Origin of the sequence: Streptomyces sp. NPDC001933 (assembly GCF_042890955.1) — a bacterium.
GTDB lineage: Bacteria > Actinomycetota > Actinomycetes > Streptomycetales > Streptomycetaceae > Streptomyces.
Genome location: NZ_JBIASS010000025.1, coordinates 1 through 57,671 on the forward strand (window position 1 = coordinate 1; position 57,671 = coordinate 57,671).

The following is a 57,671-nucleotide window of genomic DNA, read 5'->3' on the forward strand; positions in this document are numbered from 1 at the left end:
CAGGCGTTTTATGCTGGACCGTGGCCCGCGACCGCGTCACACGTCATGGCGCATGACCATCCACAATCAAGATCTACTTTCGATACACGGCCTAGCGGCTCCCTTCGTCATCAGCGCCATGTCGGGCGACGCCCCGAAGGACAACAAGAGTCACAACGCTGCCGCCGGATACGACGGCCCCAGCACCTCCCCGTCCGGATACGTCCCCAGCGCCGAGCAGGACAACGGCAAGGCTCCCGGCGGCAAGGCGCCGGCTGACAAGAAAGGACCGGTTTCGAAGGTGCCCCCCGCGCCGGAGAACAACGCTGTCGCCGACTCGGCGGGCAAGAGCAAGGCAGCAGACGGACCGTCACCCGCCGGGAGCCACAAAGCATCCGCCAGGTCGGGGTCCGGCTCCAAGGCCGCCGGTGGGGGAGCGGCGGCCGGATCCACCGTCAAGTCCACCACCGTCCAGCAGCTCTCCGCCTACGCGGGCCCGCACTGCTCGGGCTCCGGAGATTCCTACAGCGAGCACGGATTCGTCCAAGGTCTCCAACGACGACGACCTGCGGACGACCGCGACCGGCGGGCTACTCGTCAAACGGCTGCAACGGCCGTTTCCGCTCGGTTCCGATGTCGGGGAACGGCAGCGACGCGGGCAACTATGCGACGTGGTCCTTCAGCGCCGGCTCCGTCACCTCGGGCTCCTGCCGCATCAGTGTGCACATTCCCAACTCCGGCGACATCCTGCACGTCGGCGGTGCCCCGTCCTACTACACCGTCCGCGCCGGGAGTAGTTCCTCCGGGGCGCAGCTGGCGAGCTTCACGATCGACCAGGTCGCCCACCACGGGCAGTGGGTGGCGGCCCCGAACGTCAGGATCAGTGGCGGGAAGCTGTCGGTCGTGCTGCACGACCGCGGCAAGGACTGGAACTCGCACGGCTCCACGGACGCGCACCACGCGGCGGACGCGGCCCATGTGAACTGCAGCTGACGCGGCGTACTTCCGGATCTGCACCTCACGCCGGTCGAGTCCGGGCCCGACAGTGCCTCCTGGGCTTCGGCCTGCTGTTGACGATGGACGACAGCAGGCCAGGGCATGCGGGCCGGAGGCTGTCGTCATCGGGCCCGCCGCCGGCCCCCGGACGGCTGGCCAGTGGGCCGACGTGCCGGAGCCATCCCCGTACCGGGCGAAAAGCTGCGGCACCCACGACCGCACCCGCCCACACCATCACGCCACAACAGCCGTACCGGCCGCCGGCCCAGGCACACCACCACGATCCCGGCGCGATCGGGAACGCCGAGACCGGAGTCAGGCCGAGCAGGCCGCACTCGTCGAGACGGCCGAGCACCTCCTCATGCAGCCGACCCCGGACACCGAATCTGGGGTATTGCCCACGTCCACGAAGGGATTCACATACGCGTTCACTCAAGACGAAAGCTGCGTTCGCTACGCCGACCATGTTCGGACCGGTCAACGCACCCAGGCCGGTGCCTCGGTTGCCCGATCGTTTTGGAGACCGATGAGGAGCGCTGTCGGAGTATGGGCGACGAGTATGACCGCCTGATGATGGAGCTGTTCACCAGCGCGATCGTCCTCGGTGAACCGGCGGTCGGCCTCCGGGCCGGACTCGTGTCCTGACTGCTCGGGCTTCGGGACGGAGCGATTTCTCCTCGGGTGTAGTGGTGCACAGCGCTCTGGGATGGCGTTCTGGATCGTGATCCGTTGCTCCGACCGATGCAACCAGTCTCACCTGGTCTCGCTGGTAGCGGGCACGGTCACGCAGGTCTTCGGGGGTGCCACTGTCTGCTGGAGGGCGAGTTCGGCGAGGCCGGAGACGTTCTGGTCGCCCGTGCGGCTGGTGCCTTTACAGAAACGATCAAACAGACGTCAACCCTACGCCTGCGGCAGCAGCGGGTTCGCCGGCTGCATCCCGTGCCCGGCGAGATAGAGCTTCAGAGCACATTGGTCCTCGGCCTCGACGAACACCTGCATCCCCCAGTGAGAGGTGAGACGGTGCGCGACGTCGGTCAGCCGCCGGCGCTGCTCCGGCGAGTACGCGGGAAACCGGACCCAGCCCCGATCGGCGAACTCGTTGCTGAGCTCATGGAAGAGTGCTGCCCGCGCGCGCTGCTCCTCCTCGTCGGTCAGTGATGTGGAACCGCCTTCCGCAGGCTGCCACCGGACGTTGTTCTACGACTTTCCGGCCGGGCACTCGATCCACCTGCGGACCACGAACCCGATCGAGTCGGCCTTCTCCGCGGTCCTCTGTACCAGGACACTCGCGGCGCCGGCAGCCCGGCCGAGGCGCTTGCGATGGTGTTCAAGCTCGTCGAGTTCGCCCAGGCCCGCTGGTGCGCGGTGACCCCACCCCACCTCGTCACCCTCGCCCTCGTCCGCGCCGGCGACGGCGTCGAGAGCGGTCACCTCGTCGAACGCCCCGAGGAGCCCGCCGCAGCGTGATGCACCTCAATCACCTGCAAATTATGACAGTTGCTCATGGAACAGCGCCGGTGACGCTAGGCTGCTGTGTCGTGCATGAGACGCGCCTCGACACCGCTCGGATCCAGGCGGCTCGCCGGGTGATCGACCCGATATTTCTCGACACTCCGCTGTACCGCTGCGAGGCACTGGAGTCCAGTCTCGGATGCACGGTGAGCATCAAGCTCGAAACGGCGAACCCGGTCCGCAGCTTCAAGGCCCGCGGCACCGAGGTATTCGCGAGCCTGCTCGCCGACAATGGCTCGCCGGCCGCGGTGTGCGCCAGCGCGGGCAACCTTGGCCAAGCCCTCGCCTGGTCCGGTCGCGGCCGGGGGCTCGACGTCACCGTCGTGGCATCCCGCTTTGCAACTGTGGCCAAGCTTGATCGCATCCGCGCGTTGGACGCCAGGCTGGAGCTGGTGGACGGCGACCACGAGACGGCGCGCGAGCGGGCGGCCGCCATCGCACGATACGACGGTATCCGGCTGCTCGAAGACAGCCTGGACATCGAGACCTGCGAAGGCGCGGCGACCATCGGTCTGGAACTGATGGACACCGCGCCGTCGTTCGACACCGTCCTGATTGCTCTCGGCGGCGGGGCGCTGGCCACCGGCGTGGGCCATGTGGTGAAGGCATTGGCACCCGAAGTCGAGGTGATCTGCGTCCAGCCGCTGGGGGCACCGGCGCTGACACACTCGTGGCACCAAGGACGTGTCGTCACTACCGACTCGACCAACACCATCGCCGACGGCGTAGCCGGCCGGCGTCCCATCCCGGCCGTCCTGGACGACCTCCTCCTGGTCGCTGACGACGCCGTCCTGGTCCAGGAGGCGTCGATCATCGCCGGTATGCGGGCGCTCCTCGACCACGCCGGCCTCGTCGTCGAACCGTCGGCCGCGCTCGGCATCGCGGCGCTCCTCGAAGACCGTGACCGCTTCGCCGGCCGACACGTAGTCACCATCGTGTGCGGCAGCAATGTCGACGTGGATTCCTACCACCGTTGGGTCGGTGCGGCTCCAATCCGCAGGTCTTGACAATTGCTCTGTCCGATGAGGTCCGGGGCGGAGGGGGGAGAGAGACCCCGGGCGGTCGGTCGGGCCTTGAAAGGTCGGCGGTGATCGCGAGGGGAGAACGCATATGAAACCACTGTCGGAAATGACCGAACGCGAGTACTTCGCCTGCGTCGGCCAACGGCCCGGCACGTTCGTCGGAAAGACCTTCCACCTGCTGGCCGCGTTCCTGACCGGCTATGACCAGCACGCCCTCCGGCATGGTGGATATGGGCTCACCGGCTGGCACGACTGACTGGCTCGTCGCCCGTCGCGGACGCGCCTGCAGCCACGCCTGGCCCGGCCAGGTCCTCCACGTAGCCTTCCCGAATGGCTGGGACGACATCTGGGACCTTCGGCCTGAGGACGAGCGGCACGCGATCAAGGTCCTGTGAACTCCTCGACGAGTTCACGGCTGAGCGCGAAGCAGTCCAGGGCGCACAGCTCTTGGACTGACCGGGACGACAGGAAGCACCACGTCTCAGTCGAGGTGAGGACCAGGCACGGAGGCCCTCGCCGCCCCGAGCGTTCGCGCCCGGGGCGACTCGTCATTTGGGGCGCCGTGCTGAGCGCGAGGTAGTTCCCCGCAAGACACCGACTGCCCGCCGGACCGGACCAGCACTGTCGGTTCGTCGTTGAGAACTCGGGAGACGAGCCGTCTCGGGCGATCGGGCCCGACCGCCCGGCGGCCAACCGCCTGATCCTCACCGGCACCCCGTCAGCCGGGTGTCACCGCCGCAGCATCGGCCTGGGAGGCAACGGTGCTCGGCATCAATGCCCTGCACTGATCCCCTGGTGCACTGACCTGCTGGCGACGCCTGAACTTCCGAGGCCCGGAGGCCGATCTCAGGCTGGCTTGCGCCACACGGAGATGTGCTTCGCGGAGTCCTGGGTGAACGGCGCTCCGTCCCAGTCCGCAACGCGACGCTCCAGCTCCAACCCGGCGATCCGTGCCATGAGGTCGAGCTCAGCCGGCCAGGCGTACCGGTGCCGGGAGTTGCTACGGCGGTAGCGGCCGTCGTCGCCTTCGCGGGTGAAGTGGTGCGAGACGAGAATCTGCTCGACCAGGTCGAAGGTATCGAAGCCGAGATGATGCTCGGAGACGTCGAACGGCACCGCGACCTGGCCAGGCGGCAGGAGCCGCAGCGGCGGTACACCCAGCTCGATGACGAATCGGCCGCCGGGCTCCAGATGACGTGCGGCGTTGCGGAAGCACTCGACCTGCTCGTCCTGCGTGAGCAGATTCGTGATGGTGTTGTAGACGAGATAGACCAGGTTGAACTCGCCGGGGACGACGGTGGAAGTCATGTCCCCGACGGCTACCGGGAGCGTGTCCTCGTCGATCTTGCGCCGCAGCACCGCTGCCATGTGCTCAGACAGTTCGATGCCCACTACCGGCACGCCACGTTCCCGGAGTGGGACGCCCACCCGTCCGGTCCCGATGGCGAACTCCAGTGCCCGGCCGTCTCCGGCGAGCTCAGCGAGGAAGGCGAGAGTCGGTCCGAGAACGGCGGCCGAGGACATCTCGGTCTCTTCAGCGTCGTAGCGGTCGGCGGTCGCGCGGGTCCACAGCTCACTGCTCGTCACGGACGGCCACTTTGCCGGGTGCCGAGGGGTGCTGTCGAGCGGATTTACCTTCCACCGGAGTCGATCACAGGTTCAGGGCGGGTCGGTACAGACCTCTCAGGAGCAGTCCGGACCGGCGACGCAAGGTCACGGCAGTGATGCGGTCGTCCTCCTCGGTGCAGCGTGCACGAATGAGCGCCTGAGGCCAGCCGGGATTTTCTTGTCGAGCTTGACGAAGAACTTCTTGAACTCCTCGGTGCGGTGGCGGCGGTGCAGGGAACCGATCACCTTGCCGGTTGCCTCCTCCTGGGCGGTGAACAGGGGATCTGCGACTTCTCGTCGACGCAGAACACCAAAGCTCTCTCAGACGGGTCCAGGCAGAGGCCGACGATGTCGTGGACCTTGTCGAGGTCACCCAGCCCGGCGATTCGATACTGCCCGAACCGGGCCCGCCAGCGGCCCACCGCATGGGGTGTGGACCCGAGTTGGGCGGCCACGTCCTTGTTCAAGGCACCTTGAGCGCAGGCCAGGACGATCCGACACCGCAGGGACCACGCCTGCGGTGTCGAACGGCGCCGCACCCCCCTCGAGATCGGCCCGCTCCTCGCCAGACAGCGTCAACTAGGCCTTCGGCAGCCGATCCGTGTCATAGGACAGGCCTGCAGATCTGAACGGAATTCCCGACTCAGAAGATTAGGAGCGGGTGGCGGTCGCGCAGCTGTTACCCGCGGCCGTCGTCCCGTTGCTGGTGTCGATGGGCTTGCTGCGGTCGTACGGATCGACCAGGCGGGCCTCGCCGGCGGGCTGCTCGTCGGCCGTGCCGAAAGGTGGCACGAAGTAGCCGGTCGGGGCGGAGCAGCCGCCGTTGGTCATGTCGAGCGCGTACGAGACAAGGGACATCGTGCCCGGTTCGGTGATGACTTTGGCCGGGTCGTCCCAACTCATCACCACCTGGCGTCGCACGATCGTACGGACGACCTCGGCGTTCTGTCCGTCGTCGCCCGCCGGGGTGACCGGGTACACGAAGGTGACGTCCGCCGATACCTCCACCGCCCCCTGTTTCCCTTCCCGGTACGTGAGACGGCCCCGTGTCTTGACCACGTCACCGACCAGCCGGGACTGCTCCGGCTTGAAACGGCTGAACAACAGCAGCGGGTCGGTTTTGTCAGCAGGCTCTGCCGAGGACAGGGCGGTACGGAGATACTCCTGGACGTCCTTCTGATGCGGGTTCAGCAGCGCGATCGCCTTCGTGGGCCGCTCGCCGTGCAGCACACGGGAGTCGAGCCCCGCGGCCACCAGAAAGTCCCTGCTCTGCCGCAGTGCCCGCTCGACCTGGGCGGCGTCCATCCAACCGGTCGCCTTGGCCGGTGGCACCGTGATCCCTGCCGCTCCGTCGGCCCAGCGGGCGGCAGGCGAACCCCGGAAGGGTTCGGCGAGGGTAGGGCGCAGATCCCGCTCGGCGCCGGGAGCCTTCCGCGGGCTTTCTGACTCGGCAGCCAGCGGCACCCCGTCCTGCCCGCCGTCGTCGCCACCGAACCAGCCGACCACCTGCTGTGGGAAGAGCGCCACGACAAGGAGTGCCAGGACTGCCACCAGCCCAGTCACGTACCAGCCTGTCCTGCGTCGGGGCCGGGCCGGCGAGTACGTACGCCAGCCTTCCGGCTGCCCGGAGCGGTCACGCAGCCGCCGCTCCACCTCACGGGCGCGCGCCGAAGGCTCCACAGGTGCCCCGGCCGCACCCGTCACCGATTCACGGAGGAACCGCTCCCACTCCTCTTCGGACACGGACGACCTGTCCTGCCCCCCCCAGCCCCGCTCACACCGCACTCCCTTGCTCGATTGCCGATGGCCCGGCCGTCTGATCAGTTGACTGTGCATCGGCCTGTCGAGAGCCGCCCGTATGATCGCATGAGCAAGCCGCCGACCTGCTAGGGCGGTTGGTGAAGGTGAACAGGAGCCGATCCGGCGGCCGGCGGCAGTGGTTCCAGCGCGGTAGAGGACACCGGTGTCGAGCTTATCGGCGCCGTTGAAATCGCCCGAGGCCGGCTTGCTGGGGGCGTGGGTGACGCCGCCAGACGTGTGCTCCAGACCTTTTTGGGTGTGCCGAAGCCGGTGGCGCCTGAGGTCGATCAGATCGTCAAGGAATCGAAAGGTCATCACTCACTCAGCGGAATCAGATGCTCGAATCACGATGCGAAGTTCGTGCATCACCGAGTCCACGCATCACTGTCTCGGCGTGGGGAACCTACTCGGCTGCTGCAAACAACTCGGCCTCCGAGTCCGCGGCCGGCCGCCGCACGAGGACCAGGTTTTCTGTAAGGAAGCATGTTCTCGCGGGTTCAACAGCCAGAACAAGCGCGGTGGCAGCTCCAGCGCCCAGGGTGATCACCAGCCGCTGATCTCCACGTGCATCGCCCGGAGCTCGTGTATCGCGGCCGGAAGATCGCAGTCCTCAGGATCGGCGATGGCGTCCTCCCAGTGAAAATACATCTGGTTTGACCGGGTCCAGGCCAGGAGGTCGACGATTCGTGTGAACGCCGATGGGGCGAACGACGGCCACCAGTTCCTGGTCGTCGCCTTCGAGATCTGCCGTGGTACGCAGCTTCCGCCCCGCCAGCAGCCGCAGCCAGGCCGCAGCCGCGTAGGCCGACTGGGACACGATGTGCCGCTCCGGGTCCTGGTCCTCGGAGTGGCACAAGCCCACCTCGGTCAACCGCTCATGAACCGCGTCGACGTCGACCGGCTGTCCCGAGGCAGCCTTGCGCAGCTGGCGAAGTGCCTGGTGGACTTCGTCGATGGTGGCGGCCCGCAGACAGGATGTGCGACGAATGCGGGCCCGCCCTGACCAGCTCTGCACCGTACGGGGTGACAGCGGGCTGGGCAGTGTGTCGGACCTGCGTACACATCGGGCGCCTCCGTTCCGTCCAGCGCCAGGCCGCCGAGCTCCTCGACGACTTCCGCACACCGCATACACCCACCGCGGCACCACCCCGCAGGCCGCCGCCACATACCCTCAGCCGCACACCAGACCGCACTCACCCCTGCCGGCGAAGCCCTGATCACCATCCGACTGCACCTCGTCCCGCCCCGTTCCAAGGGCGTTCCCAACGATGCCGTCGAACCGGACCGGGCCTTCGACGAGATCCGCGCCGCCCTGGAAGGGAGGACGCTCCGCGTGTGGTCGACCGACGACCTCGCCGGCCTCGGCACCGCCCTGCGCATCATCTGGATCGCGTATCCGATCCCCAGCGGCTACGGCTGCGGCCACGAACTCCTCCGGGTGACCACCGCCTGGTGCGGCGACATTGACCCGAAGACCAGCACTCACCGCCCGCGCATCGCTCCTGGCAGAGCTCGGCGACGCGGAGATGACCTAGCGGCCGAGGGCCTGTCGCACAGTCAGGTTGTAGTACTTTCGCAGCCGGTACAGTTCCCAGCACGACAACACCGTCACCGACACCGGAGCGCCGAGCAGGAACACGATCCGGGCAAGGACGGGAACCTCGGCGTTCTCGTTGTTGATCACATCAAGGGCGGCCATCACCCACACCAGCAAGGTGGCGAGGATCGGCGGCAGGACCTCGTGGATGTCGGCGGTGCGGAACACGTGCATGAGACAGAGCACGATCCCGTACAGGGCGAAGCCAAGCGACCACGCGCAGAGGGTGATGAGGACGACCATGCCGGGGGTCCCGATGGCGTCGCGGAAACCGGCGGTCTCCGGGTCGGGCGCGACGGCGAGGGGGAACGTCGCCATGGACCCCATCAGAGCCGCCACCGTCCCGAAGGACTTCAGGGAACGACGCAGGTAGAGCCCGCGCAGCGCACCCTGCGCGGCGAACGCGAACAGGGCGATCACGAACGGGAAGGCGCACACGAGGACGAGTGTGCTGATCCAGCTCTGGTCGAACTTGTCGCCCGCGATGGTCTCGACGTCCTCGGCGGTGTCGACCGGCTTGTACGACATGACCAGCACGAGCCAGGCGGTGATGCCGAGCCCGGTCCGCCACATCTGGATCTTGCGCACCGTCAGGTCCTCGACGGCATCCGGGCGCGAGGGGCGGAAGGCCCGCTGGGCGGCGTAGAACGGGTTGTAGACGCACTTGAGGATCTGCTGCCTGCGCGTCAGCAGCGGCCGGGGCGGGCGCGGGAACGGCGGCTGCGGGCCTCCGCCGTGCGGCTGTGGCGGGTACGGGCCCCAGTTCTGCGGCGGCCCCGGGTACCCCTGCGGCGGCACGGGCGCGGGCTGCGGCGGGTAGGGCCCCACGCCGGGACCGCCGGGGTACGGGGGGTGTCCGTAGGGCTGCCGGCCGGGACCTGGGACCGGCTGTCCACCGGAGCCGGGTCCGGGTCCGCCCGGCGGACCCCAGTAGCCATTGCCGTTCGTACTCATGCCGTGCACCCCCGATGTTCAGTCTGTGCCGTGCGCGCCACGGCTCGAACCGCCTGCTCGGCGCGCGGCGTGATCCTACCCATCGTGGAGGCCGAGAAGTGCACGTTCCGGGACCGGGCCGGGCACCGGTGGGTAACGACCTGGGGCGCGACAGAGAGCGGCTGCGTTCCTCCGGCAGACATGCTCTCCTGACCCTATGCGCCATGAACTGGGCAAAGCTCTTGGTGCTCCTCGCGGTCGCGGCGTTCTTCGGTTCGGGAGCCCTCATCCACGTCCTGGGCCGGTGCGAGAGGTGGCGAGTCATGGCAGCTCGCTCTGGCCAGGACCCGGCCCAGTGGGATTCCGTAACCGTCTGTCATTCCGGTGCTGCGCCGGGTCGGTGTTCGTGAACTCGACCGGGATGGCGAGACGGTTGGCGGGTGCGGGTGCGGGTGCGGGTGCGGGTGCAGGTGCGCAGGTTTGCGCAGCCAGGAGGATGGAGCCGGACCTGGTGCCGGCCAGGCCTCAGCACACGACCTCCAGCCGCAGGTTTTCGCACGCGACCTGTCGCCGCGGCGACAGGAGCTTTTCGGTTTGAGGTCCGCGTGGCCGGCTGCGAGAGTGCACAGCGGCTCGGCTGCGGGACCGAGAAGCGCCGCCCGGCCTTCGCCCGCGTACTGGTCGCGCTGCTCCTACGAGGCAGCCTCCGCAGTGCCGGTGGGGAACGCGGCGGCGGGGGTGAGCGGTGCGGCCGCCATTGCCGTGCCGGGGCTCGCGGGCCCTGGGAAATGTGGGCCACCCGCACGCCCGCCCAGCTCTCGCGCCCGGGCCGAGAGTGGGGACTTCGCCGCCGCGGCGGGCAGCCTTGGGCGGGCGGTTTCGCGGTGTCAGCCGGTTGGGAACGGTCGAGGGGGTGCCGGCAGACCGTCCGGGCGCTGACGCCGAGGGTTGGGCGAATCCCACGAAGGTGGTGTCGCGGGCCCGGCGAGGGGCTTCCTCGCCTGGACGATTTCGGCATGGGCTCCAGCGGGCCCCCGCCGCGGAGTTGAAGGGCAGGCTGGAGCGCTCTGTTGTGGACGCCTTCCTAGAAAGGTTCTGCGGCCCGGAGGAGGCTCTGCGGAAGGTAGGGGGATTTGACGCGGATTTCCCAGCCGCGACGGCGAGCGTGGCAGGCCAGGGCGAGGATGTCGAGGTTGATGAAGGCGTCCGGATCGTCGGCGCGGTCGGCGACCTGGTAGTAGTCGCGGTGGGCTTCGAGCGCGTCGGCCAGGGCCAGGTTGAAACTCTCCTCGTCGCCCTCCACGAGCTGCGACAGCAGCACGGTCGGCGGCATGGCGAAGCCCCAGTCCTTGGCCTTCTCGGCCTGCTGCAACGCCCGCTGCGCGGCCGCTTCGGGATCGGCACCCTTCAGGTAGGCGTGGAGGGCTTCGAGGTACGCGCTGAAGGCGGAGCCGTCCGGTTGTGCGAAGGCAGGACCGGTGAGGACCAGCGGGGCGAGGTCCTCGCGTGCGCCGGTGATGAGGGCGAAAGCAGTGGCCTTCTGCCAGTTGCCGGCGCCGGCCTTCTCGCCGCGCTCGGCCCGGTAGCGCAGTGCGCGGCCGTCGACGGTCACCTCGGCCTCGGTGCCCGGCTCCGCGAGGGCGATGCGGAACAGCGCCGCACCCGCCCGGGAGGCCAGCTTGAGGTTCGCGAGCTGGGCGTCCGTCACATGGCCGGAGCCCTCCGCGCGCCACTTGAAAAGTCGCTCCTGGTCGCTCATGACGCTGCTGAGCCGCCAGACGTCGAGGGGTTCTCCGTCGACGGCGGTGAACGCCTCCTGGACGTGCTTCTCGTACAGGGCCTCCACCTGCGGGGGCACCGTCCGCTCGCAGGCCGGCCGCTCCACCACCAGCGGGCCCGCGGCGAGCGCGGCGACCGCGTCCGACCGCCGGTTCCGGCCGAACCCCGCGACCCGCGGGCCTTGGGCCTCGAAGCCGGTGATCAGAGCGTGCGGGAGGTAATCGGTGCGGGCAGCCGGAACCCAGCCCAGTGTCCGGTAGGCGAGCGCGGCGAGGGCGATGGGAACAAGCGGTAGGAGAGAACTCGGAGAGGCCGAGGGGCCGTGCAGGGTGGCGTGCCCGGCCAGGAGGTCGGCCAGCGCGGCATCGAAGGCCTTCCGGTCCTCGGCGGCCAGGGCGCGCAGCGTGCGCAGCGCCACGCTGTCCGTCCGGTCCAGGAGGGGCTCACCGGTCTGCCCGGCGCGGGTACGGATGCGATCCAGGGCCGCGTCGATTGCGGCGATCTTGGCCTGTGCGCTCGGCGGGTACTCCTCGTCGTCGCCGGTGTCGTCCAGAACCACGGCCGTCAATCCTGTGGCGAGCTCGCCGAGGGGCGTTCCCTGTGCCTGCCCGGCGAACTTCCCCCGGGCGAAGGAGAATGCCTCGCCGTGCCACTTTGCTCTGTCCCTGAGGACCGACAGGCACAGTGCGTCGATCCACTCCCCGGGCGTGACGCTCTCCTCGGGAGCATCCTCGCCCGGTTCGTAGCTCATGCCGAAGTTCACGTAATCCAGGAAGACCTGGAAGCTGCAGTGCGGGTGGTATGCGGCGTAGGCGACGGCGCCGGCAGCGGCTTCGGAGGCGTCCTTGAGGACGGCCTCGGCCTCCGGGGTGTCGAGGTCGGGTATCTCGACGGAGAGGGCACCCAGGTAGTCGAGGAACTCGTCGGCGATTGACTGCCATTCGTAGGTGGCCATCCGGCCGGCCCGCGACATCGACCGCACCTGACCCCCGATCCGGTTGGTGAAGTCCTCGCGCGCTGCCGACACGACGGCCCCGCCCACCTGGTGACGCTCTATCCGCACTGTCCCGCTCCTTGATCGGTTCCTTGCGGACAGCCTAGGCACGGGCTCTGACAGTCAGCGGCTGCCGGGTACGGGGGCTCCACCCGGCCGGGCCGCTCCGAGGGGCTTGTGGCGGGTGCGCCGGCGGTGGAGCGCGCCGAACGCCGGCCGCCGTTCTCAAGGCGATCCACGCGTCGGCTTATCCCATGACCGGACGGTTGGCGGAGGTGTACTCGTCCGCGACGTTGAAAACGCTGGCACAGAGCGGGCATTCCGCACGTCCGAATAGATGAGAAATTCCGTCGGCGAGTACCGTCTGACCTGCGTGGACGGCCATCTCGAACATCCACCTGCCAGCTCCGGTCAGCTTCTCGGCGGCCAACGGCCGCAAATCCCTTCGTTCCACATCACCCAGGTTCCAGTCCTGCACCGCTGAGTACTTCCCGTAGTTGCCGATGGCGATCCTGACCCCGACCTCACAGTGCGGACACGCCAAGGGGTAGAAGTCATCCTCGAAGTCGCCAAGGACCACCGCCCAGTGGTACTCCTCCTCGACCGCGAGCAGGGCACGCAAGGACACGAGGAAGTCAGCCGGCCTCGACCGCAGGTGCCGACCCAGCACCTCGCGGAACTCCGCAATGGCGCCGGCACAATCCGCCAGGAGATCGTCGCAACTATGGTGCCCTGCTGCACGTTCGAGAATCTCCCCCGCCAGGTGCCGCGCCTTCGCGCTGCGCGGCGTGAGCCGCACCAGACGCGGCAGGGCAGCGAAACTGGCCGGGGACACCAAGTCATGCTCGAGAACGAGCCGCCATCCCAGTTCCTTCCACGCTGCTGGGTCGTCGTCATGCTCGACCTGCTCCAAGAGCTTCGGAACACGACCGACCTCAAACCAGCAATCATGCATATCCACCCAGGTGACCACTCCGGCATTGAACCTTGCCCAGGTGGTCAGGGGCGATTCCGTGGTTGCGGGCTAGTCGTGATGCATCCCCGAGCGACCCGTCGGACAGGCCTGGTCGGTGCCGACGGGCTCCGCATGGTCAAGGGAGTTGTCAAGTCGCCCCCTGTGGAGTGCGCCGCTGTCGAGCCGCTCAGACTCGATGTACGCGACACCGTCTTTCGTGAACACCCCGGTCACCCGGAACTCGTGGTCGTGTTGCGGAGCGTCTGGATACCGGAAGGCCCAGACGGAGCCGATCCTGGGATACGCGGTCACGTTGCCCAGTCTGTCACTGCCAGGGCGGTACGCGAGGCCGGCACTTCCAGCGGGGCACAGCCACTCGTGCGGCGATGGGAATGGTTACCCCGAGACGTACCGCGCGCTTGTCGAACCTGGTTGCCACCGCCCGGTTCCCCTTCAACCTGGCCGATCTGGCCGAGGCTGGTCTTTGTGATGCGTTCGCTGCCGTCGATGATTGCGGTGATCGCGGCCTGGCGGATCGACCGGGCAGCACTTCCGCTCCGGCCCGCGCTGCGCTGATGAAGGCAGGAGGCGTGGCGAGGGAAGGTCCCTGCCTGGTGTGTGCGGAGATCGAGCGCGGCTTCCACCGCCGTGATCCGTACTTCGAACGGCTCGTGCTTCCCGAGCCCCGCCGGGATGGTGGCACATGGGGCCATACCTCGGCGGGGCCCGCCCCGTACCAGTCGGTTGTGGGCGTGCGGGAGGAACCGCAGGGCGAATTCCGGACGGCCGCACGAGTCCTTCCCGCATGTCGATGGCCAGCAGCGCCACTTGTCCGGGACGTACGCCCGGCCACACCCGGTAACCGACCGATCTGCACCGCTCCATGCGGAGCAGATCGGTCGGCACGAGTTCTGAACCCGAGTTCTGAACCCGACCCCTTACTCGCTGCGCAGAGCCGTGGCGGTTCGGGCCCTGGCGGCCCAGCCGGCGGGCAGGAGCGCACCCAGGGTGGCGATGAGCAGGCCGCCCAGCGCGAGCGGGAGCAGTTCCGCCACGTGGTAGACGGCGATGACGGACGCGGGGAAGCGGAGCCGCGCGCTGTCGCCCATCGCAGGGATGACCCAACTGTGCAGGACCACGCCGAGCGGCACGCCCAGAGCACCCGCGACCAGTCCGGTCACGACGACCGAGGTGATGACCATGGCGATGGTCTGCCAGGGGGTCATGCCGAGCGCCTTGTGGACACCGATCTCCCGGATGCGCTCGCGGGTATCGAGCAGCACGCCGTTCAGCACGCCGAGTGCGGCGATGGCAATGAGCATCAGCGTGAGGATCATGGACAGCGTGTTGAGCGTGACGACCATGTCGCCGCCGGCGTGGAGCCCGCCGGTCCGAGCGGTGGCTCCCAGCGGTTCCAGGCCTCTGTTCAGCGCGTCGACGTAGCGGGTCACGTCGGTGCCTGAAATGACCGTGATGTGATGGCTCGTCTCCGTCAGGTCGGGATGCGCGGCCGCGAGGTTCGAGGCGTCGGTGAAGACCTGCATGCCGTCGTGACGAGGGTCGAGGACCTCACCGACGATCTGGACCGTGACCGGCTCGGCCATGCCGTTCAGCGTTACGGAATCGCCGATGCGGGTGCCGGTGGCGGCCAGAAGAGCGGTCGGGACCACAGCCTCGCCGGGCCTGTCGATCCAGCGGCCCGAGACCATCGTGTAGCCGCCCCAGGAAGCGTCGCCGGTGAAGGCGATCACGTCGATGGTGCCGGCCAGGCCGGACACGGTCGCCCGTACCGTCGCCGCGCTGTAGTACTTCCCGGTTCCGGCGGCGGCCCCGATGGTCGCGGCGACCTCAGCGGGATCGGCCTCGGGCTGCTTCCCGGCACCAGGGCCTTGGGGTCCGAAGTCCGGCAGGGGCGCGGGCACGACGACATCGGCGGCGTCGTGGGCCTTGGCCTTCATCACCTGGCCGAGCGAGGCGCCCATCCCCACGGTGAACGTGACGGCGATGGTGCCGAACAGAATCGCCGTGCCCATGGCCAACGCACGGGCGGGCCGCGCGAAGGGCCGGGCCAGGCCCAGGGCGACCGGCTGCGGCAACAGCAGCCGTCCGGCCAGGCGGGCCGCCCACCGGCCGCGCCCCGCCGAGGCGGTACGCCCGACAGCGAGCGCATCGACCGTACGCAGCCGGCCCGCCCGCCGGGCACTCGCCCACGCGGTCGCCGACACCAGGCCGAGCGCCCCGGCGATCACCACCAGGTCGACCCAGGGGACGACGGTCAGGGACGAGGTGCCGTAGACCTCCCCGGTCTCGGCCAGTACGGGGACGGCGAGCAGGTGGCCGGCGAGGACACCGACGGACGTGCCGACAGCCGCCGGGATCAGCGCCTGGCCCACGTAGGCCCGCACGACCTGGGCAGGGGTGAAGCCGACGGCCTTGAGGATGCCGATGCGGCGCGTTCCCCTGCCCACGGCCGACGCGACGACATTGCCGACGATGAGCACCGACATGACCAGGCCCAGGGCACCGAACGCGATGAGGAACGGGACATAGAGGGCGGTGTCGCGCGCGGCACTCTTCTGGACCGTGAGCCAGGACTGTTCGCCGACGAGCGCTCGATGCGGCAGGGAGCGCGTCACGGCCCTGCCGCCCGCGGTGATCTGCGCGGCGGTGCCCGCATCGGTGAAGCGGTAGAGCATCTGATAGCCGCCGCTGCCGGGCGCGGTGAGCGCCGGCATCTGGGACGGAACCACCCAGGCGTCCGCGGTCTGCGTGACCGAGCGGGCCACACCGACCACCGTCAGCGTCGGACCGCCGGACGGCTGGGAGAAAGCGAGCTCCATGCCCATGGTCGGGATGAGCGAGGAATCGGCGGACAGCACGATCTCGCCGGAGTGCGTGGGCCACCGTCCTTCGAGCAGTGTCACCTCGTCCACATCCCGGCCGGGATCGCCCCGCCCGACCACGGTCATCGGCCAGCCCGGGCTCGCCCCGTCCGACCGCGGGGTGACCGTCGCCGTACGGAACGGCCCGGCCGCACTGCTCACCTCCTCGGCATGTCCGGACTTTGACAGCTGCCCGGCACCCACCTCGCCCGCGTCGAACTGCACGGACAGATGCGCCCCGTGCCGCTTGGCAAAGGCGTCGTCGAAGGGGGCGCCGGACACCACGAGCAGCGAGCCGCCGAGGACGGAGGCGGCCACCGCCATCATCGTGGCGAGCCCGATCGCCAGCGTCTGCACCCGGCGTCGCCCCACCCCCGAGCGCACCACCTTGCCGAGCACGCTCATCGGACGGCCTCCGAGGAGGCGGCTTCCGAGGTGGTGGCTTCTGCGGCGGCCTGGAACCGGATGTCTTCGGTGATCCGGCCGTCGGCGATCCGGACCGTACGGTTCGTGCAGGACCGGGCCAGAGCCAGGTCGTGGGTGACCACGACGACGGTCTGGCCTTCCGCATTGAGGTCGGTGAGCAGCCTGCTGACGTCTTCTCCGGCGGCCGTGTCCAGGGCCCCGGTCGGCTCGTCGGCCAGGAGCAGAGCCGGCCGGTTCATCAACGCGCGGGCCACTGCGACGCGCTGCCGCTCGCCGCCCGACAGCCGCCCCGGGTAGGCGCGGGCGTGCCGGTCGACGCCCAGCAGCTGAAGGAGTTCCGCCGCCCGGCTGCCTGCCTCGCCGCGCGCCATACCCGCCAGACGCGCGGGCAGTACGACATTGTCGGTGACGGTCAGATCGTCGAGCAGGTTGAAGAACTGGAAGACCATCCCGATCCTGGACCGCCGGTAGAGCGCCGATCCGGCCTCGCTCAACTGGTCCACCCGCACGCCATCCACAGTGATGGTCCCCGCATCGGGCCGGTCCAGGCCCGCGATCAGATTGAGCAGCGTGGACTTGCCGCTGCCGGAAGGGCCCAGGATCGCTACGGCCTCTCCGGGCTGCACAGTCAGCGACACCCCGTGCAGAGCAGGCGGACCGTCGTCGTATCGGCGGTTCACCTCGCGCAGTTCGATCACCGGCATGGTCATGAAAGGCTCCTTCGGTACAGGCAGTTGGCTGCGTGAACGCTAGGAGCGAGCCGGGCTCGCACGCGTCGCCCGCCCGAACCCATTGCGGTACCACGTCGGGATGAGCCCGCAACAGCGTCATCCCTGCGATGTAGGCAGGTGATGTATCCGGGGCGGTGGCAATGACCACCAGGACGGACTCCGCAGGTCCACGCCGCGGCGACAATGAGCCGGTGATGAACGTACGCACCGAGGTGGAGCGGCTGCGGGATCTCGTCCGCCGCACTCTCCGCGACGCCAGGCTTCCGAGCGGTCCACCGCTGCGCCCCACCCGGCGCGCCTGGCAGTTCGACGTGCTGGTGGCGCTGGCACTGGGAATCATCACCATCTACTACGGCATCGACAACGTCGGCAACGTAGTGGTGCGCGAGATCGCACCCGGCGTGGAGCGCGTCGTGCCGCGCCCGTCCGGCCTCGGCGGCATGGCCTTCATGGTGACCCTCGCGAGCATCGCCTCGGGTGCCCTGGCGCTGCGTCGCCGCTACCCGCTCGCCGTGCTGTGCATCGTGACCGCCGCGACACTGGCGACACCGCAGAGCGTCCTGCGGCTGACCTTCTACGCGTTCGTCATCGCCGTCTACAGCGCCGCCGTCTACAGCCCGTACCGGGTGGCGACCCTGGCGGCGCTGCCGGTGTCGGTCGTCCTGGTCGGCACCGCGGGGAACTCGGTGACACCGATCGTCCCCAACGAGTACATCGCGTTGCTGATCCTGGCCCCGATGGCCGTCGCCGCCGTCGGCCTGCGTACCTGGAAACTCCGAACCGACGAGGGCCGCAGCCGGCTCTCCGCCCTGGAACACGAACAGGCTGAGGCGCTGCGCCGGGCCGTCGAGCACGAGCGGGCCAGGATCGCCCGCGAACTGCACGACGTCGTCACGCACAACGTCAGCGTGATGGTCATCCAGGCGGGCGCCGCCCGAACGATCATGAAAACCTCACCCGAGCAGGCCGCCGAGGCGCTGCTCGCCGTCGAAGCGGGCGGCCGGGCGGCCATGACCGAGCTACGCCACGTCATGGGACTGCTCACCATGGCCGACGAGTACGGGGACGAGGAGCCGGACGCAGGCGCAGACCTGGCGGGTACGGCGGCGGAGCTGACCCCACAGCCCGGCCTGGATCAGCTGGAGACACTGGTCGGACGGGTCCGGGACACCGGACTGCCCGTCGAGCTGACCGTGACCGGCCTGCCCCGTTCTCTCCCGCCCGGCCTCGAACTCGCCGCCTACCGTGTGGTCCAGGAAGCCCTCACCAACACCGTGAAGCACGCGTCCGGCGCCACCGCCGCCGTGACCGTCGAGTACGGCCCGGAACAGCTCCGGGTGGAAGTCACCGACGCCGGGGGACACCCGGGCGAGGGTGCGAACGCCGGAAGCGGCCGGGGCCTGATCGGCCTCCGCGAGCGTCTCGCTGTCTATGACGGAACCCTGAACACCGGCCGGCGCCTGACCGGCGGCTACCGTGTGGAGGCCCTGATCCCCTTGGAGACACTGTGACTGATCCGCTGCGTGTGCTTCTCGCTGACGACCAGACCCTGGTCCGCACGGGATTCCGGCTGATCCTCGGCGCCGCCGGCTTCGACGTCGTCGCCGAGGCGACCAACGGAACCGAAGCGGTCGAAGCGGTCCGCCGCACACGTCCCGACGTGGTCCTGATGGACATCCGGATGCCCGAGATGGACGGCCTGGAAGCCACCCGCCGCATCCTCACCGACGCCCCTGACGAACCCCGCGTGATCATCCTGACCACCTTCGACCTCGACCGGTACGTCTACGCGGCGTTGTCCGCCGGGGCCAGCGGCTTCCTCCTGAAGGATGTCACCCCCGAGCAACTGACCGCGGCTGTTCGCACGGTCCGCGCCGGCGACGCTCTCCTCGCGCCCACCATCACCCGACGCCTCGTGCAACGGTTCACCCAGCACGGCAGTGACATCGCCGCCCTCCACCGCGACCTCGCCTCACTCACCCCGCGCGAACTGGAGGTCTTCGGCCTGCTGGCCCGAGGACTGAGCAACGCCGAACTCGCCACCCGCCTCCACCTCGCCGAGGCGACCGTCAAGACGCACGTCGCCCGTATCCTCGCCAAGCTCGGACTCCGCGACCGTGTGCAGGCCGTCATCGTCGCCTACGAGACAGGACTGGTCAGCGTGGGCGCCCGCGAGGCCGCCCAACAGCCCACCGAGCAGACGTAGACCCGAAGCCGAAATACTGGATCAGCGCCCCTTGAAGCACCTGTGCCCCGCAAGCGAGCAGAACTTCGCGGCAATCCCTGAGCGAGTGACTGCGTGAGTCCGTCGAGAACCTCGGCAGAAGCACTGCCGGTGTCGGGCGGCTGGGCTGCAAGCTGGTAGCTGATGGTGCTTCGGCAGGGTCAGGGGCGCCCGCGATCACCATTTCCGGTATCGGGCCCAGCCACCCTTGTTGTGCCTACCTGGCCGGCGTGGGATGACGTCGCCAAGAGCGCCGTCCCGTCCCTGCCGTCCTCGCCGACCAGATCCGTTCCGTCGGCGAACAGCTCGATGCCCTGATCCGGGCGAGTAAACCGATGGCCGCCCCGGCCGCGGCCGATCAGGACCAGGTGATCGACGATGCGTGCCGCCTCGCTCATCAGGTGACTGGAAATCAGGACGGTGCGCCCCTCGGCCGCCAGGCCCCGAAGAAGGCGCCGGATCCACAGACTCCCTCCGCACCGAGCCCGTTGACCGGCTCGTCGAGCACCACGACTGGCCGGATACCCGAGCAACGCCGCGGTGATTCCCGGCCGTTGGGCCGTACCCAGCGAGAACGTCCCCATCCGTCGGCGCGGCGCCCGCCAGCCCGGCCGGCTAGATCACCCCATGCACGCAGCGTGCCGGGATCCGGTTGCTTCGAGCCAGGCACCGCAGATGGTTCAGTGCGGTGCGGCCGGGGTGCACGGCCCCGGTGTCGAGCAGAGCGCCCACCGTACGCAGCGGATCGCGCGAGCGGCAGCCAGCCTCTCTCGGCCCGGTCCCCGGCGCTGTCGCACTTCCTGAACTCGTCGGGCAGGCAGGTCCGCCCACCGGGCCAGTTGCTGCCAACATGACAGTGCCCACCTTCGGTGAGAAGCCGTGGGTGGCGAGGTCGTGGAGCACGCCGGTGTCGGTGACCTGTCCGGGGCAGGGATGGCTTCGGCGGCGGGAGACCCATGAGCACATGTACTGACAAGCCGTCAGGCACTCCGTTCCCCTTCCAGGGATGTGGAACGCCGTCGGCCCATCGGGTACTGCTTGGCGGCCACACTCGGAAGCAGTACTCCGCCTGTGGGCCCGTACACCGCCGTGTACGGGCCCACAGGCCTGTGCCAGAACACCTATCGTCTGCGCAGCACGCCGTCTTCCGAGATGTCGCGCCGGATATCGAGGAAGTCGGCGTCGGCGAGGTTCATGCCCGTCGCGAACGCGGCCGGCAGCCCGGGAGTATGCCTGGCCCGGGGACGTCATGACACTTGGCCGGCCCCCTCCAGCTCGGTCAGCCGTACGGTGCACAGACCCCCACGCTCGGCCTTCACCTCCGTCACCTTCAGCTGCGTCCCCGGCGCGAGGATGTACTCCTCCTCACCCGTGAACGCGGAGAACCGCCGGATCCCCACCGCCCGCGCGGGTGTCACCTCGAAGAGTGTCCGCCGGCCACGCCCGCCGAGGAACGCGCGTGCCACACCCAGCTCGGACGTGCACGACGACACGCCCCACCACGTCACCGTCCGCCCCAGCGGGTACTGGGACCGCAGATCCAGCGCCACACCACGCCACAGCGGCCGCGTCTGCGCCGGCAACGCCTCTATCGCCGAGAACAGCAACCGCAGGTACGGGAGGTACGGCACCACGCGCTCGCGGTCCGACGAGCGCAGCACGGCATTGATCTCGCGGTAGAAGCCCGACTCGCACGTGTACAGGTAGAGGGCCGAGATCGCGTCGGCCGACATGGCGCCCGCGGCCTCCCCGGACAGCGCGCCCGCGGACGCCGCCTCCGCGGCCTTCGTCTCCCCGAAACGACTCGACAGATCGATGTGCCGGTCCAGGTGCGCGAGCACCCGCGAGACCGGCTCGACGGCCTTCCGGAAGTCCATCAGCGGCGTGTCGAACACCCCGGTGACGGGAGGCAGGACGAGGCCCTCGTCCTTGACGCTGGTGAGCCGCTCCAGATACAGCTGGTGCAACTCCATCGTGGACGCGATGAACGCCCCCATCCGCTGCGCGACACCACCGTCCGCCGACTCGCCGGCCCCGCCCGTCCCCTGGTCCCAGCCCTTCTGCGGCAGCCAGTCGACCGGCTCGGCCCCCACCGCCGCCAAGGCGTCGTTCACCTGGGCGAAGTGGTCGCCCTCGCAGAACAGATCCCCCTGCGCGGCCGGATTGGCGTGGTCCAGGTGACGGACCTGCACCCCCGGGTACTTCTTCTCCAGCCGCTGGACGACCCTCTTCAGACTCCGGGCGTGCGCGCCCCACCAGGCGAACACCACCCCCCGGTCGTCCTCCTCCACCGCGTCCTGCTTCGCCCGGAGGATCTCCTCGATGATCTGCTCAGCCACGGGCCGCCAGAACGACGTGTGCCGATCGGTTGCCATCGCCCCGTCCGCACTCGCCGTGAGGGACGCGTTCAGCAGCAGCACACCCTGGGTGAGCATCGCCTGGAACCACTCGGGCGGCTGAACCGTGCCCTCCTTCTTCAGCAGGGCGCGGACATCGGCGATCGGGGTCTTCTTGACGATGCCGTACTTCCACATCGCGGCCGCCTTTATGAGACAGCGGATGCTGACGACCCGGCCGAACTGACTGTCCTTCCAGTCGTTGAAGGTGTTGTCGAACATCGCGATGCCGGTCGCGCTCTCCGCCCGCGGATAGGGGTTCTGCCCGAAGACGACCACCTTCCACTTCTCCGGCGGATGCGGCTTCAACGCCTGGAACGTCAGCTCGCGCACCGGAACGACCTCCGGGCTGCGCTTCGGACCGATGAAGTCGGCGGCTCCCGGCTGCGCCTCGATCAACGGTCCGAGCAGCGGCAGCCACGGCTCGCCGCCACCGGTGAACAGGTCGGCCAGCCCCAGCGGATCCCCGGCCGGGGATCCGGCATCGCCCGCGGCCGTCACGTCGACATCACTCACGAGGGTGCAACTCCCGATACTCGAACCGGAAGCCTCCAAGGGCGCCCCGGCATGCTGAACAGATGCGGCAGAGTCGTCGCCGGTGTTTGCGCCCTGGGCGGCACCGGCCTGCGAGGTCTTCGGGTCAGTGACGAAAGGAAGGCCGCTGCGGCACGCTGATCCGGACCCGCCGTGCGGACCCCGCTCCCTCGATGTCGTCGAGCTGCCCCAGTACGGCGGCCCGCAACTCGTCGTAGTCCGCAAAACCGTGGTCGTGGAAGAGGGTGTAGCCCGTCCACATCAGGTTGGCGCATACCTTCGCGGGCACCTGACCGGTCTGCGCGCCCATCCCGACGAGGGCCACCGACCGGATGCTGCCCGGCTTCGCCCGGTTCTGCAGATGCACCGCCTGGAAGGCGGCCGCGCAGGCCAGGGCCACGTTCATCGTGTCGCTGACGTTCTGCGACGACTGGCGCATGGTGGGCGTCGAGATCAGGTACCGGGGTACGTCCGCCCCGGACGGGACGCACACCGCGCTGCCCACCGGCAGCCGTCCGCCGAACCGGTCGCGGATCGCCCGCTGCACCCGCACCTGGATACCCGCACCGAGGTACCGCTTGACGACGGCGTCGACCCCACCGTCCATCCGGCCACGCTCGTTGGTGGGGGAGACCCAGGCGTCGGCGTCCACATCAAGAAGGGACCCTCGCCCGATCCGGACCTCCGGCGTGTCCGCGAACGCGGACCGCCAGGCCGTCACCACCTCGTCGTTGACGTCGACCAGGACGACGCTCAACGCATGCCTGACACCCACGAATTCACCCCTCTCACCCCGTGATCTCGAACAGTTCCGAAGCTACCGCGCGCCACTGACAATGCCGTTCGACAGGGGCGTCCGGGCAGGGGAGCAGGGGTGCGGGTGCGGGGGAAAAAAGACAGACACACGGACAAGTGAAGGCGACCGGGCGGTGGTGCCGGCCACCGGGCACTCCTGCTGCGGAGCCGCAGGGACGAGGCCGCCGCCAGACGCTTCTTCCGCCGCCCGACGCAGAAGCTTCCGCTGCTCCGTCGGCGCACCCCAGCAACCCTGGTCGCGTTCAGCGGCATCCCACCCCACTGCCGACCCCGCCGCCACCTGATGGCAGCCCCGACCACCGAGCCGAGATGCCCGTCCGCCTCGCCGTCCGGGACCAGATCACCAGCGCTCCCAACCACTCCACCACAGCCTGACCCCAGGCCTGAAGCACAGGCTCACCACGCCCCGACGGCGTCAGGTGCTGCAGGGCACCGCGGCTGCGATCACCCTCACGACCAGGCGACTCATCCGACAGAACTCCGCGGCAACCCGCCCGTGACCTCCGTAGTGCACCGCTCGTCAGCTTGTCAGCCGGACTGAACACACTGCACGGATCGCGCAGCTTGTCTATCGGCCCGGAAACGGTAGACAGCGCAGCCGGCACCGAGCACAGCGGCCGTCCAGACGATGACCTCGGCGAGAACGATCGCCGGAGTCAAGGTGAGGTGCGGCCGAGGCGGCAGCACGACCATCTGCACGGCAGCGCCCACCGGAACCACCAACGCTGCAAGCAAGCCGACCAATCCAGGCTGCCTGATGGCTGCACCCACCACACCAAGGACCAGCCCGAACGGCACACCCACCACCAACCAGCTGACCATATCCGTGTCGGCCCCCGAGACGAAGGAATCCGTCACGTAGTACGCCACCGTGGCAGCGACCAGCGCCAGGGCCCCGACCAGCGCACCCCGGACCCATGTCCCGGCCAGCCAGCCCATCGCCACCGCCAGTGCGGCCCAGGACCAGCCTGCGTCCACCAGCAGGCTGAGCACCTTGGCAGCCTTGGCCCAGACGGTGCCTGTGAGAGGCATTCCTAGATCCGCATATGGCGACGAGAGCGCGTTCACGAGTGAGGTGGCCGCCCCAAAGCCCACGCCGACGGCGAGGCTTCCCACTATGATCTTCATACCGAGAGGGTAACCAGTGTGCCTGGGCAGGGTATCCAGCACGCCTGGGCACTGAATGATGCCCACTACCAGTAGCGGCCCTCCGTCATGGCCTTCAGCGCCGCCCGGTTCATGACCAGGTCATCGGTGGCGGTCGGCGCCGCGACCTCGCCGAAGTGGATCTGCCGGTAGCCGACTCGCAGCATCACGATCGCGTGCCGAAGGCAGGCGTAGAGCGTGTGGAAGTCCATGTCCCGCGGTGTGTACCCGGTGAGCTTCGCGTACCGCTCCTCCACCGCGGCCCGTTGGAAGAACCCCGGCAGTCCCTCCTGACCCAGTGCGACTGTGAGGTCATGGAAGAAATGGTGCAGGTAGATCGCCCACGCGAGGTCCAGCTCCCGTGGCCCGAGGGCGGCCATCTCCCAGTCGAGGACGGCGGTGGGCTCGAAGCCGTCATAGATGATGTTGCCGATCCGCGCGTCGCCCCAGCTCACCACGGTCTCGCCCTCGTCGGCCGGCCACAGCTCCTCCAGCCGGGCGAAGGCGGCCTCGATGACGGGTGAACGCGGCCGGCCGTCGACGACCCAGCCGTAGTACGTCTGCAGGTCCTCGACATGCCGCCGCAATGGGCTGCCGCTTCCCCGCCCTGCGAGGAATCCCGCCTCCGACACAGGCACCTGGTCATGCAGTCGCGCCAGGATGGAGACACTGGCGTGCTCCAGCTGTTCGCGCTCGGCGTCCGTGGCGGCGTGCAGCCAATTGCCCTCGTAGGTGTACGGCATGACGTCCGGCGGCACACGCCCCTCGACGCGCTCCATCACGAAGAACTCCGCGCCGAGGTGGGCGGGGTCGGTCTCCAGCCAGTGCACGGCGGGCACCGGCAGGTCGGTGTGCGCGGCGACGAGGCGCATCACCCTGTACTGGCGGGTCATGTCGTAGAAGGGGAAGACGGTGTACGCGTTCGGGTCCGCGGCCAGGCGCAGGACGCAGCGGCGGACGGGGGGCGGCGCGGCGGTTCCGTCCTGCTCGATGTCGAAGAGCAGGGTCTCGCTCGACATGCCGTTGGAGTCCGGCACGATGACGGCCGTCGGGCGGGCTCCGGGGTGGACGGCGGCCAGCCAGGCTGCGAGCCGGCGGGTGAGTTCCTCCGGGTCGCGGGTGGTACGCCGGATCCGGGGTGCTTCGGGGTTTGCAGCCATACGAGGTCTCCGTACGTCAGGGCGCCACCGAGTCGTAGCCGGTGAAGCCGCTCGGGTCGTGGCGGCCGAACGTGCCGTGCTCGAAGATCCCGTAGCCGGTGGCGCCGTCGAGGGTGAAGCGGGCGGCGTGTTCAGTGACGCCGAATACGGCCATGGGGTGCGCAGACAGGTTGGCGAGGTCATAGCTGCGTCGGTCGATCCAGTCACGGCCGTGCCACGTCCCGTGGCTCCAGTCGTCAGCGGGTGGGTAGCCTGCGCCGACGGCCAGCGGGGAGGAAATCAGGATCTCCGCGGTGAGCTCGATGTCCTTGCGATTGCGGTCGGCGAGATGAATGACCGCGCGTTCGGGGTGGCGGGTACCGGAGCGGTACGTGATGTCCGGCTGAGGCCAGCCCAGTTGGGTGTCGGGGCGGCCGCCGCGTACCTCGACGGCGTCGCTGAGGGTGCGGTAGCCGTCGGGCTCCTCCTGGACGATCACCATCAGGAACCGGTCGTCGAACCGGACGGGGCACCACAGCCAGTGGAAGCCCTCAGGGACGTGCTCCTGCCCCGCGCGTCCGCCGTCCTCGCCGGGGATGGGCCGCACGCCCCAACTGCGGTCGCGTGTGCCGGTCCACTCGTCGGCGGTGACGGTGATCTCCTCGCCCTTCGCGCGGATCACGCCGGTCACCGTGCCGGCCTGAACGAAGCGGCGGCCTTCCAGAGTGAGGCGGTTGCCGCGGCGCATCGTGTGGTGTGGCTCCCACAGCGGCTCGAAGGCCCCCTGCCAGCTGAGATCGTACGACAGGCCGTCGGGGTCGGCCGGGTCGGCGGCGCAGTGCAGCGTGAAGCGCTTCAGCGGCTCGTCGACGGTGATGCGGAGCGGGCCGACCTCCATCCGCATCCGGTCCTCGGAGAGGGCGTCGGAGGCGCGGACGGCGAGGAGTTCGTCGCCCAGACGAAGCGTGGCGAAGGCGTCGATCACGCCGGTGTTGGGGTAGACGCCCAGGCCCAGGACGAGCAGGGCGCGGCCGGCGTGGTCGAAGACGTGGAAGATGCAGCGGTCGTAGGCGTTGCGGTCGCTGGTGGCGATGTACCGCATGGAGAGCGGTACTTGGTGCACGGGGTATTCGTCGAGGGCTACGGGGCGTTCGGGCACGAGGGCCTCCGGCGGGGCTCAGCGGGGGCTTGCACGAGAGCTGACGATACGTCAGATCAATGGTCATGGCCAGGGGAATCCGTCATGGTGAGCCGTCGAGACCTGGAAGCATGGCAACAGCACCCACCGCGAATCCAGTCGGGTGCGTGGGTGCGTGGGTGCGGGTGGTCCAGGGTGCTGGAGACGATGACGCTCGAAGGCGGAGACTGCGGACTGGTCCGCCCTCGACCGCCCGAGGCCACTGGGCTTCACAGGCCAATGAAGTTGCGTTACACGATTCCGAGGGCGTCGCCTGTCGCAGCACCGCCACGCAGGGAACAGTCCGGTGGGCCGTCTCGTTCTGACCTCAGGCCCACTGCCCCGAACCGTGAACCGAAGGAGTGCCTTGTCCGACACCGCGTCCACCGTCACCGCGTCCCCTCTCCCGCCGCTCGCCACCCAGGCAGAACGCCTGATCGAGCTCGGGGTGCACAAGGTTGCGCGGCTACCCGCCGACGACCTGCGCACTTTCGCCGAAAACGCCGGCCACGGAGACGGTGACACGCTCCTCGCCGTCCACCCGGACCGAGCCCCCGCGTCGGTCCTGGCACCGCTGATCCGCCGTGACGGCAAGTCCGGCTTCGTCGTCTCCGACATGTTCGACGTCGACAGGTTCGCCCCCTGCGCCGTCGAACTGCCCGACGCTCCTCTCTACCTCATCGCCGGCCTCGACCGCGGCGACCACATGACCAATTGGAGCCCCGACGAGGCGCTGCCCGCGCTCACCAAGGCGGACCGCACCCCGCTGCTGCTCACCGAAGGCATCCATTGGGTGCTGCAGCAGCCGGCGGTCCTTGAGCGCAACCGCTGCTTCATGACCGTCGGCTCCCGGCTGCGCAAGGCCAACGGCACCATGGATGCCCGCACCCCGGCGATCTGGATCAGCAACGGCACAGGTCGAGACGGCCGCGAGCGACGCGACGCCCCGAAGGTCGGCTGGTGCTGGTGGGGCAACCGCCACACCTGGCTGGGCATTGCCTCCGCTACGAGCCGCAGGGATTAGGGCTTTGCATGAGGTCGATGGGCGATGGGCGTTCCAGCTCCTTCCTGTCGATATGAGTCCAGATGAACCTGTGGCGTGCCAGAGCTCCGAGGGGAACCGCCCTGCCGGTGGGCGGGGAGGCGTGCGGCCGTCATCCCGCCAATGAAGGAGACGCTGCACGCCTTGGGGACGGGCCGCTGCGACCGTGGCCGGGGTCCGTCGCAGAATGGAGCCATGGAACTGGAACAGGGGGAGCAACCTGTAACGGATGACGAACTCGACGCCTTCGAGCGGTTCGTGGGCCGGCCCCTGCCGCAATCGTTCCGGCGGCACTACCGGGTGAGCAACGGCGGGTGGTTTCCCGCGGAGGCCTCGAACTCGCTGGGGATTCACGGCTTCAACGCGATCGTCCGCGGCGCGCTGCCCATGGAGACACTGATCGAGGACATGGACTTGCGCCACGACGGGCGCGTCGACGCGCTGCCCTTCTGCTTCGACGCGGGCGGGAACCTCTTCATGCTGGTCCTGGACGCCGAACGGTACGGGTGCGTCGATCTGTGCTTCGCCGACGGATGGGCCCAGGAACCGACCGGCCTGGACGCCGAGACGTTCTTCCGAATCCTGCATGCGGACCTCGGTCCGCAATCGGGTCCGGACTCCGGGAAGGCGGGCCCGGGCCCGGGGAAGGGCGGGGGCCGGTCATGAGGGGTGAAGCGGATCAGGAAATCACCAGAACGCTCACCTTCCCATAGGCCTGACCACGGGCAGTGCGCGCTGCGCACCCCGACCGGAGAGATCGACCTCACCGCGACTTTTCATGCGATGCAGCAGATGGCCGTGCAGCGCGCTGAGGTCGGCGCGGACGTCGTCTTGCCCACCTCGGTGCTCGATGGATCGGTCCGAACGGTACGTACGCGCTCCACGACGCCGGGCCGCGGGACGTAGGCGTGAACTCCGGTCTCGCCATCCACACAGCCCTGTACGGGCCGTTCAAGACATTGATGAAGACGGGACCCTGCGGTCGGCACCCGGATCGGAACCTCCTCCGTACGACGCATCGCCCAGTCGGCCGCATCCCACCAGCCCACCCCGCCGCACACCGTGAGACCACCGCCGAGCGGATGTTCCTCCACGTACTCCAAGGCCACTGCAACAGCCCATCGCCGGATACACCCATGTCGAAGGCAACGGCGAACTGCCCCTACGGGCTGAGGTCTTCACACCCGACGACAAGACCGTCCTCATCGCCCACGAATGGGCCGGCCCCCTCGACCCCGCCACCCTCGGTACCTCCGTAGCCGTCAGCCTGCTGCACCAGGGCGCACGCGATCTGATCGACGACATCACGCACTGACGTTGACTTCCGACCGGGCTCCTCGATACCTCACCGGATTCAAGCCGCTGTTGTCGCGGGCCCAGGTACGGCATCCAGCGCCAGGACCCGAACGCAGCGCGGCGAACTCCTGGCCGCGCGGGTGCGGGGCGCTGCAGGTGACGGTGGCCGCCGGGATGTGACCGTGGACATCCACCGAGACGCAGGCCCCACCACGAGCGGGCCGGGCGGGCAGACCGTGGTCGAGATCAGTCCCAGGACCACGGCCAGGGTGCCACGTGACCTGCCGGCCCTGAAAGACCCGCTCGTCCGTTCCGAGCCGTACGGACAGGACGGCGGCAGCATCCGTACTGTTGCCCAGGGGCACGGCACCGCCGTCATCCTTCTTGGCCACGACACGCACACGCTCACCGTGCCGGCCATTGCGTATGCCGGTTCAGCCTGACACCGCGAAACCTCTGCGCCGATGTACGCCTCACAAGGCGCTCCACATCACATTGATCCCATATTTCCCCACTTCGCATGGCTGGATCGCGCCCTACCCGCTTTGATGGCCCGTCCGGACCCTGAGAACCATGGGGGATACCGAAAGCACGTCAGGTCCGCACGCTACCGACAGCGCGTTCCACGCCCTCCACGCCTGCCACGCCTTCCCCGAAGGTGCTACGGCTCCACGACCGCCCGCCCCGCCCGACTGCCCGTTCTGCGAGCTCCCGCAGGAGCGCTATTCCACCCACTACGACGGTCACTGGGTTCTCCTCGAACCCCGCATCATCGTCCCCGCCCACACTGTTCCCCCGCGCCGGCGCTGGATCATCACCCCCGACGGAGCCGCCATGAACTTGTGGGACGCCGAACCTCTCCCCGGTACCTGGTGCAGGATCGCCCACCGCACGGTCTGCCCCTGTCTCCAGCCCGAAGACTCCTGGCCTTGGACCACCATGCTCCGGCAGGAGAACGAACGACGGGCACAACGTCTGTTCAACCTTCCCGAAGACTGGGGCCTACCTGGCACCGGCTGACCCCGGCCGGCCGGTGGCGTCTGGCGCGGCTGGGTTCGTTCGCCGTCGGCGGCGTCTTCTTCACGCCAGCCCCTGTACCCCCGGACCAGTGCTCTGGTCCGGGGATACAGCCATGTCATCACCAGGACTCCGAGCCGTTTCCTGCATCCTGTGCCCATGGCCGATACCTTTGACCACGCCCCGCACGTCTGGAACGCGGCACAGCTCCGCGAAGCGATCAAAGACCTGCCCGACGACACGCCCATCCACATCGGCGTCGCCGAAGACCCTGGCGACTTCGACGGGTACCGGGAATCCGTTCTCGTCGACGCCCATCATGTCGAGAACTGGTGGCAGGCCACCTCGACCGGACCGGAGCGCACAGAGACCGAAAAGGCGATGACCCTCTTCGCGGACTGGACGGCCGGCGAGTACAGCGTCCTCGAATGAAGCCCGCCGCAGGGCTCAATCGCGCTGCGGATGCAGAGGCCGACCAAGGCCCTGTCCGAGTGACTGGGTGTCGCGCGCCGGACGGTGGGGCGCTACCGCTCAAGGGCCGCACGTGGCGATCTCGGCCTTGCCGAAGAGGACCCGGCAGAGGTCGGACTCGCCGCACTCGGCTCCGTGCGGCTTGCGGCCGAACTCGGCGGCGTCCGGCATCTGTCTCGTTCCGCCATCTGCCGCCCCGGCGCCGTACTGGACCTCACCGGCTGCGGCTCCCGTCGCTCGCGCCTGATGCGAGAAACCCGCAGGAGTTACAGCGGATCCCCGAGCGGCCCAAGCTCCTCTTCCAGGGCATTGGCCCAATGAGCTGGCCAGTCTGGTTGGCTGCCGTCCGCATCGGTGAACCCGTACTCCTTGTACAGGCCCCAGGTGGCCAGGGCCTGCCCGGTCCTGGTCATGATGTCCGGGTCCGCGGCCAGGGCGGCGACGGCCCGTCCCAGGTAGGTGGGGGTTTCGGAGTGGGCGAAATTGGGGTCCTTGGCCGCGCCGTCACGCCAGTTGGCCTCGGTGACACCGAAGCCCTCCAGCATCGCCTCCGAGCGTAGGAAACCGGGAGTGATGGCCACCGCCGCGACGCCATGCTGCTCCAGCTCCGCAGCCTGGGCCACGGCGAGGCGGATCACGGCGGACTTCGCGAGGTCGTAGAAGAAGGAGCCCCGGTACCGGGCGGTGTTGCCATCGGTGACCTCCACCACCAGACCGCTCCTACGGGCCACCATCAGCGGAAGCGCGAACCGGCTGGTGATCACATGGGTCTCCACCGCCTGCCGGAGCAGCCGCAGCCCGGTGTCCAGGTCCTGCTCCCACAAGGGGTGCTCCCAGTCGGTCAGCGGGTCGCCGCCCCACACGGAGTTGACCAGAATGTCGAGCCGGCCGTTCTGCTGTGCCGCGATCCGGTCGACCAGAGCACGGACATCCTCTGGGCGGCTGTGGTCGGTGCGTACGGCAATTCCGGTACCACCGGCGGCCGTGATCTGCTCGGCGGTCTCCTCGATGGTCTCCGGACGTTCAAGATCGGATCGTCCGGCTCTGCTGCTGCGGTCGGTGACGTACACGATGGCGCCCGCCGCCCCGAGTTCAACGGCTATTCCGCGCCCGCCGCCCCGGGTGCCTCCCGCGACCAGGGCAACCTTCCCGGCCAGCGGCTGTTTGGCACTTCTCATGATTCCTCCAAATCGGAGCTCTCGCTGGGCGGGATGTGAGGCGACACAAGGGTGTTGATTTCTCGTCGGAGTCGCTGCGGCAGCATGCCCTGACGGTCCAGCGCCCAGGTCAGGCCCGCACCGGCGATGATCGCCTGGACGGCCCCGGCCAGGGCTGCCGTATCTGTTCCGGCCCGGAGTTCCCCCGAGGACACGGCAGCGATCAGCAGCTCCTCGATCGCCCTTCCCTGTGCCTGGTGGACGGCCAGGGCGTGCTCGTACAGCTGCGGATCGGTCAGGTCCAGAGGGCCGGGCACGCAGACGGAAGCTGATACGGCTGCATGTGCTGGTTCTGGAATGAGCGCAACACCTCCATCCCGGCGATCGCGCCCCCCGGGCCAGGCGGAGGCCGCGGTCTGGAGATTCTGGACCAACGGGCGGGTTGGCCCCGCGGAACGTACGAAGTGACCGCAAGGCCTGTCCCATGAGCACCGTCCTGTCAGGGCACACCTGCCCGACTGTACGAGCAGCAGCTGTTCACGGCCCGGCGAGCCGCTGCATACGTGCTTCCCCCCAACCGGCGGGCCCAGCGGGTGAGCCCACGGTTCTTCGGGTTCGCCGTTGCTCCCGCAGGACAGCTCCCGGCCGTCCAGGAGCCTTGTTGATCCTGATGCGACGGCGTACGACGCGGTCCCGCTGCCGGCGGACACGGCATCGGGTCCGCTCGGCACTGCTCGGCGAGCTCGCTGACGCGTTTGCGGACCTTGCCGAGCCATGTGCCGAGCCCGGACTGTGGGCCGATTGGCGATCGGCGGCCTATCTGTCCCATCGCGCTCACAGCTCCCCGAGCACCGCGCCGTACTCGAGTTCGGTGCGGGAACGCTTTTGCAGCCCGCGCCGCATGAGGGCGCCGACCCGGGCTGCGCCAGCAGGGTCACGTGCCAGGACCTGGAACTGGGCTGCGTCGACCTGGACATCCTCCTTGGGCGGGAGACCCGCCGCGTTGATCCGGCGCTTGGCCAGCCGCACGGCCGCCTCCGGGAATCTGGCGATGCGCTCGGCGAGGCGCTCGACGTAGGAGATCAACTCCTCGTCCGGCAGAGCCTTGTTGACCACGCCGATGCGTTCGGCCTCGCGCGCGTCGAGGTCCTCGGACCCCAGGATCACCTGCATGGCCTGGCCGCGGCCGGCGAGCCGCACGAGCTGCTGCACCGCGCCCGCGCCGGGGAAGACGCCCGTGCCCACCTCCGGCTGGCCGATCACCGCACGCTCAGCGGACGCGAACCGCATGTCGCACGCATACAGCAACTCCGCACCGGCGCCGCGAGCCCGGCCTTCGAGGACCGCGATCGTCACGGGGCGCGTCTCACTGAGCCTGCGGAACAGCGTGCCGAGGCTGCTGTCGTCGGGCCCGCCGGACGTCGCCGCCACCGCCGTGTACTCGGCGATCCGCTCAAGGTCCACGTGCGAGATGAAGAAGTCGGAGTCCCCACTGCGGAAGACGACGACCCGCACACCGCCCTGGGCCTCGGTGTCGTCGAGCAACGCGATCAGGTCGGCTACGAATCGTTCGTCGATCAGGTTGATCGGGGGATTGTCGATCGTGGCCCAGAGGACCCCGTTACGCAGTTCCGCCCGGATCGTCGAGTAGTTCCAAGACAGGGTCTACGGCTCCTCTGTCCGGCGGCTTTCCCGGACCGTTCCAGACGGTGATCTTCGGCGGTTCGCGGTTGGTTTCACCGCTGGGGTCGCTGATCGGAGCCGGTCCCTTTCTGGACCGGTCTTGTTCCCAGGGCCCCGCCGAGTGAATGGCTGCTGCGAGTCGAGCGGTCCTGGTGCTTGTGCATCGAAGAACTCACCGCCCCGCATCCCGGTCACGGCTCTCGCCAGATGTTGTCGAAGGCCGCCTGCTCGATCTGCCGTCGTTGCCGTACGGCTGCGAGTTCCGTCACTGCTTCGTTTACGGCGGCCAGCACAGTGACGAGCGCGTCGGCACCGGGACCCTCGAAGTCGTCGGCCGGCTCGTCGTGGACCCCCACGGCAGCCGCGAAGCCGGCGAGGGCGGGCTCGCCGGACGTCCAGCGCTCGACCGCGTGGCGACGGGACGGTGACTCGGCCGGCGCTGTCCGGTCGAACCTGCGGGGAATCCAGCGGTGCCGTTGCCGGGTGATCGTCCCTTCCGCCTCCAGTGCGGCGCGATAGGTCTCGGCCAGGCCGCGGCCTCGCCGCCACAGCCAGTCCTCGACGGACTCGTACGGCGCCTCCTGGTCGAGCGACGACACAGCCATGTCCAGCAGTCGATCGCCCATGGCCTGCTGCGGGCCGGGCACGATGCGATCGCCGTCAAGGGTGACGGCGCCGGCGTTGACGAGGTCGGTGAGTTCCGCCCCCGCGAGGGCCAGCGAGAGGTCGCCCTGTTCGACGGGACGGTCGGCTGCGAGGTCCAAGGCAGCGATCAGTAGGTCCTTGGGCGTAGTCATGTCGGACTCCATGTCAAAGGCACTGGTGGCGACATGCTGCCGCTCCTGTCCGGGGCCGGGGCACTCTCCGCCGGTGCGGCATGTACCACCATCACCATGTGGTGGGGAAGCCGATGCGCAGCAAAGGGGCGGTAGCGGCAACGGAACCTCGGGGTATCGACCCGGCCGACCACCACCCGCGCGGCCCGCCCGCCACGAGGCACGAGTGTGGCCAGGATCGTTCATGCACTCAAAGTAGCATTTATATAACAATATGTTACGTAATGGTCCGCCCTCATGGCTAGTGCCCACCGCGGACCAGGGCCTTCCAAGTCACCGCGATGCGTGCCGCGGAAGTGGACCCGTACGGCGTGCGGCTGGCGCAGGACGGCGGCGGTGTCGAAGGCGCAGGCAGCCGCGCGCTTGCGATTGGGTTTCTCTCCCGGTTCCGGGCTCCCGCATCGCCCGGCTGCTGTGCTCTTCGCCGCGGTCGTTCGGCAAGGCCCCGCCGAACCAGCCGCCGCCGTGGTCGCGGCCGGAATTTCCTGAGCCGGAATGTCGAAGGGGGGCATGCCCCTGTGCCGGGGCATGCCACGGGAGCTCATGCCTGCTGGGTGAGCCAGTCGCTGAAGCGGGTGCCGGCGGTCTGCGCGCCGGGGCCGGGCAGGAGCGTGGTCTCCTCCAGTTCGGTACCGAAGTACGTGGCGTGCGGATCGGTCACGACGGTGCGCGGGTCGTTCTCCGCCACGAGGCGCTTGCGGATGATCTCGTCCAATCGGAAGGTGTCGGGGCCCGCCACCTCCACCACCCCGTTGACGGGGGCGCCGAGAGCTGTGCGGCCCACCGCGTCGGCCACGTCGTCGGAGTGGATGGGCTGGATCTTGACCGGGGCCAGACGTAGGGTGTCGCCGTCGGTGGCCTCGTCGGCGATGCCGTTCATGAACTCGAAGAACTGCGTGGCGTGGACGATGGAGTACGGAATCCCGGACGCCTTGATCAGCCCCTCCTGCGCCTGCTTCGCACGGAAGTACCCGCTCTCCTGGAGGCGCTCGGTGCCGACCACCGACAGGGCGACGTGGTGGGTCACACCGGCCTCGGCCTCCGCCTTGAGGAGATTGGCGGTCGAGGTACGGAAGAACTCCATGACGGCGTCGTCTGCGAACGAGGGGGAGTTGGACACGTCCACCACCACCTGGGTGCCCTTGAGGACTTCGGCGAGGCCCTCCCCGGTCAGCGTGTTGACGCCGGTACTGGGCGCGGCCGGCACTGCCTGGTGGCCGTGCTCGTCGAGCTTGGCGACCAGCTTTGAGCCGATGAGTCCGGTGCCGCCAATGACTACGACCTTCATGATGGGAATCCTCTCGGGAGACTCTTTGGATGCGCACGCGTGGGCCTGAGGGCCGACGATTTCGGCATCGGCGTATTTCTGTCTGCATCAAGTAGTGACCGGACGGGCCCTGTGTTCGTGAAGGCTGCCCGGAGGATTCTCGAAACTCTTATTTTCGGTTCGCCGGGCAGCCTTTGCCTGCCATCGCCGAGTGGGACATGTACTTCGAGCAGCCTTCGGCCGAGACTCCGCCGGTTGAGTTTCCTAGGGTGGGCGTGGCCGGAGTGGGGCACCGCCCCCTTGAACGATGGTGTCGAGGTGTTCGCTCTGTCGAAGCGGCTGACCCGGGCGCCGGCCAACGCGAGCTCTGCCGAACTCGAAGGGCTCGCAGGCCGCTGGACCACGCGGCTCTGGTCCGAGGACGGGGACGACATGACCGACGATGATCTGCAGCGGTCCTGCAGGGAGTTGCCCGGCTCCCGGCGTCTGCGGTGAACACGGGTGGCGGCCTCTACAGCTGGACCTTCTTTGAAGGCGGCTCGCGTTTGACGCCGCTGCACGCCAGGAGCTCGGTCCCAGTGGCGTCGAAGTACAGTGTGAAGTGCCACGACCGGTCTGCTGCGTCGATGATGCCGGTGCGCAACTGTTTGTCGCGGTGCTGAGCCAGGATCTCAACGGTCTCGTCGAGGCCGAGGGTCGTCAGGCCGATCTTCAACGACCGCCTCAGCCTCGTCGCAGCGATGCCGGCGACCATCCAATGGGGAGCCTCGTTGTCCCAGACCATCACCTGGCCGCCGGCGGCGATGGCGTCGCGTGCCGCCTTGCAGGCACGGGTCTGGTCGGTGAGCATCGCGGCGATGTCGGGCTGACTTGGGCTCTCGTCCTCGGTGGCCATGCGGTGACGGTAAGGGGTGAACGCGGGTGTTGCGACAGGATTCGGCGTGCCTGCTTGGGGCGCTGGGCCACTCTGCGCCTCCTGCGGTACAGCCGAGTTGTGTACGCCCCGCCCGCGTCTGCCGCACGATCAAATATCTGAACCTACCGACACGGCCCCGTGACATCGGGCTCTCCACGGAATCGGGACGATGCGCGGCCCTGCTCGACCTCTGCACGCAGCTGCCACGAGCGGTCCTTCGGCGCCTGCTCGGCATCAGCCCCATGACTGCCGAGCGTTGGGCCGCCGGAGCCGTCAGGACCGCCTACGCAGCGGAGGCTGCCCGTCGATCATGACCCTACTTCGCGCCGACGGCAGCAGCCTGCGTGCGGCAACGTTCCAGCCCTGCCATTACCCCTGCCTGGTCTGCTCCGTCCTTGTTCGCCAGCCGTAGCCATGGCGGCCCAGAAATCGGGCGGCGAGCCCCGCCCGTCCCGGAACCGGGTTTTGGCGAAGTAGAGGAAGATCTTCGTGAGCTCCCCGGTGCGAAACCACCCGAGCAGGCCGCCGGGACAGCCTCCGCGGGTGCAGCATGAAGCCACCCAGCCAACGGGGTGTGAAGCGCAGCAGAGCCGGATCACAGCCCCATTCCGCACACTCGAGGTCCGAAGCTACCGATAGCGGGGCCCGGTGGTTGGGAACCGTTTCTGTCTACAGGCGGGAGGTCTGCGGGGTCACGGTGGGGCGGGGTGCGCGGTCGAGGTCGGCGAGCAGGCGTTCGGCGTCGGTCATCAGTGATCCGTATACGTGCCAGGCACCGGGCTCGGTCAGGGTGCCGTGCTCGATCTCGCGGGTCATCATCGTGTGCCACTGGGCTGCGTCGTCGATGGCCCGGCGCAGTCGCTCGCGGGCTTCGTTCTCGGCCGGGCTCTCGGACGGGCCGGGGACGGCGAAGCATGTCACCGCCTCGCCCGCCGCCTGCAGGGTCGCCGCGTAGTGGTCGAGGAACATCTGCCCCGGGCGGTGGTCGTCGACGGTGTCGGCCAGCGTCCGGGCGATGCCGCGGACCTGGAAGGTGATCCGGTGCAGAGCGCGCAGGGCCTCGCCGTGGCCCGAGGGCTCGCGTCGTCCGCGTACTGCGACGCACCGCGTGTTCCAGCGCAGGCTCTCCTGGCTCTCACGAACGTCCTCGTGCGCCCGCACCGCCAGGTCCTCCAGGCGCCTGCCCCTCTCCAGCCAGGTGTCCGCGCGGTCGGCGTGCTGCCGGTCCCTCAGCCCCCGGCCCATGTCGACGAGCAGTTCTCCCATGGCCACGGCCAGACCGCGCACCGCGGAATCGGAGGCGCTCAGGTGCACTGGCGGCAGAACAAGGGCGTTCACCGCGACCCCCACCACCGCTCCGGTCAACGCCGCCAGGGTCAGCGCGATCACATGGCCCACGGGAACGGCCGTCGCCGCGGCCAGGGCCAGCACCGCCGTCGAGGCGACCTGCAGACGGCCGTCCGAACCCCGCCGCCCGGCAACGACCAGCGCGATCGCCGGGATGGCGGCGGCACTCCCCGCGGCCGGGCCCAGCAGCCACACGACGGCCACGGCCACCACCAGCCCGGCCGCCCGGGCGGCCACGCTGCGCAGCGCCTGCGTCACCGACCGGTAGACAGTGGGGGCGCTGACCATGGCCAGCGAGGTGGCCACGGCGAGATACCGCTGCTCCCCCGGCAACCACCACGAAGCGGCCTGCCAGGCCAGGAGGGCCGCGATCAGGACCTTGACGGTCCGTACCACTGCCGGTCGTGTCGTCGCGGATCGAATCGCCGCAGGCCGTACCGACCGGACGACTCGCGGCGGCCACCATGCCCGGCCCGCGTTCCGCCACCACACGGCGACGGCCTGACCTCGCGCCAGGGCGTGTGCTGTCATGCTCTCGGCTCCTGCTTCATCCTTCATCCGGGACGGCGCTGCGCCGTTCATCCGATCGGCAGCCGCCTGCGTACCCCTTTCACGGAGCGCTCGGCGGCCCTGCGGCCCGGAACGGTGATGCCCTCGCCGCGATGACCGGGCCGCTGTCGTGCGACAGCGGCCCGGCGATACGGGCCGCAATGAGACATGACGACACTACTGGTAAATATGTTGAAAATTAAACTTCCAGTGTGTGGGGTATGTCATGACCGCCGAGAGTCTGGGGCGTGGTTCGGGCCCGGTCGATGTCGCCGTGCTTCGGGATTTTGAAGCCCACCGCTCACCGGCGTTTCGCCAACCGGGTCCGGAGTCGACCCCCCAAGCCGAATCGCATCGGCCCGGGCCTCTCGAACCGGCATTCGCTCGGGGGCTGATGGCCCTGCGGTGATTCAGTCCTATCTCGCCGGAATTCCATCGGTCCCTCGCCCATGAGAAGTTGCGTATGCGTGCAGGCGGATGTGCTTCGCGGTTGTGATCGTGGTCGTTGGAACGCTCGCCCTGGGGGCGTTCGCCGTACCGACCGCGCAGGCGGCGGACGCCGGTGTCAAGGTGCTGAACCTGGTCCTGGGCAAGGGTGAGCCCATCATCGTGCTCAACCGCAGCACGCGGCACCCGGCTGGAGCGGCGGTACGTACAGGCCGACCGCGGTGTCAGTGCTGGGAACGGCCGTTCCACCACTCCGGCCCTGCCGGGTTTCCAGCCGTGACGGCACCGCTTCCCGCGTTCGGCTCTGCGCGGGGGAGAGGAGAACGGGCCGGTATGCCGAGGACAGGGGCTTCGGTGCAGGCGGACGGCGGACGAACCGGACCGGATTTGGTGACGCGCTTGTGATCCCGTTTCGGTCCGGTCGGTCACCGGGGTGGCCGGTCCTGTCCGTGCACGACGGGTGCTGTGACCGTGTAGGTGCGCCGGGTGGTGGTCGTCGCGGTTGGACGCGTGGTGAAGCTGCAACGGATCGTGCGCCGGGACAAGATCGACTCGGTGCGTCACCGGCGCGCGATGATGCTGCCAGCCTCGGCCTCGGCCTTCGTTCCGGCGCCGAGCCCGTCCTGCTGGACGTGTCCATCGATCTGTCGGTGCCGCTTCCGGAATCCTTGAAGCAGATCGCCTGATGCTGCGGTTGTCCGGCAGGTTTCCGGGCGGGGCCGTCGGCGTTCGCGGACGGGTTGCGGGCCGCATGACCAGGTGATCGTCCGACCGGTGGCTGTACCGTCCCCGCGTACTGCTGGAGTCGGTCGCGCGGGGAGGTGATCGGGTTGCTCGGGCCTACGGGCGTCGCGACGGAGCTTCCACTGCTTCTACCGCCTTGACCAGCGAGGACAGTTCGGGGTTCTTGGCGGCCTCGTCGAGGGCTTCCCGGAGGGCGGTGTCATTGGTCGGCCGGGCTTCCTCAAGGAGTTTCAGGCCGGCCTCGGTGACGTTGGTATAGATGCCACGCCGGTCGGTCGGGCACAGGTATCGGGAGAGCAGGTTGCGGTCTTCCAGGCGGGTCACCAGGCGGGTGGTGGCGCTCTGGCTGAGTATGACCGCGTCGGCGACCTGCTTCATCTGCAGATGCCCGCCCTCGCCGTCGTGCTGGCGGCTCAGTACGTCGAGCAGTGAGTACTCCCGGACGCTCAGCTCGTGCCTGGACTGCAGGGCGCGCTCGATGCGTGCCTCGATCTTGCCGTGCAGGAGGGAGAGGGCGCCCCATCCGCTGGCGAGGGCGGTGAGTGCTGGGTCTGTGGCGGTCACGGGGTCCAGGTCTCCTTCCGGGTGTGACTGGAGTACAGGATAGACCATGAAGTGAAATATTGGCTAGAGCTCATATAGAGCTAATGCAACCATTCGCGAATCGGTCGCGGCCGCCGACCACGGTGGTCGGTGCCTGCGCGCGCGGTCTTCTTCCAGTCACATCATCCTCACGGGGGCGGCCGGCCGGACTGCCACCCGGCGGCAGCAGCGGGCTGGTCCTCGCGCTGTGCGGCGTTCTGCTCGTCCGAGTGAGTGTGCCTGGCGAGACATCGAGCGCGGGGCGGGCCGGGAAGCGATCGGCGGACCCGCCTGCATGGCATGTTCCGAGGGGTGTATCCCAACAGGAAAATGGAGAGCGAGCCGGTGAGGGGCAGGGTGTTGTCCGCCGCTCGGTCATGAGTGGTGGTACGGGCGAGGGAGGGGGCCTCGCTGCCGAGTTCGGCGACGGCGTGGCGTGGCGTGGCGTGCCCAGTGCGGGTTGCGCAGGAGTTCATGTCCGAGGAGGACGGTGTCGGCCTGGCCGGAGGTGTTGGCGTCCTGTGTTTGGTCGGGCTCGGTGTTCAGGCCGACGGCTGTCGCGGGCATGCCGGTCTTTTTACGGACCCGCTCGGCGAAGGGCACCTGGTAGTGGGGTCCGGTCTCGATCTTCGCGTCGGGCGCGTTGCCGCCGGTGGAGATGTCCACGAGGGCGACGCCCCGGGCCTTGAGCTCCTTGGCGAATCGGAGGGTGCTGTCGGCGGTCCTCCGGCAGCGCAGCGATCCGTTCCGGCGCCATGTGTTGGACGTGGCGGCCGTCGCGGTGGGTGACTGTGCGACCCGGTCACACCGCAGCCCGGGTATGTGGGGTGCGTACCTGGGCTGCGCGGTGGGGCCTGGTGATGGATGGCCCCGGTGTCAGGCCGTGAGTGTGTTGTGGAGTGCGTCGAGGCCGTCGCGGTAGATGCCGGTGAAGAGGGCCGTGACTTCGTCGTCGGTGGCGTTGTCGGGGTTGAAGCGGCCGGACCACTGGACCTCGGCGATGTCGTCGCGGCCGGGAACGGTGTGGACCCGGATGGTGGAGACGTAGCCGTTGACCGGGAACGGGGCCTGGAGGATGGCGTAGCTGTAGTGGCGCTCGGTTTCGTTGAAGTCCACGAGGCGCTCGATGATGACCTCGCCGTTCGGGTTCTTCAGCCGACGGACCCGGCCGCCTGCGAGCGGGGTGCTCTCGGGGATGTAGGGGAGCCAGTCGGGCAGGGCGTCGAAACCGCCGATGAGGCTCCAGACCTTGTCGGGGGAGGCGGGCACTATGCGGCTGACGGAGGTGGAAGCCATGATCTTTCTCCTGGATCCTGGTGCTGTGGTGGGGGTTACGGGGTGTGTGTTCAGGCGCCGTTGGGCAGCGGGGCAGCCGGGCTCACCAGGCCGGCGGTGCGCAGCTCGTGCCAGAACGCGGCCGGGACGGTCTCGTTCAGGGCGGCGATGTCCTCGGCGATGCGGCTGGGCCGGGTCGCGCCGGGAACGGTGGCGGCGGTAACCGGGTGGGCGAGGGAGAACTGGAGGGCGGCGGCCTTGATGGAGACGCCGTGCTTCTGGGCCAGGACCTTCAGGCGGGAAACCTTCTCGACGATCTCCGGCGGGGCCTGCTGGTACTCGAAGTGGGCGCCGCCGGCGAGCACGCCGGAGCTGTAGGGGCCACCGACGACCATGTCGACGTTCTGTTCCTGGGCCATGGGCAGCAGCCGCTGCAGGGCGTGCTCGTGGTCGAGGAGGGTGTAGCGGCCGGCGAGGAGGAATCCGTCCGGCTGCGGCTCGTCGAGGGCGAGGGTCAGCTCGATGGGTTCGGTCTTGTTGACGCCGAGGCCCCAGGCCTTGATGACGCCTTCGTCGCGCAGCCGGGACAGCACCCGGAAGGCGCCGGTGCGGGCCTCCTCGAACTTCTGGAGCCACAGGTCGCCGTGGAAGTCCTGGGCGATGTCGTGGACCCAGACGATGTCGAGCCGGTCGGTGCCGAGCCGCTTGAGGCTGTCCTCGATGGAACGCTCGGTGGCCTCGGCGGTCCACACGTGGAGCATCTTGTTGGGATTGCCGTGCTCGAACAGGCCGCCCTTCTCGCCGAGGTCGCGGGCGCCCTCCTCCAACTCGTCGAGGATGACCCGGCCGACCTTGGTCGACAGGACGTAGGCGTCGCGGGGCTTGGTGGACAGGACTTCGCCCAGGCGGGACTCCGAGAGGCCGGATCCGTAGAAGGGGGCGGTGTCGTAGTAGCGGATGCCCTGGTCCCAGGCGGCTTCGACGGTGGCGCGGGCCTCCTCGTCGGGGATCGCGCGGAACATGTTGCCGAGCGGGGCGGTGCCGAAGCCGAGCTTGCCGGGAAGGATTTCCTTGAGGGTCATGACGGTGCCTTTTCGATCAGTGGGGCCGGGGTGCGACGGCATCCCTGGCGCGGGGCTGAGGCATGAGCGAACGGATGCCTCCGTGGTTGGCGGCTCTGTCGGCGGAGTCGTGGCAGTGGATGCACGGTGGCGTCCTGCCGGAGCCAGGTGTGCGGCGCAAATAGATGCGGAAGCACTTTACGAGTAATAACAATAATTGCAGACGCTGGGTAATGCAAGTGCTGCCACACCGAGACCGGTCGATCCGGGCGCCAGGCCCATGAGGCACAGGCCTTCCCCGCCCTCACTCTCACCCGGCACGGGGGCTTGCAAGCCGAAGGCGGCCGCACGACGACCGCCCGCCCGCGCCGACGATGGCGTACGGCATCCCGCAGGAAACGCCGCGCGCGTCGCCCTTGCCGTCCGCAACGGCCCTGCGGCGGGACGCGCTGCCGATCGTGTCGACGGACGCGCCGAGGAGGGCGAACCGGAGGCAGCGGACCGGCGCCGTGGACCACCTCGTGCGCGCGTCGGGTGCGAGCCGTCAGGCACGGGTATGGGACAGCACGCCGGATGCCCGCTTCAGGGGACGATCGTGGGGACGAGGTCGCCGTCGGCGCCGAGCGCCCTGCCCGTGGTTGCCGAGGCCTGTTCCGACGCCACGTACGTGATCATGCTGGCCACCTCGTGGGGACGGATCAGGCGTTTGAGCGGGGCCCGGACGCACGGTTCTCGGCAAGGTGGCGCCGCTCCTGCTCACCGGGGTCGAGGCCGGGATAGAGCTCGTCGAACATGGCCAGCACGCCGTCACCCCATCGTCGGCCCGGGCAGCACGCAGTTCACCGTGACCCCGGTGCCGGCGACCTCCTGGGCCATGCCGCGGGACACGGCCGGCTGCGCTGTCCTGGTCATCCCGTAGTGGACCATGTCCGTCGGCGTCTGGACGCCGGCCTCGCTGCTGACGAAGAAAAGAGCAGCGACGGAGCAGCGACGACGCGGGGCGACGCGGAGGTACGGAGTTCGAGTTCGGGCTCGCGCGGGCGGGGCCTGCCATCCACGCCCACGCGAGCCGTGGAAACCCGGCGGGACGGCGCGGATCACCGCCCCGCCGGGCTGGTCGGAGGGGTCAGTTGAGCTCGTCCGGGTGGGGGCCGGTGCGCAGGTCGCGGTCGAGGGTGGCGATGGTGGCCATCTCGTCGTCGGTGAGGGTGAAGTCGAAGAAGTCGAGGTTCTCGCGGATGCGGGCGGGCGTCACCGACTTGGGGATGACGACGTTGCCGAGCTGGAGGTGCCAGCGCAGGACGACCTGGGCGGGTGACTTGCCGTGGCGGGCGGCGATCGTGGTGATCGCCTCGTCATTGAGGACGGCGCCCTGTGCCAGCGGGCTCCACGCCTCGGTGGCAACCCCGTGCCGGGCGTGGACGGCGCGCAGCTCACTCTGCTGGAGGCCGGGGTGCAGCTCGATCTGGTTGACCGCCGGGACCAGCTCGGAGCCGGCGATGAGCCGGTCGAGATGCGCGGGCTGGAAGTTGGACACGCCCGCGGCGCGGACCCGCCCCTCGGCGACGAGCTTCTCGATGGCCCTCCAGGACTCGCGGTACAGGTCGCGGGCCGGGGCCGGCCAGTGGATCAGGTACAGGTCGAGGTGGTCCAGGCCCAGCTTGGCGAGGCTGGCGTCGAAGGCCCGCAAGGTGGCGTCGTAGCCCTGGTCGGCGTTCCACAGCTTGGTGGTGACGAACAGCGCCTCGCGGGCGATCCCGGAGGTGGCGAGGGCGCGCCCGACGCCGGACTCGTTGCCGTAGATCGCGGCGGTGTCGATGCTGCGGTAACCGGCCTCCAGGGCGGCGGTGACGGCGGCGGTGGTCCGGTCGTCGGGGACCTGGAAGACGCCGAAGCCGAGCTGGGGGATCTCGACGCCGTTGTTCAGCTTCACGGTGGGGATGGTGGTCATGGTGCGTGTGGCCTTTCAGACGGCACGGGGCGTACGGGTGGAGAGGGTGTAGCGGACGGTCTGGGCGCTGATGAGACCGTCACGGAAGACGAACGTGTCGACGCCGTCGGTGACCTCGTGGGTGGCGTTGGTGGCGGTCCACTGCAGGAACAGCACGTTTCCGGCGAACCGCGGAGTCAACTGCCGGTCGGCGTCGGGGAGATCGGCCAGCAGCCGGCCGATTGCCTCCCGTACGCCCTGGTGACCCGTCAGGGTTCGCTCGGGGGTGACGAAGACGGCGTCCTCGGTGTAGTTCGCGGTGATCAGACCGAGGTTTCCGGTGCCGAGCCGCTTCCCGTGTTCGGCGAAGACCTCCTGCGGGGTGACGGACATCAGGAGAGCTTTTCGACGGCCGTGATGGCGAAGCCGTGGTCCTGCTCGGGAGCGCCGCCGCCGACGCCGATGGCGCCGATGAGGCGGCCGTCGCGGTGGACGGGGACGCCGCCGGCGATGAACAGCAGAGGCTTGTCGAGCGCGGTGGGCAGGGAGTGGAACGGCCCCTCGGGCTTTACGAGGTCGACGAGGTCCGCAGTCGGCGTGTCGAGCTGCAGGGCGGTGTAGGCCTTGCGGGTGCTGGTCTCGCCGGAGACCAGTACCGCCCGGTCGTCCCGGCGGAAGGCGAGCAGGTGCCCGCCCGCGTCGAGGACGGTGATGCTCACGGTGACTCCTGCGGCGTCGGCGGCGCGGCGTGCGGCGGTGACGAGGGCCTCGGCGTCCTGCGTGGTCAGCGGGGCGACGGGGATGGTGGTGCTCATGGCGGATTCCTTCGTGGGTGGGGGATCGGGTGGGGATCAGGTGGGGGTTCGGGCTGCGGCGGCGCGTCCAGATCGGTGCAGTTCAGTGCAGGACGGTTTCCGGCGTGCTCCGGCGCCCGTCGGACCCGGCGACGACGCGTGCGACGGTGCGGGTACGGCGGTGGAGGTGGGCGGCGAGAAGAGCGAGCAGCAGGGCTGTGCCGGAGAGGATGGCGCCGACCCAGTTGGGGGAGGTATAGCCGAGACCCGCGGCGATCACGACACCACCGAGCCAGGCCGCGAGGGCGTTGCCGAGGTTGAAGGCGCCGATGTTGGCAGCGGAGGCCAGGGTCGGAGCGGCCGAGGCCTGGTCGAGCACCCACTTCTGCAGCGGCGGGACGGTCGCGAAGCCGAGGGCGCCGATCAGGGAGAGGGTGATCGCGGCCAGCACCTTGTTGTGGGCGGTCGCAGTGAACAGCAGCAGTGCGGCGGTGAGGGCCGCGAGGGTGGTGAGGAGCATCGGCATGAGCCTGCGGTCGGCGAACTTGCCGCCGAGAAGGTTGCCCAGGAACATGCCGATACCGAAGAGGACGAGCAGCCAGGTCACCGCGCCCTCGGTGTAGCCGGCCACCTCGGTCATCATCGGGGTGATGTAGGTGATCGCGGCGAAGACACCGCCGTAGCCGAGGACGGTCATGGCCATGGCCAGCCACACCTGCACGTTGCGGAATGCCGCGAACTCGGTGCGTACGGTCACCGAATCGGGTCGCCCCGTCTCGGGCACCAGCTTGGCGACGCCGAGGAAGCCGATGACGCCGAGCGAGGCGACGACGACGAAGGTGACGCGCCAGCCGGCGGCCTGGCCGATGTACGTACCGCCGGGGACACCGACGATGTTGGCCACGGTCAGGCCCATGAACATCAGGGAGATGGCCGAGGCCTTCTTCTCCGGAGCGACAAGGCCGGCTGCGACCACGGAACCGATGCCGAAGAACGCGCCGTGCGCCAGGGAGGCCACGATCCGGCCGATGAGCATGACGCCGAAGCTCGGCGCGAAGGCGGACAGTGCGTTGCCGATGACGAACAGCGTCATCAGGAACATCAGCATCTTCTTGCGGGACACCTTGGTGCCGAGAACGGTCAGGAGCGGCGCGCCGAACACGACGCCCAGGGCGTAGCCGGAGATCAGCCAGCCGGCGGCCGGGATGGTCACGCCGAAGTCGCCTGCGACCTGGGGCAGCACGCCCATGATCACGAATTCGGTGGTGCCGATCCCGAAGGCCCCGATGGCGAGAGCCAGGAGCGCGAGAGGCATGGGGAGCTACCTTCCAAGTGCTTGCGTTGGGTGCTTACGTCACATGACAATAGTTGCATACGCCGTATACGGCAAGCGCGCACTGGTGCGACATGCATTTATCGTCGTGTGCAACTATTCGAGCTCACCGCCCTGGCTCAGGGCTGGTGCGCGCTGTCTCTGCTGCACGGAAAGATCGAGTCCCACCTCGAACGGGCCCTGCAGGCCGGTCATGGCCTGAGCGTGCGCGAGTACTCGCTCCTCGATGTCCTCGGCCGCCAGCACGAGGGGGAGGGCCGACACCTGCAGATGAAGCAGGTCGCCGACTCCGTCGTGCTCAGCCAGAGCGCGACGACCCGCCTGGTCACCCGCCTCAAGGACCGCGGACTCCTGGAGTGCTACCTGTGCCCCACCGACCGGCGCGGGATCTACACAAATCGCATGGGTGTCCGCCGCCGGTGAGACCGTCCTGGTGCACGCGGCCTCGGGGGGAGTCGGCTCGCTCGGTGTCCAGATCGCTGTGGCGCTCGGCGCACGCGTGATCGGCACGGCGGCCGCTCACAACCACGACTTCGTACGGAAGCTGGGCGCGGAACCCGTGACCTACGGCCCCGGGACTCGACAACCGTGTCGCACGGCTGGCACCCGAAGTCATCGACGCGGTCCTCGGCTTCGTCGTCGCGGACGCCGTGGATACGTCACTGCGCCTGCTCAGCCGACCGGACCGGCTCACGTCCATCGCCGCCCCCGAGGCTGCCGAGCAGGGCGGCCACTACGTATGGGTCCGCCGGACTCGGCAGACCTCGCGGCGCTCGCCGACCTTGCCGAGGCGGGGAAGCCGGCCGTGCACGTCGAACGAGGGTCCCGCTCGCCGAAGCGGCACAAGCCTGGTGCTCGAACGCCCGGGGACACACGCGCAGCAAGCTCGTGCTGTCCGTGGCGAACGGCTGAGGTGGCCCGGCCGCCGTGTGCGTCCGGCCCACCACCCTGGCCGGACACACGGCAGGTGAACGGGCCCGGCCCTACGCTCCCCGCCGGCAGCGAGACCAAGGGAGTCGTCCTGGACAATCCCATCTGGGTCCGCGTCCAGCACGGCACTCTTCACCCGGTCCCGACGGTGGACGCTTCCGGCCCGTCCTGGGGCTACACCGGCTCCGGCCCCGGCGCCCTCGCCACGCTGATCGGCCGCCTCGTTGATCGGCTGCCGCCTGGACGACGAAGCCGCCCACGCCCTCACAGCGGCAACAAGGGCGACGTACTGAATGGCGAACCAAAGCTGGAGAAGTTCCTCCAGCTCAAGCATCGGATCGGCACCCGGCGCAACCGGCGCACGGGTAAACGGACCGGACGAGCTCAGCCCCGCTCACCCGCCTGCGGTCGGCCGTCCAGCCCCGACACACCACCGCACTCCCAGCATGACTGGATCGCGGTAACCGCCGATTCTCGGTTCAGACAGGCGCCGCGGCGGTGGCCCGCAGGCGGCCGGTCTCTTCCGCAGAACCTCAGACGTTTCCGCCGTGCTCGCGCACCGCGATCCGGGCCAGCTTCGTCAGCATCCATCCGTTACGGACCCCCACAACGTAATCCACCGGGAGACCGTGCATACGGGTGCCAGGGCCCCGCAGGGGGTGCCAGTCGAGAACGAAGAGAGTGTTCTCGCCCCAGGGGATCAAGTTCATGGCAATGCGGGCCGCGCCGAATGGACCTGCCTTCGCCTCCAGTTCGAGGCGACGCTGCGGTTCGCAGATGCGGACGACGCAGGTGTCGTCCAGGGTAAGGGGACCGGCCCCGACGCGGACTTTCAGGCGGGCGCCCACTTCGGGCCAATGCGGGTCCGCGGAGAGAACCTGCTGGGTACCAGTCACCCATTCCCCGTAGCGGTGGCTGTCGGACAGCAGGCCCCAGACCTCGGACGGCGAGCTCAGGATCAGACGGCAGCTCCGGGCCACGCTGATCACGCTCCTTCTGGAGTACGAGGAGTACGAGGGGTACAAGAGATGCTGCCGGTCATGACTCCTCCGGAACGGGCCGCCCGGCAGGCCACTTCACTGCTGCTCGTGTGGAACAGCAGTCGAGCGCACTATGGAACTGCGAAAACCCTTTGACCAGCACCGCTTTTACCACACCATGAACGAACTCATCCCTTCGCACGGCCTGGTCAACCGCTGCTTCCGGTGAGTCCGGTCCATCGCCTCCGAAAGCGACAGCCCGTGGACACCTCCGCTGCTCAGCCGTGGCCTTCCTCGGCCCGACAGCTGGAATCGGCCGTGCCGGGCTCCCTGACCGGCCGTACACGGGCTTGGCCTCCAGCCTCATGCCGACCGCACCACCTCCACAATCCGGAAGGCCCATACGGGGCTGAACCGAGCGGACAGGCTTCCCCGAACTGAAGCTGTCCGGCAGCACCACCGCGCCGCGCGCCAAAGCGCGACCGCACCGTTGGATTCAGCGGATGGAGACGAATGTGCTGCCCGCCCTGCGCGTATCCACTGCTGTACGGGCAGGAGCCGTTCCCGTCCGAACCGCTGCGTGTTCACCCAGCGTCCGAGGTCTTCGCTCTGGACGACGACGTCGCCCGCGGTCGCCGGGAGCGGGCCGCCTGCAGCCACGCTTCGGTGCCACCGGCCCGGAACTGCGGGCTCTCGTTGGTGCCGCCGACCGGTTCCGCGGACCGGTGCCGTTCCGGCACACGGGCGAGCCGGTGTACCGGAACGTCGGAAGAAGGACACTGATGAGCAATCGTCAAACCTGTGGACCGGGTCTGGATCAGCGCTCAGTAACTGCTTGCTGTAGCTGGGCGGCGATTCCCTGCCGGTCGATCTGGATCCAGTACTCGACAATCAGTCCGTCCTCGACGCGATACACCGCACTGGTCACCGCCGTGACCTGCGCGCCCGTCGGCGGATGCTGGCCGACCGTTCCGACGTGCCGCCCGTTTTGGGTCCAGCGGGCGTAGACCCGATCTCCTTCGGCGATGAGCTCGTCCACGGTCAGTGTGAAAGCGCCGTATGCGTCGAGCATCTCCTGAACGTGCTCGGTGTACTGCTGTGGTGTTCGCTCCAAAACCACCGGCGCCTCCGAGACGACCTGGTGAGCCCGGACACGGTCGGCCATGAAGCGACCGGCTCGGTCAGGGTGCAGCCCCGAGCGCACCTGCAGGAGGAACTGGCGGACGGTTTCCTTGGCATTGATCACGGGCAAAGTCTGACATCACGTCCATGCTGCGGCAGTCTCGGGGCGCTCGACGGGGCGACCGTTCTCGAAGCCCGACAACCCCCACTGGACCGAACAGCACGGCGGCCACGCCCACAACGCTGCCCTCCCTGAGCTTCGTGAACGACCGCCCGAAAAATTGGGCCCGCCTTGGCTCCGGCGAAGCGGCCGACGGCGTACCGGCCGACCACCCGACTCACCCGATCCCGCTCAACACACTGCGAACACCCCAACCCGCTGCGCCCCACCGAAGTTCCGGAGACCGCAGGGGCAACCATCCGGGCCGATGGCCTCGTCGCCCTCGGCGCGGGGCACCCTTCTCTGCGGCGGCCCCTGCGCCCCGGGCAGGCAATGAGGTGTGCCTGGACGCCGGCTGCACCCGCAACAACGGCGACGGCGCAGGCATCTGGAAGTGTGCCGACCACACGAACCAGAAGTGGGTCATCCAGCGGGGCCACCTCGGGACCGTCACCGATCGGCAATCACGACGTCTGGCCGGATGGGCGATCGCCGACCACATGCGCACAGAACTCGTCACAGACGCCCCGGCGGCCGCGATCCGGACTCGCGCCGGCCTCGCCGGAGCGGCGATCCACCAACACCCCGTTCAGGCGTTCCCGGCTTGGCCAGTGCTCCCCGATCGCTTACGAGAACTCCTTCCACCCAACAGCAACACCCCTGACTCGAACCGCATGGACGTGTTCAAGTTCCGAGGGCAAGGCCCCTCCGGCGCGGGCCGTGGTCAGGTAGCTTCACCGGCCAATCGCCGGCGACACCGCGCATGCCTGGACCAGGACGCGGGGAACACCGCCAAGGGCGGCAAGACCCCCACCACTTCGGCCGCACCGGTTCGCCCGCTACACCGCATCATCGGCGCAGCTCCACATTCCCGGACGTGGCGCCGACCGGTTTCCCCTCCCCGGCGTTGGCGTTCCTCCGCCGGTCTCCCGGCCGAATGCCGTGGCGGGTCTGCGACATGGAAGAGATCCGCCACTGCCAATCGGTTGTCTCGGTCCGTGCAGAGCCCGAAAGTAACTGCCGAATGCAGCAAGTACTTCTTTCTCACGAAGAGTAGGAGACGCTCATGCATCCGCCGCGCCATTTTCACGGCGAACCCGAAACAACCGCAGCGCAGGAGGCCTCGAGATGAGGCGTCTCAGGCGACGGTTGGTCACCGCGGCCGTCGGCATCACCGTCCTCGGGGCGGTCATGTCGAGCACCGCAGCGAACGCCTCCGACCCGGCTCCGGCTCCGTCTTCCCCCGCTTCCCTCAACCTGCCCGCGTCGGTCCGCGACAGCCTGCTCAAGGCTGACGCCGGAACTCGGGCGGACCTGTCACTGACGCTGGTGACCGGCGACAAGGTGCAGATCGGCCTCACCAAGGACAGGAAGCCGTTCGTCCGTGAGATCAAGCCCGCGACACGGGCTGGGCACGAGTCGGTTCTCTTCCATACCGTCACCAAGAACGACCAGGTCTACGTCGTACCAGAAGACGCGTTGTCGCTGCTCCGTGCCGACGTGCTGGACTGGGAACTCTTCAACCTTGCCAAGCTGGCCGACTGGGCGGCCGAGGGCAAGACCAGCGAGGTCCCGGTGATTGCCACGTACACGGGGAAGACCAATGCCCGGAAGGCGACGACCGCCACCGGTACGACCGCCAAGACCGTCCTGCCGAGCATCAACGGCCGCTCGATGACCATCAAGGGCAACGGCCAGTGGTGGCGAGAGGTGCGGAAGAAGAACACCGGCAAGTCCGCCGCCTCCCTGGCGACCGGCCCGCTGGCCGGGGTGGGGAAGGTATGGCTGGACGAGCTGACGAAGCTGCAGCTCGAGCAGTCCGTACCGCAGATCGGCGCGCCCGCCGCCTGGGAACGTGGCTACGACGGTTCGAACGTGAAGGTCACGGTGCTGGACAGTGGCATCGATGCCACCCACCCCGATCTCGCCGGCCGGATCGCCGAGGCGGTCGACTTCACCAACAGCCCGAGCGGTACGGTGGACCAACACGGACACGGTACCCATGTGGCGTCCACGATCGCCGGCACCGGACAGGCCTCCAACGGGCTGCGCCGCGGTGTGGCGCCCGGTGCGAAGCTCTCCATCGGCAGAGTCTGCGGTCCGGACGGCTCGTGCGCCGGCTCCGCGGTCATCGCCGGCATGGAGTGGGCCGCCAAGTCCGGTGCCGACGTGGTGAACATGAGCCTCGGCGGCGCGCCCTCCGACGGAAAGGACCCGCTGAGCCAAACGGTCAACACGCTCAGCCGCACCTACGGCACCCTGTTCGTCATCTCCGCGGGCAACGCCGGCCCGGACGCCGAGACGGTCGGGGCGCCAGGTGCCGCCGACGAGGCGCTGACCGTCGCGGCCGTGGACAAGAGTGACCAGATGGCCCGCTTCTCCAGCCGCGGACCCCGCGTCGGGGACGGCGCGGTCAAGCCGGACATCTCGGCACCGGGCGTCGCCATCGTCGCGGCCCGGGCCAAGGGCACCGGGATGGGCAAGCCCGTGGACGACTTCTACACGTCCGCCAGCGGCACCTCCATGGCCTCGCCCCATGTGGCCGGTGCCGCGGCGATCGTCGCCCAGCAGCACCCGGACTTCACCGGGCGGCAGATCAAGTCGCTGCTGATGGCGACCTCCAAGGACCTCGGGCACGACCTGTTCGCGCAGGGCGCCGGCCGGGTGGACGTGGCCCGCGCGGTCGATCCGAGGATCACCCCCGAAGCAAACCTGAGCTTCGGCCGAGCCGAGTACCCGCACTCGCCGGTGTCCAGGACGGTCACCTACACCAACTGGACCGACGAGCCGATCACTCTTACGCTCTCCGCCTCGGCTTCCCAGGCGGGCAAGCCCGCACCGGAGGGGCTGTTCACGCTCAGCGCCGGCCAGGTCACCGTGCCCGCCAAGGGCACGGCCGATGTGACGGTGACCATGGACGGCAGGGTGGTGGACAGTTCCGGGCAGTACGGCGCATACACCGGCGTCCTGACCGCCAAGGACGGCGCGGGGACACTGCTCGGATCATCGCGGATCTCGACCTATGTGGAGCCGATCCGCCACGACCTGAACATCAAGATCATTCCTCCGGCCGGCGCCACCGATGTCTCGTACGGCAGCGTGTTGATCGTCCCGGTCGACGAGGACAAGCTGGGCCTGTACGAAGTGCCGCTGACGGTACCGGGCGGCGAGACGGTCAAGGCACGGGTCTTCACCGGCACTGTCACGGCGGCCCTCGGGGTGACGTGGCGGAACGCGGCCGGTGAGCTGCAGAAGGCCGCACCGATGGTGCCGGAGGTGGAGGTCACCGGGGCGACCACGGTGGAGCTGGACCTCCGGAAGGTCAAGCCGGTCAAGGTGAACACCCCGGAGCCGACCGAGACATACCAGGCAGGCATGAAGACCGAACGGACCTCCGTGGACGGAGACTGGGCGATCACGGCGCAGTTGGCCACCGAATACGGTCCCGGTGAACCGAACTGGTGGGCACTGCCGACCGCCGGCAAGGTCAGCCTCGGCACACTGGACTTCCACAGCGAGCATGTCCTCGTGCCGCCGTCAGTGACGATGCAGGTCACGGGGAACGGTGATTCCTTCGACCTGGGCGCCCGCTACGCGACACCGGACACCACCATAAACGGCGGCAACCAGAGGTGGACGAAGGACGGCAAGCCCGTATCCACCCTCGTGCGATCGAAGATTCCCCGACTGCCCTCCAACGGGAAGAAGCGCGTCGTCTACGCGGGCACCGGCTCGGCCGAGGAACTCGCCGACGTCGATGCCAAGGGCGCGCTGGTGCTGCTGAAGCCGACCGACATCTGCGGGACGACCTGCGACTTCACCGCACTTCGCAAGCGAGTGGCGGCGGCCGCCTCCGCAGGCGCGGTCGGGGTGCTGGTGACGGGCGAAACCGATCGGGTCGCCCTGCTGAAGTACGAGTCGTCCCGACAGTACAAGTGCGAAAACGGCTCCGACAGCTGCCCGCCCGTCGATCCGTACGCAGCGCTGCCGATCGTGACCGTACCCCCGGCCCAGGCCGCCACACTGATCCGGCGGATCGAGGGCGGAGCGAAGTCCGGCGTCCAGATCGGACTCGGCGGCAGTCGCGAAGTGTCCAAGGCCTACGCTCTGGCCTTCGACTCCCCTGGTCGGGTTCCCGGCAACCTGCCGTTCCGGGTCCAGTCGCGGGATCTCGACCGTGTCGATCACCGCTTCCACGCCGACCAGCCCGGCGCGATTCCCCACTTCAGCTGGAACCGGATAACCAAGTCCGGTCCGGTGACAGAGGAAACCATGCTGCCCAAGCCGGACAGTCAGCGGCAGTTCACCACGTTGGTCGGGCCGCGGAACGACAACGCAATCGACCGCTTCGAGATGTCCGTAAGGGACTATCTCGCGCCGTCCGTGGCAGGTCCGTCGGGCTCCTCCGAAACTCAGGACCTGGCGCTCGGCAAGAAGAACACGATCGACTGGAACGAGGGTCCGTCCCTTCCCGGCGCGGTGCCCCAGGTCCGCACCAAGTCGGGCTTCACCGCCGACACCGGCCTGCCGTGTGCCGGCTGCCGGGAGGGCGACCGCTTCTGGCCCACCCTGTACCAGACCAGTGGCGGGGGCGGTCGCCAGGCCATGATGGGCATGCTCAACGACACGGGTGTCGCCCATTTGATCTACGGGATCCAGGCCTGTGAGCCCCCCGCCTGCAAGGTAAGCCTATTCGACGACGCCGGCAACGAACTCGAGCAGAAGCTCAACCCGGTCGAGTTCGCCTTCCAGCTCGGCGAGCCCGGCAACGCGTCGGACCTGATGTCGAGGAGCGGGCGGTGATGACCGAAATGGGAAAGGAGACTGCTCCGATGAACGCGGCCGAGCCATCGAGGCGGCGCCGGAAGACGAAACTGGCGGCGGCAGCAGCCGTAGCGATGCTCGCGCTGGCGGGGTGCAAGGCCGACGTCATCTCGTACGATCTGCCTGCGGAATCAGCCCACTACACGTTCCAGGCGGAGACCAACGGGGTCAAGACCGCGTGGGAGTACACGTCCGACAGGCCGACCAAGCCCGACACGCCGACGTCACAGCCGTGCGTCGCGGACGTCGTCGTCAAGGAACCCGGCCCGTGCCGTCCGGAACCGCTCATCTTCCTGCGGTACGACCTGGGCCTGGACCTGGACAACACCGTAAAGGCCAACAAGCCTCACAGCATCACAGTCACCGGCTACTACCAGGATCGGGTCAGCACGCCGCCGACCGTGACCGAGTTGCGGGCGGAGGCCAGCTTCGACGGCGGCAAGACCTGGAAGCCGGTGATCACCAAGGCCGACGGGAAGAACACCTTCACCGCGCGCATCAAGCACCCGAAGCGTGACCAGGCTCCCGAAGGAGTCGCACTGCGGATCACAGCGACCGACAGCGCGGGGAACAACGTCAAGCAGACCATTCCTCAGGCGTACCGACTGCGCTGAGGCGAACCCGATCCGGAGGGAGCACGGCCGGGGCGAGACGTGAGCTTCGCACCGGCCGTGACCCTCGTCTTTCGGCGCAGCCCGCACCGAATGCGGACAGGGACTGCGCCCACAGACCGTTCGCGAGCGACTGCTCCGTACGCGTACCGCTTGATCAGGCCGTTGGTCCGGTGCTGCCTGCACCGGACCAACGGCATACCCGGATCCGCATTCCGGTGGCCTCGCCCTGGTGGCAGAGGGAGGCCGGAGCGCTCCTTCCATGACACACACGCCAGGCCGGAGCACCAACGGAAAGACGGAGAGGCATCATGCTGTCAGACGTGCTGGGACTTACCCCGGAAGAGTCGGACACCTACCGCATTCTGGTCTCGGTGGCCTCCGCCACGCCCACCGGACTCGCCGAACTCATCGGCTGCGACATCCGTCAGGTGGTGGGCATCCTCAACAGGCTCGAAGACCAGGGGCTCGTCGCGCGCAGCCTCGGCGACGCCACTCGGTTCGTTGCCGCGCCACCGGCGGCGGCGCTGCGGGCGCCCCTGATCCAGCGACAGAACGAGCTCAACCTGGCGAAACTCGAACTCGACTCCCTCGACGAAATCTACCGCGCGGCCACTCTCGGGCGCGGCGCAGCGGAGGTCGTCGACGTGATCCACGGCACCGAGGCCATCCGCGAACGCGTCGGACACATACAACTCGGCGCACGGAAAGAGGTCATGAACTTTGTCAAGGCACCGTTCTTTTCGTCCGGCAACATGACCGACGACGCGGTCATCGAGCGGGGTGTCCGTTACCGCGTGATAATTGAACGCTCGATGCTCGATGAGGGAGCTCCGTCGTTCGACGAAATCATCCAGGCGCGGGCTGCTGGAGAAAGGGTCCGGATCGCCGAGTCAGTACCGCTGAAACTCTTCATCGTGGACGGCGAGTTGGCCATTGTTCCACTCCTCGGCTCCAGCAATGCCGCAAAGGCCGGAGCCCTGCTCGTGCACGAGTGCAGCCTGCTCGACGCGCTGATCGCACTGTTCGAGTCCGAATGGGAGAAGGCAACGCCGTTCGTCGCCTCTGCGAGTACCTTGCAGAGCGCGCCCGCCACCGATGATCTGGGTGCACAGATACTCAGCCTGTTGCTGACAGGTCTCACCGACCAAGCGATCGCCACCCAACTGTGCACCTCCATGCGGACGGTGCAGCGCCGGATCCGCCAGATGATGGACATCGCGAAGGTGCAGAATCGCATACAGTTGGGCTTCCGTGCAGCACAGCTGGGCTGGCTCGACGCCGATCAGGACGGCAGTTGACTCCCGGAACACCGGGCCGAGACGGTGGGCAAGTGGCGTTGCAAATTCGCGGCCGAAGGACTGGCCGGCCTGCAGGATGCGCCCGCACCGTGTGATTCATGCTTGCCCACTTCTGCCACGGGGCCACCCGCACCAGAACGGTGGCCCGTCACCACTTGAGGGCCTCCGTCCGGGCGTCGTCGAGCCCGTGCTCGGCCACGGGCAGCGCTGGACCGTCCGGGGCTTCGTTCTCGTCCTCGGCGGTGCCCTGTGCGTCCTGTCTTGATCGAGGTCGTCGAGGCTGTCTTCTCCTGGCCCTGTGGCTGCCGTGCTGAGTTCTTCCTTCTGCTCCGGGGCCCGGAGTGCGGGGCCGGGGGAGTGCGGGCGGGTGCGTTGCGGGCGAGGAGATGCTGCTCCTGGGCGGTGGCCCGTCCGGCGCGGGCACGGTGCATCAGCAAGGCCGAACCGGCGCTCAAGGCACGTTCTGATCGGCGATGGCGATGGGATGCCGTTCCGGCCCGCGCGGTGGGCACTCAACCCACCTGAGGGACGAAGGTGGGCCGGTCCGGGTGTCCGTGTGCCTGGAGCCCGTTTTCGCGTCGTGTCGGTGAGGCCTTGAGCGGCGCGGCGGTGGGTGGGGGAGCGGAGTCGGATACAGGGTGCGGCAGGTGGGTGGTGCTGTCATCGACGCGCTCTCGCGATGAGGTCGTTGACTGCCTGGATCACCGTGTCCGCCCGCTCCTCGTGCAGCCACCCGTGCCCCGCGTCGTCGAGCATCCTCTGCTCTCCTTGCGAAGACTCGGCGGCCAGCTCGGCGTGCAGGGAGCGCTTGCTCTCGTTGATCTCCCGCAGCAGCTCGGCGGGCCACAAGTGGGCCTGGGTGGCGTCGTGCCCCATGGCCGTGAGCACGATGAGCGGCACGTCGGGGGTGGCCGCGGTCTGCCGGAACTCACGGGCGACCTCGTCGTAGAGGTTTTGGTTCTCGCGCGAGGCGACCCGCCAGGTGGCGAGGTGGCACGCGGCCAAGGGCTCGCGCACCGGCTCCGGCCAGGCGGCGAAGTGCTGGATCATCTGGGCGCGGGACTGCTTCAACTGTTCCGCCGTGGGCTCGGCCGTCTCCTGGCTCCCCATCTGATCCAGCATCTCGTCGAGCTGCTCCCGCACCTGCCGGGGTGCGCGGTTGGCCAAGTCCTCGTGGAAGGGGTCGAGCAGGAGCAGGCCGGCCACCTCGTCGGGGAAACGTCTGGCGTAGTGGCGCGCGTAGGCCCCGCCCAAGGAGTGGCCGATCAGCAGGTGGGGGCCGGGAACGCCGGCGGTGTGGAGCAGTTCGCGCAGTTCGTCGGTGACTTCCGCTGCTGTGCGGGGCAGCTC

Annotated in this window: 52 protein-coding genes and 6 pseudogenes (1 of these 58 running past the window's edge); 19 read left to right on the forward strand and 39 right to left on the reverse strand. The window is 68.8% G+C overall.

Annotated elements, in window-relative coordinates; all coding sequences use genetic code 11:
- Nucleotides 1-612 precede the first annotated feature (612 nt).
- The 4 genes and pseudogenes from ACFYY7_RS37870 (at nt 613) to ACFYY7_RS37885 (ending at nt 3,765) form a co-directional block, all read left to right on the forward strand.
- Nucleotides 613-972, forward strand: a complete 360-nt coding sequence (locus tag ACFYY7_RS37870; RefSeq protein ID WP_388668592.1) for a hypothetical protein — start codon at nt 613-615, stop codon at nt 970-972.
- A gap of 1,198 nt (nt 973-2,170) precedes the next feature.
- Nucleotides 2,171-2,442: pseudogene (locus ACFYY7_RS37875) on the forward strand (IS256 family transposase); the annotation flags it as partial.
- Nucleotides 2,443-2,513: 71 nt separating this feature from the next.
- Nucleotides 2,514-3,494, forward strand: coding sequence for a threonine/serine dehydratase (locus ACFYY7_RS37880; protein WP_388668595.1), 981 nt, complete (start codon nt 2,514-2,516; stop codon nt 3,492-3,494).
- A 103-nt stretch (nt 3,495-3,597) separates the two neighbouring features.
- Nucleotides 3,598-3,765: a hypothetical protein gene (locus ACFYY7_RS37885; protein ID WP_388668599.1), complete on the forward strand. Its 168-nt coding sequence runs from the start codon at nt 3,598-3,600 to the stop codon at nt 3,763-3,765.
- Between the two features lie 590 nt (nt 3,766-4,355).
- On the opposite strand, the gene ACFYY7_RS37890 is transcribed toward ACFYY7_RS37885, so the two are convergent.
- The 13 genes and pseudogenes from ACFYY7_RS37890 to ACFYY7_RS37950 all read right to left on the reverse strand — a co-directional run bounded on the left by ACFYY7_RS37890 (nt 4,356) and on the right by ACFYY7_RS37950 (nt 17,193).
- Entirely contained in the window at nt 4,356-5,096 is a 741-nt protein-coding gene (locus ACFYY7_RS37890) for a class I SAM-dependent DNA methyltransferase (RefSeq protein WP_388668602.1), read from the reverse strand.
- Between the two features lie 126 nt (nt 5,097-5,222).
- Nucleotides 5,223-5,363: a hypothetical protein gene (locus ACFYY7_RS37895; RefSeq protein ID WP_376624713.1), complete on the reverse strand. Its 141-nt coding sequence runs from the start codon at nt 5,361-5,363 to the stop codon at nt 5,223-5,225.
- Entirely contained in the window at nt 5,360-5,656 is a 297-nt protein-coding gene (locus ACFYY7_RS37900) for a helix-turn-helix domain-containing protein (protein ID WP_388668605.1), read from the reverse strand. Before ACFYY7_RS37900 ends, ACFYY7_RS37895 begins: the two co-directional genes overlap by 4 nt.
- Nucleotides 5,657-5,768: 112 nt before the next feature.
- Nucleotides 5,769-6,860 (reverse strand): hypothetical protein, encoded by a 1,092-nt coding sequence (locus ACFYY7_RS37905; RefSeq protein WP_388668608.1) that lies wholly within the window; start codon nt 6,858-6,860, stop codon nt 5,769-5,771.
- 460 nt (nt 6,861-7,320) lie between these two features.
- Nucleotides 7,321-7,464 (reverse strand): Imm21 family immunity protein, encoded by a 144-nt coding sequence (locus tag ACFYY7_RS37910; protein WP_388668611.1) that lies wholly within the window; start codon nt 7,462-7,464, stop codon nt 7,321-7,323.
- Between the two features lie 63 nt (nt 7,465-7,527).
- Entirely contained in the window at nt 7,528-7,932 is a 405-nt protein-coding gene (locus ACFYY7_RS37915) for a hypothetical protein (protein WP_388668614.1), read from the reverse strand.
- Nucleotides 7,933-8,448: 516 nt separating this feature from the next.
- On the reverse strand, nt 8,449-9,468 hold the full coding sequence (locus ACFYY7_RS37920; RefSeq protein ID WP_388668617.1) for a hypothetical protein: 1,020 nt from the start codon (nt 9,466-9,468) through the stop codon (nt 8,449-8,451).
- A gap of 260 nt (nt 9,469-9,728) precedes the next feature.
- Nucleotides 9,729-9,839, reverse strand: a pseudogene (locus tag ACFYY7_RS37925) (IS5/IS1182 family transposase); the annotation flags it as partial.
- 692 nt (nt 9,840-10,531) lie between these two features.
- Entirely contained in the window at nt 10,532-12,268 is a 1,737-nt protein-coding gene (locus ACFYY7_RS37930; RefSeq protein ID WP_388668795.1) for an Imm49 family immunity protein, read from the reverse strand.
- 199 nt (nt 12,269-12,467) lie between these two features.
- On the reverse strand, nt 12,468-13,193 hold the full coding sequence (locus tag ACFYY7_RS37935) for a hypothetical protein (protein WP_388668620.1): 726 nt from the start codon (nt 13,191-13,193) through the stop codon (nt 12,468-12,470).
- 51 nt (nt 13,194-13,244) lie between these two features.
- Nucleotides 13,245-13,487 carry a hypothetical protein gene (locus tag ACFYY7_RS37940; RefSeq protein ID WP_388668623.1) on the reverse strand — a complete coding sequence of 81 codons (243 nt, stop codon included), beginning with the start codon at nt 13,485-13,487 and terminating at the stop codon, nt 13,245-13,247.
- Nucleotides 13,488-14,113: 626 nt separating this feature from the next.
- A complete protein-coding gene (locus tag ACFYY7_RS37945; protein ID WP_388668626.1) occupies nt 14,114-16,462 on the reverse strand; it encodes an ABC transporter permease in 2,349 nt (782 codons plus the stop codon).
- Entirely contained in the window at nt 16,459-17,193 is a 735-nt protein-coding gene (locus ACFYY7_RS37950; RefSeq protein ID WP_388668628.1) for an ABC transporter ATP-binding protein, read from the reverse strand. Before ACFYY7_RS37950 ends, ACFYY7_RS37945 begins: the two co-directional genes overlap by 4 nt.
- 215 nt (nt 17,194-17,408) lie before the next feature.
- On the opposite strand from ACFYY7_RS37950, the gene ACFYY7_RS37955 reads away from it, so the two are divergent.
- Together ACFYY7_RS37955 and ACFYY7_RS37960 are read left to right on the forward strand one after the other, a co-directional pair.
- Nucleotides 17,409-18,725, forward strand: coding sequence for a sensor histidine kinase (locus tag ACFYY7_RS37955; protein WP_388668631.1), 1,317 nt, complete (start codon nt 17,409-17,411; stop codon nt 18,723-18,725).
- Nucleotides 18,722-19,420, forward strand: a complete 699-nt coding sequence (locus ACFYY7_RS37960; RefSeq protein WP_388668634.1) for a response regulator — start codon at nt 18,722-18,724, stop codon at nt 19,418-19,420. The genes ACFYY7_RS37955 and ACFYY7_RS37960 overlap by 4 nt, the downstream gene beginning before the upstream one ends.
- Nucleotides 19,421-19,599: 179 nt before the next feature.
- On the opposite strand, the gene ACFYY7_RS37965 is transcribed toward ACFYY7_RS37960, so the two are convergent.
- From ACFYY7_RS37965 to ACFYY7_RS37990, 6 genes are all read right to left on the reverse strand, one after another.
- Entirely contained in the window at nt 19,600-19,836 is a 237-nt protein-coding gene (locus tag ACFYY7_RS37965) for a hypothetical protein (RefSeq protein ID WP_388668637.1), read from the reverse strand.
- An 849-nt stretch (nt 19,837-20,685) separates the two neighbouring features.
- Nucleotides 20,686-22,350, reverse strand: coding sequence for an ADP-ribosyltransferase domain-containing protein (locus tag ACFYY7_RS37970; protein WP_388668640.1), 1,665 nt, complete (start codon nt 22,348-22,350; stop codon nt 20,686-20,688).
- 124 nt (nt 22,351-22,474) lie between these two features.
- Complete coding sequence (locus ACFYY7_RS37975; protein WP_388668643.1) at nt 22,475-23,143, reverse strand: macro domain-containing protein; 669 nt, start codon at nt 23,141-23,143, stop codon at nt 22,475-22,477.
- 569 nt (nt 23,144-23,712) lie between these two features.
- Nucleotides 23,713-24,312 (reverse strand): DUF6518 family protein, encoded by a 600-nt coding sequence (locus ACFYY7_RS37980; protein ID WP_388668646.1) that lies wholly within the window; start codon nt 24,310-24,312, stop codon nt 23,713-23,715.
- A gap of 65 nt (nt 24,313-24,377) precedes the next feature.
- Nucleotides 24,378-25,490 carry a phosphotransferase family protein gene (locus tag ACFYY7_RS37985; RefSeq protein ID WP_388668649.1) on the reverse strand — a complete coding sequence of 371 codons (1,113 nt, stop codon included), beginning with the start codon at nt 25,488-25,490 and terminating at the stop codon, nt 24,378-24,380.
- Between the two features lie 16 nt (nt 25,491-25,506).
- Entirely contained in the window at nt 25,507-26,628 is a 1,122-nt protein-coding gene (locus ACFYY7_RS37990) for a hypothetical protein (protein WP_351262802.1), read from the reverse strand.
- A gap of 385 nt (nt 26,629-27,013) precedes the next feature.
- Here ACFYY7_RS37990 and ACFYY7_RS37995 point away from each other — a divergent pair, with 385 nt between their 5' ends.
- The 7 genes and pseudogenes from ACFYY7_RS37995 to ACFYY7_RS38025 all read left to right on the forward strand — a co-directional run bounded on the left by ACFYY7_RS37995 (nt 27,014) and on the right by ACFYY7_RS38025 (nt 30,433).
- Complete coding sequence (locus tag ACFYY7_RS37995; RefSeq protein WP_388668652.1) at nt 27,014-27,670, forward strand: DUF5701 family protein; 657 nt, start codon at nt 27,014-27,016, stop codon at nt 27,668-27,670.
- Nucleotides 27,671-27,811: 141 nt separating this feature from the next.
- A complete protein-coding gene (locus ACFYY7_RS38000; protein ID WP_388668655.1) occupies nt 27,812-28,354 on the forward strand; it encodes an SMI1/KNR4 family protein in 543 nt (180 codons plus the stop codon).
- A 3-nt stretch (nt 28,355-28,357) separates the two neighbouring features.
- Nucleotides 28,358-28,594 (forward strand): hypothetical protein, encoded by a 237-nt coding sequence (locus ACFYY7_RS38005; protein WP_388668658.1) that lies wholly within the window; start codon nt 28,358-28,360, stop codon nt 28,592-28,594.
- A 143-nt stretch (nt 28,595-28,737) separates the two neighbouring features.
- Nucleotides 28,738-29,003 (forward strand): annotated as a pseudogene (locus ACFYY7_RS38010) (hydroxymethylbilane synthase); the annotation flags it as partial.
- 163 nt (nt 29,004-29,166) lie between these two features.
- The gene (locus tag ACFYY7_RS38015) at nt 29,167-29,427 is read left to right on the forward strand and encodes a hypothetical protein (RefSeq protein WP_388668661.1); all 261 of its coding nucleotides are present in this window, start codon (nt 29,167-29,169) and stop codon (nt 29,425-29,427) included.
- 130 nt (nt 29,428-29,557) lie between these two features.
- Nucleotides 29,558-30,004 (forward strand): DUF6083 domain-containing protein, encoded by a 447-nt coding sequence (locus ACFYY7_RS38020; RefSeq protein WP_388668664.1) that lies wholly within the window; start codon nt 29,558-29,560, stop codon nt 30,002-30,004.
- A gap of 156 nt (nt 30,005-30,160) precedes the next feature.
- Nucleotides 30,161-30,433 (forward strand): DUF6225 family protein, encoded by a 273-nt coding sequence (locus ACFYY7_RS38025; protein WP_388668667.1) that lies wholly within the window; start codon nt 30,161-30,163, stop codon nt 30,431-30,433.
- Nucleotides 30,434-30,738: 305 nt separating this feature from the next.
- Here ACFYY7_RS38025 and ACFYY7_RS38030 read toward each other — a convergent pair whose 3' ends face one another.
- The 5 genes from ACFYY7_RS38030 to ACFYY7_RS38050 form a co-directional block, all read right to left on the reverse strand.
- Nucleotides 30,739-31,650 carry an SDR family oxidoreductase gene (locus ACFYY7_RS38030; protein ID WP_388668670.1) on the reverse strand — a complete coding sequence of 304 codons (912 nt, stop codon included), beginning with the start codon at nt 31,648-31,650 and terminating at the stop codon, nt 30,739-30,741.
- Nucleotides 31,647-31,946, reverse strand: a complete 300-nt coding sequence (locus tag ACFYY7_RS38035) for a TetR family transcriptional regulator C-terminal domain-containing protein (protein WP_388668673.1) — start codon at nt 31,944-31,946, stop codon at nt 31,647-31,649. The genes ACFYY7_RS38030 and ACFYY7_RS38035 overlap by 4 nt, the downstream gene beginning before the upstream one ends.
- A gap of 517 nt (nt 31,947-32,463) precedes the next feature.
- Nucleotides 32,464-33,291: an enoyl-CoA hydratase/isomerase family protein gene (locus tag ACFYY7_RS38040; RefSeq protein WP_388668798.1), complete on the reverse strand. Its 828-nt coding sequence runs from the start codon at nt 33,289-33,291 to the stop codon at nt 32,464-32,466.
- A gap of 212 nt (nt 33,292-33,503) precedes the next feature.
- The gene (locus ACFYY7_RS38045; RefSeq protein WP_388668676.1) at nt 33,504-34,109 is read right to left on the reverse strand and encodes a GPP34 family phosphoprotein; all 606 of its coding nucleotides are present in this window, start codon (nt 34,107-34,109) and stop codon (nt 33,504-33,506) included.
- A 580-nt stretch (nt 34,110-34,689) separates the two neighbouring features.
- Nucleotides 34,690-35,436 carry an SDR family oxidoreductase gene (locus tag ACFYY7_RS38050; RefSeq protein WP_388668679.1) on the reverse strand — a complete coding sequence of 249 codons (747 nt, stop codon included), beginning with the start codon at nt 35,434-35,436 and terminating at the stop codon, nt 34,690-34,692.
- Between the two features lie 297 nt (nt 35,437-35,733).
- On the opposite strand from ACFYY7_RS38050, the gene ACFYY7_RS38055 reads away from it, so the two are divergent.
- Nucleotides 35,734-35,910, forward strand: coding sequence for a hypothetical protein (locus tag ACFYY7_RS38055; RefSeq protein WP_388668682.1), 177 nt, complete (start codon nt 35,734-35,736; stop codon nt 35,908-35,910).
- A 16-nt stretch (nt 35,911-35,926) separates the two neighbouring features.
- On the opposite strand, the gene ACFYY7_RS38060 is transcribed toward ACFYY7_RS38055, so the two are convergent.
- From ACFYY7_RS38060 to ACFYY7_RS38115, 12 genes and pseudogenes are all read right to left on the reverse strand, one after another.
- Nucleotides 35,927-36,310: a hypothetical protein gene (locus ACFYY7_RS38060; RefSeq protein WP_388668687.1), complete on the reverse strand. Its 384-nt coding sequence runs from the start codon at nt 36,308-36,310 to the stop codon at nt 35,927-35,929.
- 690 nt (nt 36,311-37,000) lie between these two features.
- Nucleotides 37,001-38,209: a hypothetical protein gene (locus tag ACFYY7_RS38065; RefSeq protein WP_388668690.1), complete on the reverse strand. Its 1,209-nt coding sequence runs from the start codon at nt 38,207-38,209 to the stop codon at nt 37,001-37,003.
- A 1,305-nt stretch (nt 38,210-39,514) separates the two neighbouring features.
- Nucleotides 39,515-39,982, reverse strand: coding sequence for a MarR family winged helix-turn-helix transcriptional regulator (locus ACFYY7_RS38070; RefSeq protein ID WP_388668693.1), 468 nt, complete (start codon nt 39,980-39,982; stop codon nt 39,515-39,517).
- 393 nt (nt 39,983-40,375) lie between these two features.
- Entirely contained in the window at nt 40,376-40,666 is a 291-nt protein-coding gene (locus ACFYY7_RS38075; protein WP_388668696.1) for a hypothetical protein, read from the reverse strand.
- Between the two features lie 210 nt (nt 40,667-40,876).
- The gene (locus ACFYY7_RS38080) at nt 40,877-41,296 is read right to left on the reverse strand and encodes an SRPBCC family protein (protein WP_388668699.1); all 420 of its coding nucleotides are present in this window, start codon (nt 41,294-41,296) and stop codon (nt 40,877-40,879) included.
- A gap of 50 nt (nt 41,297-41,346) precedes the next feature.
- Nucleotides 41,347-42,357, reverse strand: a complete 1,011-nt coding sequence (locus ACFYY7_RS38085) for an aldo/keto reductase (protein WP_388668702.1) — start codon at nt 42,355-42,357, stop codon at nt 41,347-41,349.
- Between the two features lie 561 nt (nt 42,358-42,918).
- Nucleotides 42,919-43,044, reverse strand: a pseudogene (locus tag ACFYY7_RS38090) (oxidoreductase); the annotation flags it as partial.
- Between the two features lie 99 nt (nt 43,045-43,143).
- Nucleotides 43,144-43,437: an SDR family NAD(P)-dependent oxidoreductase gene (locus tag ACFYY7_RS38095; RefSeq protein ID WP_388668705.1), complete on the reverse strand. Its 294-nt coding sequence runs from the start codon at nt 43,435-43,437 to the stop codon at nt 43,144-43,146.
- 25 nt (nt 43,438-43,462) lie between these two features.
- Complete coding sequence (locus tag ACFYY7_RS38100; protein WP_388668708.1) at nt 43,463-44,287, reverse strand: aldo/keto reductase; 825 nt, start codon at nt 44,285-44,287, stop codon at nt 43,463-43,465.
- A 15-nt stretch (nt 44,288-44,302) separates the two neighbouring features.
- Entirely contained in the window at nt 44,303-44,659 is a 357-nt protein-coding gene (locus ACFYY7_RS38105) for a nuclear transport factor 2 family protein (RefSeq protein ID WP_388668711.1), read from the reverse strand.
- A complete protein-coding gene (locus ACFYY7_RS38110; RefSeq protein WP_388668714.1) occupies nt 44,659-45,081 on the reverse strand; it encodes a heme-binding protein in 423 nt (140 codons plus the stop codon). Before ACFYY7_RS38110 ends, ACFYY7_RS38105 begins: the two co-directional genes overlap by 1 nt.
- An 82-nt stretch (nt 45,082-45,163) precedes the next feature.
- Nucleotides 45,164-46,375, reverse strand: a complete 1,212-nt coding sequence (locus ACFYY7_RS38115; protein ID WP_388668717.1) for an MFS transporter — start codon at nt 46,373-46,375, stop codon at nt 45,164-45,166.
- Between the two features lie 108 nt (nt 46,376-46,483).
- Here ACFYY7_RS38115 and ACFYY7_RS38120 point away from each other — a divergent pair.
- Nucleotides 46,484-46,792, forward strand: a pseudogene (locus ACFYY7_RS38120) (MarR family winged helix-turn-helix transcriptional regulator); the annotation flags it as partial.
- Between the two features lie 1,064 nt (nt 46,793-47,856).
- On the opposite strand, the gene ACFYY7_RS38125 reads toward ACFYY7_RS38120, so the two are convergent.
- Nucleotides 47,857-48,303 carry an SRPBCC family protein gene (locus ACFYY7_RS38125; protein ID WP_388668801.1) on the reverse strand — a complete coding sequence of 149 codons (447 nt, stop codon included), beginning with the start codon at nt 48,301-48,303 and terminating at the stop codon, nt 47,857-47,859.
- A gap of 817 nt (nt 48,304-49,120) precedes the next feature.
- Nucleotides 49,121-49,549 (reverse strand): ester cyclase, encoded by a 429-nt coding sequence (locus ACFYY7_RS38130; protein ID WP_388668720.1) that lies wholly within the window; start codon nt 49,547-49,549, stop codon nt 49,121-49,123.
- Between the two features lie 473 nt (nt 49,550-50,022).
- On the opposite strand from ACFYY7_RS38130, the pseudogene ACFYY7_RS38135 reads away from it, so the two are divergent.
- The 4 genes and pseudogenes from ACFYY7_RS38135 to ACFYY7_RS38150 all read left to right on the forward strand — a co-directional run.
- Nucleotides 50,023-50,163, forward strand: a pseudogene (locus ACFYY7_RS38135) (IS3 family transposase); the annotation flags it as partial.
- 550 nt (nt 50,164-50,713) lie between these two features.
- A complete protein-coding gene (locus ACFYY7_RS38140) occupies nt 50,714-54,388 on the forward strand; it encodes a S8 family serine peptidase (RefSeq protein WP_388668723.1) in 3,675 nt (1,224 codons plus the stop codon).
- Nucleotides 54,388-55,023 carry a hypothetical protein gene (locus tag ACFYY7_RS38145; protein WP_388668726.1) on the forward strand — a complete coding sequence of 212 codons (636 nt, stop codon included), beginning with the start codon at nt 54,388-54,390 and terminating at the stop codon, nt 55,021-55,023. Before ACFYY7_RS38140 ends, ACFYY7_RS38145 begins: the two co-directional genes overlap by 1 nt.
- Before the next feature lie 308 nt (nt 55,024-55,331).
- Entirely contained in the window at nt 55,332-56,321 is a 990-nt protein-coding gene (locus tag ACFYY7_RS38150; protein ID WP_388668729.1) for a helix-turn-helix domain-containing protein, read from the forward strand.
- A gap of 660 nt (nt 56,322-56,981) precedes the next feature.
- Here the strand turns inward: ACFYY7_RS38150 and ACFYY7_RS38155 are convergent.
- Nucleotides 56,982-57,671 carry the 3' portion of an alpha/beta fold hydrolase gene (locus ACFYY7_RS38155; RefSeq protein ID WP_388668733.1) on the reverse strand. The gene runs 216 nt beyond the window's last position, so only the last 690 of its 906 coding nucleotides appear in the window; the start codon falls outside the window, past its right edge — the gene reads right to left on this strand; the stop codon is at nt 56,982-56,984.

Excerpts from the sequence above, each read along its gene's own strand:
- ACFYY7_RS37870 (WP_388668592.1), top strand. The coding sequence starts at position 613 with ATGTCGGGGAACGGCAGCGACGCGGGCAACTATGCGACGTGGTCCTTC.
- ACFYY7_RS37885 (WP_388668599.1), top strand. The coding sequence starts at position 3,598 with ATGAAACCACTGTCGGAAATGACCGAACGCGAGTACTTCGCCTGCGTC.
- ACFYY7_RS37920 (WP_388668617.1), bottom strand. The coding sequence starts at position 9,468 with ATGAGTACGAACGGCAATGGCTACTGGGGTCCGCCGGGCGGACCCGGA.
- ACFYY7_RS37945 (WP_388668626.1), bottom strand. The coding sequence starts at position 16,462 with ATGAGCGTGCTCGGCAAGGTGGTGCGCTCGGGGGTGGGGCGACGCCGG.
- ACFYY7_RS37950 (WP_388668628.1), bottom strand. The coding sequence starts at position 17,193 with ATGACCATGCCGGTGATCGAACTGCGCGAGGTGAACCGCCGATACGAC.
- ACFYY7_RS37955 (WP_388668631.1), top strand. The coding sequence starts at position 17,409 with ATGAACGTACGCACCGAGGTGGAGCGGCTGCGGGATCTCGTCCGCCGC.
- ACFYY7_RS37965 (WP_388668637.1), bottom strand. The coding sequence starts at position 19,836 with ATGAGCGAGGCGGCACGCATCGTCGATCACCTGGTCCTGATCGGCCGC.
- ACFYY7_RS37980 (WP_388668646.1), bottom strand. The coding sequence starts at position 24,312 with ATGAAGATCATAGTGGGAAGCCTCGCCGTCGGCGTGGGCTTTGGGGCG.
- ACFYY7_RS37985 (WP_388668649.1), bottom strand. The coding sequence starts at position 25,490 with ATGGCTGCAAACCCCGAAGCACCCCGGATCCGGCGTACCACCCGCGAC.
- ACFYY7_RS38000 (WP_388668655.1), top strand. The coding sequence starts at position 27,812 with ATGAAGGAGACGCTGCACGCCTTGGGGACGGGCCGCTGCGACCGTGGC.
- ACFYY7_RS38020 (WP_388668664.1), top strand. The coding sequence starts at position 29,558 with ATGGGGGATACCGAAAGCACGTCAGGTCCGCACGCTACCGACAGCGCG.
- ACFYY7_RS38025 (WP_388668667.1), top strand. The coding sequence starts at position 30,161 with ATGGCCGATACCTTTGACCACGCCCCGCACGTCTGGAACGCGGCACAG.
- ACFYY7_RS38030 (WP_388668670.1), bottom strand. The coding sequence starts at position 31,650 with ATGAGAAGTGCCAAACAGCCGCTGGCCGGGAAGGTTGCCCTGGTCGCG.
- ACFYY7_RS38045 (WP_388668676.1), bottom strand. The coding sequence starts at position 34,109 with ATGACTACGCCCAAGGACCTACTGATCGCTGCCTTGGACCTCGCAGCC.
- ACFYY7_RS38050 (WP_388668679.1), bottom strand. The coding sequence starts at position 35,436 with ATGAAGGTCGTAGTCATTGGCGGCACCGGACTCATCGGCTCAAAGCTG.
- ACFYY7_RS38060 (WP_388668687.1), bottom strand. The coding sequence starts at position 36,310 with ATGGCCACCGAGGACGAGAGCCCAAGTCAGCCCGACATCGCCGCGATG.
- ACFYY7_RS38065 (WP_388668690.1), bottom strand. The coding sequence starts at position 38,209 with ATGACAGCACACGCCCTGGCGCGAGGTCAGGCCGTCGCCGTGTGGTGG.
- ACFYY7_RS38080 (WP_388668699.1), bottom strand. The coding sequence starts at position 41,296 with ATGGCTTCCACCTCCGTCAGCCGCATAGTGCCCGCCTCCCCCGACAAG.
- ACFYY7_RS38085 (WP_388668702.1), bottom strand. The coding sequence starts at position 42,357 with ATGACCCTCAAGGAAATCCTTCCCGGCAAGCTCGGCTTCGGCACCGCC.
- ACFYY7_RS38100 (WP_388668708.1), bottom strand. The coding sequence starts at position 44,287 with ATGACCACCATCCCCACCGTGAAGCTGAACAACGGCGTCGAGATCCCC.
- ACFYY7_RS38105 (WP_388668711.1), bottom strand. The coding sequence starts at position 44,659 with ATGTCCGTCACCCCGCAGGAGGTCTTCGCCGAACACGGGAAGCGGCTC.
- ACFYY7_RS38110 (WP_388668714.1), bottom strand. The coding sequence starts at position 45,081 with ATGAGCACCACCATCCCCGTCGCCCCGCTGACCACGCAGGACGCCGAG.
- ACFYY7_RS38115 (WP_388668717.1), bottom strand. The coding sequence starts at position 46,375 with ATGCCTCTCGCGCTCCTGGCTCTCGCCATCGGGGCCTTCGGGATCGGC.
- ACFYY7_RS38140 (WP_388668723.1), top strand. The coding sequence starts at position 50,714 with ATGAGGCGTCTCAGGCGACGGTTGGTCACCGCGGCCGTCGGCATCACC.
- ACFYY7_RS38145 (WP_388668726.1), top strand. The coding sequence starts at position 54,388 with ATGACCGAAATGGGAAAGGAGACTGCTCCGATGAACGCGGCCGAGCCA.
- ACFYY7_RS38150 (WP_388668729.1), top strand. The coding sequence starts at position 55,332 with ATGCTGTCAGACGTGCTGGGACTTACCCCGGAAGAGTCGGACACCTAC.